Source organism: Vibrio sp. V15_P4S5T153 (assembly GCF_963874485.1).
GTDB classification, from domain to species: Bacteria; Pseudomonadota; Gammaproteobacteria; order Enterobacterales; family Vibrionaceae; genus Vibrio; species Vibrio anguillarum.
This window is the reverse complement of the sequence record NZ_CAWNHR010000001.1, coordinates 1-57,671: the sequence shown is the minus strand read 5'-3', so window position 1 is coordinate 57,671 and position 57,671 is coordinate 1. Positions and strand designations below refer to the sequence as shown.

The window sequence follows — 57,671 nt, the reverse complement described above, 5'->3', positions numbered from 1 at the left end:
TCTGGTCACGATCTTTGTTTTACGAACGCTAGTGATGTTAATTTTGAGACGATGGATAGCTACATAGAAAACGCTATTTATTCGTTAAGAAAAAGAGAGAGTCTAAATGTGAACGATCTTTGTTATTTATCTGCGACTATTGAAGAATATGAAGAAGATTCTCAAGATATAATTTATTATGAAGTTGATGATATTGAGGAATACTAAAATAATAGACAATAAAGAAAATAAGAATAAAATACATTCTTATTTTTTCACCACAAATTAAAAGGCTAAATTCTCAAATATGTTTTATTTTTCCTTTTAATTTTATATTCATCTTGTTCAATGCCTTTATTGTAAAATTCGAGTAATTCATCCGTTCTATTTTCTTTCCCTTTAAAAACCTTACTAAACAGATCAGATAAGTATTCTTTCATTTCTAACAACCAAGGTTTTTTTACTTTCTCATTGGTGATTTTTTCTTCAATATTCGCCTGTAATTCTGTATCAAAGAACTTTTCACCAACTGAATACTGATGATCCTCTTTTCGATTTTCAGCCAATACCCCTACATACTCGATAAATCCCTCTTGAAACTCGATATAAAGCTCTTTTTGAGCGTCTAGGGACGCTGAACGCTCGTTAACTTCGCTTTGCGCTGTAAGTATCGTTTCCTTTGCTTTTACAACTTTTTCCTTTGCTCCGACAACAGCTTTTTTTTCTTTTTCGATTTTATCTTTTTCCGCTTGTAGCTTTATGCCTTGTTCTTTACGGTGAACCCACAAAGGAACATTTTTTGGTTCATCTTCTTTTTTAATAATCTTGTTTTTATGAGGTGTATTTTCATCTAAAACCAAAATATCGACTTTTGACTCTCCCAAATAAAAATCCTTCAATTTATTATCATCCGGTCTACTATCATAAGGGATATATTTTTCACAATCTAAACCCAATCTATTTTTTACGGCTTCACTATAAGCATTTTTCATTGCTAATACTCCGCCTTTTTGTGAAATATATTTAATTACTTCACCATTAAAAATATTACTCATTATTACATTTAAATGTGATCCAGAAGTAGCCCCAACAATTAAAGGTTTTTCTCTATCATCGTGAATAACTGCGGTTGATAATTTTTTAACATAATCCACATTTAAACGTTGTTTATATCGTCCTTGATTTAATTCATATTCTTTAAGTTGTCGTTTATTTAAATCATTAGGGTTTATATTTTCTTGTTGAAGTTGCTTTTTTTCAAGATCTTTGTTTATTGCAGAAACGAATTTATCAATCATTTCATTATAAATATCTTGCCATTCGTTTTTCGTTGGATGATACAAATCAGAAGGTAAAGATAAAACAAAAGAAGTTGCAATATTAGAAACACCTTTACCGTGTTTTTTCTTCATATTATCATATTCAATATAAATATTGTCCCTTGTAAATCGTGCATTATCCAAATCAATTATTTTAGTATTTGAATGATTTTGATGCTTATCACTCAATAAGTATTTAATTGCATTTTCTAACGTGTTTTTGTTTGCTTTCTTTGTCTCTTTATTTTCAGTTTTATTTCGTCTTTTAGTTCTTTCCGAAACGTTCCCCATTCTTTTTTTCTGCTCTATTTCTACAATCCAATTTTTCATATTTAAAACTCCAACCTGATTATATTGATACACATTTTTTAATAAATGCAAGAGTTCAAATTGGAGTAATTATGTTCAGTATTAAGCAAGATAGGGTTTGTCCGGGGGACAAAACATATCGCTGCGCTCATTCCCTACTTGCCAAAGGGATAAATCCCCTTGGAACCCGTCAGGCTTTCAGCCTTCCACGTTCGATAAATCTCACTCTCGTATTTTACAAATACTCACAAATTTCGGCCGATCAAACCTACGGCCGAAATCATTTAAACAAAAAAAATATATGTTTAAAAACAGTGTATTATGATCAAAAATTCGACAGGGTATAGATTGGAACACATTTATGTTGTACCATTTGTTCAACATAAGTAAGAGAGTTTGCTATGAATGTGCTTGAAGCAACTAACATACTGAAAGCAAAAGGATTAGTTAAAGATATAAATGGTACTAGGCGTTTTATTCGTAAAGGTGAACTAGTAGCAAATAAAGAATGTAATCACGATGGCTATAACATATCACAAGAGGCACTCAATGCTTTTCTGTGGGTAAAGCAATCGTCTGATGCGGATATGGTGCAACATATTTTGAATAATGTTATTAAACTACCTAAAGCTGAAAATCCTTTCAAAGTTGCGTCTTTCTTCGCTGGAATTGGAGGGTTTGATCTAGGCTGTGAACGTGCTGGAATGGAAGTGGTATTTCAATGCGAAGTTAACAATTTCTGTCAGAAAGTATTGAAAAAACACTGGCCTACAATACCTCTACATTCAGATATAACAACTCTTCAAGCAAATGATATTCCTGATGCAAATATTTGGTGTGGAGGATTTCCTTGCCAAGATGTTTCATTGGCTAACCAAGGTAAAAGAAAAGGGTTAAAAGGAGAACGAAGTGGACTCTTCTATACTTACGCAGAACTTGTCAGAGCAAGAAAGCCTGACTGGATTGTCATTGAAAATGTTCCCGGGCTTCTCAATAGTCACGAAGGAGCTGATTTCGGAGTCCTTCTTAAAACGCTGGATGAACTCGGGTATGGTATATCGTGGAGAGTTTTTGACACTAAATACTTTGGAACACCACAACGAAGACGTAGAGTGTATATTGTCGCAAGTTATGGAGACCTCCGCTCCACTAGAGTCCTTTTTAACGATAGAACAAATCCAGTCGTTGATAAATCGGGCAGAGGCCAGAGGACAAGCTTTGCACCCGAGCCTAGAAATGGCCTATCGAAAACAGATATCTTTGCTATCCAACACGCCAGTATTGGCAGAAAACACACAGCAGGCCCACAAGCAAAAGGATATAGAAACGATGGGGAAAGCTACACCCTCGACTCAAGAGGAAGCGCCGATGCTATTTGTGCGCCGAATGCTCCCTTCCGAATACGAGAAACTTCAAGGCTTTCCCGAGAACTGGACTCAAATAGATTAAGGGCTATTGGTAATGCCGTATCTGTTCCTATAATCGAATGGATAGCGAGTCAAATTATAAAAATTGAAAACGAATACGTATAATCTCTTTGATTAGATTACAACATCTAGACCGCCCAATGATAAAAACTTGCCTTTAAAAATTGAAGGCTCCGGACCACCTTGATCTGTTAAGGTCCTGACAAAAGTAGAATAATTTGTAAATAGTGTCCTATCTTCATCTATCGTTAATGGGATAGGACCAAATATCTTAGGCTTTGAAGTATCTTCTTTAATTCCTAATAAGCACAACGTCCAGTTATGCTCTTTTAAATCTCTAAGATTTGCTCTAGATACTCGAGGATACAAGTAATCATAAATTAAACTTCCTATTGCAAAAACAATCTTTCCGCCAGTTTGATTTACTATATTACCTTTGACTAAAAACTGCTCTTGCTGCCGTCTCCAAGCGTTCGTTTCTATTGAATTTGGTTTAGCAATTTCTAACCTTAAAATCTCATTGGTTGGCTCATCCATTTTAGCCCATTTCAATACGTGGTCAGATATATGTTTAGTTTGACTAGTTTCCCCTCCCCCTTGCATTTCTAGAAGTATCTCATCAATTTTTGCGCCTTGAGCCAAATTACGCATAATATAATCCGCTTTATAACTCCCACCAGTCTCTTCAATAGGAATTGGAGCTTCTCTATTTACAACTATATCGTTTTTATCAAATTGTCCTCTATAAACGGTCTGAGCTATTTTCCAAAGAATTTCATTCTGATAAGGGGTTAGTTTTGCATCTACAGTCTTCTCTTTTCCATCAATATGAACTTTTTTAGTCTTTGGTGTAGCACACAGGCGATGCTCACACACAATCCACATCGTTCCGTTTTTTTTACGAACAGAGCACACTGGCTGTAAGTTTTTTGTCAATTTAGAACAATATCCATCCATAAAAGGGCATATATGCTTTACACCTAATGACACAGGCTTAATATTTCTACCTTCGATATCTGTTCTCTGCCCCAGATATTCCGCTACATGTACCGCCATTTGATTACGCTCCTAAGTATTCTATGAAGCAAGATACATAATCGCCTTCTCCTGGCCAAGTCTTATACCGAAAACAAATATAAAGCATTGTTTTATTTGTGTTAAATTCATAGCTATTATTTTTTAAAACCTGTTAAGGTTGATTTTTATATGCAAAAGCGAATATAAAAACTTTCCTGAAAACTTTACATAACATTGTAATACGCTTGGCGGGAAACTCAAAGCGGGAATTAATGATAGCGCTGCGCACGCGATCACGAGACTCTTTGACCGTCGTTTCTGGCAAGCCGACCAACGTAAAACCGGGCATACCATTGCTAATATGTACTTCAACTGTCACTGTCGGTGCTTGCACGCCAACACTGGCTCGGCTGTGAATAATTGCGAGTCCCATTTCATTCCTTTGTGGTTATTTAAAAAGTGTTCGTTCTGTTTCTGCGCCCTTATTTGCACACGAGAGATTGTTATATAGCTTGTTGTGATGCTGAAAGAATGTGAAAAAAGAATGAGTTTTTGCTTGTCATTTAACGGAATTGTGTGTTACCACTAGAGACGCACACAATTTCGTAAGATATTACGCCAACTATTTTAAGAATTAAGTGATGAATTTGAACGCTCACATTAACCTACTGCTAAGCCTGATTATCGTGGTCATTATTGATTCCGCGCGGGGGCTAGTGGGCGCAAAATAACCACCAGATTCAAAAGACCCCCGCACTGAAAAGTCCGGGGGTTTTTTTACAACTATTAAACTAAAAAGTTCATACTGGTTGGCGATTATCCAACCCGATATGACAGGAAGAATGGGAGCGCACATGAAGTGCAAACACAACATGGTTTACTGTGCCATACACAGTTTGGGAGGGTTACGATGACAGGAGCACAACTGGTTGTAGCCGCATTAAAGCAGCAGGGAATCAAAACCGTTTTTGGTTATCCCGGCGGCGCTATCATGCCAATCTATGATGCATTATACGATGGCGGTGTAGAACACATCCTCTGTCGCCACGAACAAGGTGCAGCCATGGCGGCGATTGGCATGGCGCGCTCGACACAAGATGTCGCGGTGTGCATGGCCACCTCAGGACCCGGAGCGACCAATTTGGTCACCGGTCTTGCCGATGCATTTCTTGACTCAATCCCCCTCGTCGCCATCACCGGCCAAGTGGCAAGCTCGCACATTGGTACCGATGCTTTTCAAGAGATGGACGTGATTGGTATGTCACTCTCTTGCACCAAACACAGCTACCTCGTTACCGATATCCACGATCTCGCCCCCACCCTTGCCGAAGCCTTTGAGGTAGCGAAAGCGGGTCGCCCCGGCCCGGTGATTGTGGATATCGCTAAAGATGTACAACTGGCAAAAACCCCCGTGACTGAGCTACCTGCGTTCACTGCGCCAGCCATGCCAGTTGCCAGCCAAGAGCAGCTTCACGCAGCGCAACAACTGCTTTCACAAAGCTCTCGTCCTGTATTGTATGTTGGCGGTGGTGTTCAACTGGCCAAAGCGACCGATTCCGTACGCGAGTTTTTACGCCTCAATCCAATGCCATCAGTAAGCACCTTAAAAGGCTTAGGCACGATTGAGCGCCATGACCCGCACTACCTTGGCATGCTTGGTATGCACGGGACTAAAGCGGCAAACTTGGTCGTTCAAGAGTGTGATTTGCTGATTGTGGTTGGAGCGCGCTTTGATGACCGAGTAACGGGAAAGCTGGATACCTTTGCACCACACGCCAAAGTGATTCATATCGATATCGATGCGGCCGAGTTTAATAAACTCCGTATCGCCAATGCGTCACTACGTGGTGACATCAATCTCATTCTTCCACAACTGGAACTGACGCGTGATATCGCACCCTGGGTTCACCACAGTGAAAGTTTGCGCAGTGGCTTTAAGTGGCGCTATGACCACCCGGGCGATCTCATTTTTGCGCCATTGTTACTCAAACAACTGTCCGACATGATGCCCGATTCAGCCATCGTCTCAACCGACGTTGGCCAACATCAAATGTGGGCCGCGCAACACATTCAACCGCGTGCTCCACAGAACTTCATCACCTCAGCTGGCCTTGGCACTATGGGCTTTGGGTTGCCAGCCTCAATGGGCGCTGCCGTTGCTCGCCCAGATGATCAATCCATTCTCATTTCTGGGGATGGCTCGTTCATGATGAATGTTCAAGAACTTGGTACGCTCAAGCGCCGCCAAATCCCGGTCAAGATGGTACTACTGAACAACCACCGTTTAGGTATGGTGCGCCAATGGCAATCGCTGTTCTTTGATGGCCGCCATAGTGAAACGATTTTGGATGACAACCCAGATTTCGTGATGCTAGCTAAGGCGTTCGATATTCCTGGCAAAACCATCACCAAAAAAGAAGAAGTTGAACCAGCACTTAAAGAAATGCTGGCCAGCAAAACAGCTTATCTGCTTCACGTTTTGATTGATGAAGAAGAAAACGTATGGCCGCTTGTACCACCGGGCGCCTCAAATAGTGATATGTTGGAGAACACCTAATGGATAGATACCTATTAGACATCAAAGCCGATGATAAACCGGTGCTATTAGAGCGTGTTCTGCGCGTGATTCGCCATCGTGGGTTTGTGATAAAACAAGTGGCCGCAACGCAAAACCACGCCAGTAAAGTCGCCAGTGTTGAAATCATTGTTGATAGTGATCGCCCCATCAGCACACTGATCAATCAAATTGAAAAATTATGGGATATTCGCAGTGTCGATGTCACCCCAATAAAAAATAACGAACTACCGAATAACAATTTACAACAAAAGATTTGTGCATAAGGAAGGCAATAAATGGCAACAAAAACTGCAGATTACATTTGGTTCAACGGTGAAATGGTTCCGTGGGCAAATGCAAACGTTCATGTACTGACACACGCAATGCACTACGGCACCTCGGTGTTTGAAGGTGTGCGTTGTTATAACACTCCTAAAGGTCCAATCGTCTTCCGTCATAAAGAGCACGCTCAACGCCTGAAAGATTCAGCAAAAATTTACCGTTTCCCTATCCCCTATACGATAGAAGAGATCATGGAAGCGACACGTGAAACATTGCGCGTCAATAAACTGGATTCAGCCTACATTCGCCCACTTGGCTTTGTTGGCAACGTCGGCCTTGGCGTTTGCCCCCCAGTGAACACTGAAATGGAGTTAATCATTGCCGCCTTCCCTTGGGGTGCTTACTTAGGTGATGAAGCGCTAGAAAATGGTGTGGATGCGATGGTTTCTAGCTGGCATCGCGCTGCGCCAAACACCATTCCAACCGCAGCCAAAGCGGGTGGTAACTATTTATCGTCTCTGCTTGTCGGTGGTGAAGCTCGTCGTCATGGCTATGCCGAAGGTATCGCCTTAAGCGTGGATGGTTATTTATCTGAAGGTGCAGGCGAAAACATTTTCGTCATCAAAAACGGTGTGCTGCTCACGCCACCAACCACCAGCTCCATCTTGCCGGGTATCACGCGTGATTCGATCATGACGCTGGCTAAAGAGATGGGTTACGAAGTGCGTGAAGTGAACATTGCGCGTGAAGCTCTCTATCTTGCTGACGAAATTTTTATGACTGGCACCGCCGCCGAAATCGTCCCTGTACGGAGCGTAGACCAAATTACGGTTGGAGAGGGCAAACGTGGGCCAATCACGAAAGTGATGCAAGAAGCTTACTTTGGCCTATTTAACGGCACCACTGAAGACAAGTGGGGCTGGTTGGATTACGTGTACCCACAACCGAAGTAATAGAGGACGATAGACAATGCCAAAGTATAGATCCGCAACAACGACACACGGACGTAATATGGCTGGAGCGCGCGCATTATGGCGCGCCACTGGCGTCAAAGATGAAGATTTCGGTAAGCCGATTATTGCGGTGGTTAACTCGTTCACTCAATTCGTACCGGGCCACGTGCACCTCAAAGATATGGGGCAATTGGTTGCGGGTGAAATCGAAAAAGCCGGCGGCATCGCCAAAGAATTTAATACCATCGCGGTAGATGATGGTATCGCCATGGGGCATGGCGGCATGCTGTACTCACTGCCCTCACGCGAGTTGATCGCAGACTCTGTCGAGTACATGGTTAATGCACACTGCGCTGATGCGATGGTCTGCATTTCCAACTGCGACAAAATCACCCCTGGGATGATGATGGCGGCACTGCGCATTAATATTCCCGTTATCTTTGTTTCTGGCGGGCCAATGGAAGCGGGTAAAACCAAGCTTTCTGATCAAATCATCAAACTCGATTTAGTCGATGCGATGATCCAAGGCGCTGACCCTAAAGTCTCCGACGCACAAAGTGAACAAATTGAACGCTCGGCCTGCCCAACCTGTGGTTCTTGTTCTGGCATGTTTACCGCCAACTCAATGAACTGTCTCACCGAAGCATTGGGGCTTTCTCAACCGGGTAATGGTTCAATGTTGGCCACGCATGCCGATCGTGAGGCGCTCTTCATCAACGCAGGTAAACGCATTGTTGAATTAACCAAGCGTTATTACGAGCAAGATGATGCATCCGCCTTACCGCGTAATATTGCCAACAAAGCCGCGTTCGAAAATGCGATGGCGCTCGATATTGCTATGGGCGGCTCAACCAACACCGTATTGCACCTATTAGCAGGCGCTCAAGAAGGTGAAATCAATTTTGACATGGGTGATATCGACCGCATGTCACGCCGCGTACCTCATCTGTGTAAAGTCGCGCCATCGACTCAAAAATATCACATGGAAGATGTACACCGCGCGGGTGGCGTGATGGCGATTCTTGGTGAATTGGATCGCGCCGGTCTCATCAACAATCAAACTCGCACCGTGTTGGGTTTATCGATGAAAGAGCAGTTGGCTCAATACGACATCATGCAAACGGACGACGAAGACGTCTTAACCTTTTTCCGTGCCGGTCCTGCGGGCATTCGTACCACTAAAGCCTTCTCACAACAATGCCGATGGGATCGCCTCGATGACGATCGCAAAGAAGGCTGTATTCGTACCAAAGAGCATGCTTTTAGCCAAGATGGTGGCCTAGCCGTCCTATCAGGCAACATTGCCGTTGATGGCTGTATTGTAAAAACAGCAGGAGTTGATGAAGGTAGTCTGAAATTTGCAGGCCCAGCCGTGGTCTTTGAAAGCCAAGAAAGTGCCGTTGAAGGTATTTTAGGCGGTAAAGTGAAGGCTGGTGATGTTGTCGTCATCCGCTATGAAGGCCCAAAAGGTGGCCCAGGTATGCAAGAAATGCTTTACCCAACCACCTACCTAAAGTCAATGGGGCTAGGCAAAGAGTGCGCGCTACTGACTGACGGTCGTTTCTCTGGCGGGACTTCCGGTTTATCAATTGGTCACGTTTCTCCAGAAGCTGCCAACGGCGGAACGATAGGTTTGGTGAACTCTGGGGATATTATCGCCATCGATATTCCAAACCGCTCGATTACGCTCAACGTTTCAGAAGCTGAACTGGCTGAGCGCCGCGTAAAACAAGACCAGCTCGGTTGGAAACCTGTCAATCGCCAGCGTGAAGTCTCTTTGGCATTGAAAGCCTACGCAAGTATGGCCACCAGCGCTGATAAAGGGGCTGTTCGAGACAAATCTAAGCTCGAGGGCTAGCGGATGAGCGACTCAGGTAACGCAACTCAAACTGGCGCAGATTATCTGCGCCAAATCCTGCGCGCTCCCGTTTATGACGTCGCAACGGTAACGCCACTACAGGATATGCCCCGTTTGTCAGCGCGCATTAAAAATCGCGTTCAGCTCAAGCGTGAAGATCGCCAGCCTGTGCACTCTTTTAAATTACGCGGCGCTTATAATATGGTGTCGAGTTTATCTGAGGTGCAAAAACAAGCTGGGGTGATTGCCGCGTCAGCAGGCAACCACGCGCAGGGAATGGCTCTGTCGGGAACAAAATTAGGCATTAAAACCACCATTGTGATGCCCAAAACTACCCCTGATATCAAAGTCGAAGCGGTACGCGGTTTTGGCGGTTTGGTGATTTTGCATGGCAACAACTTTGATGAAGCCAAAGCCGAAGCGGAACGCTTGGCTCACGAGCAAGGTTATACGTTTGTCCCACCGTTCGATCACCCACTGGTCATTGCAGGGCAAGGCACGATTGGCATGGAAATGCTGCAACAAAATGGCCACCTTGATTACATTTTTGTACCAGTCGGCGGTGGCGGTTTAGCCGCTGGAGTCGCGGTGCTGATCAAACAGCTGATGCCAGAAATCAAAGTCATTGCGGTTGAACCTGAAGATTCTGCTTGTTTAAAAGCAGCACTCGAGGCAGGTAAACCCGTGGTGCTTGACCAAGTCAGCATGTTTGCCGACGGTGTCGCGGTAAAACGTATTGGTGATGAAACCTTCCGTTTGTGTCAGCAATACATTGATGGCCACATCACGGTATCAAGCGATGAAATCTGCTCGGCGGTTAAAGATATCTTCGAAGACACGCGTGCGATTGCCGAACCTTCTGGAGCGCTTGCTCTGGCTGGTCTGAAGAAATTCGCGGAAAAACATAAGCTGGTGGATAAACAGTTAGGCACCGTACTTTCAGGGGCTAACACCAATTTCCACGGCTTGCGTTACGTGTCGGAGCGATGTGAGCTAGGCGAAAAACGTGAAGGGCTTTTGGCGGTGACCATACCTGAACGTCAAGGCGCGTTTTTTGAGTTTTGTAATATCATTGGCGGTCGCGCGGTCACCGAGTTCAACTATCGCTATAACGATGACAAGCTGGCCAATATTTTCGTCGGTGTTCGCCTGTTAAGTGGGCAAGAAGAGCTCGACAACATCATTCACGATTTACGCCAAGGTGGCTACCCTGTGGTGGATCTATCGGATGATGAAATGGCCAAACTGCATGTCCGTTATATGATTGGAGGCAAACCCTCTAAGCCGCTAAAAGAACGATTATACAGCTTCGAATTTCCGGAATATCCGGGCGCTCTGCTGAAATTTCTCAGCACGCTTGGCACACACTGGAACATTAGCTTGTTTAATTACCGCAATCATGGCGCCGATTATGGCCGCGTATTGTGTGGTTTTGAACTCGAAGAGAGCGATTTAAACCGCTTCTCCGCTCACCTTAGAGAATTGGGTTACCAATGCAAAGATGAGACGGACAATCCTTCATACCAGTTCTTCTTATCCTAAAGCTCAATGCCAGTCCCACGACTGGCATTTTTTATGAGTGATGCATAATACGCATAGAACCAATGCTAATGTTTCATTTTAGTCATAGTTAATTCAGTACTACACTTAGCGACATCTTATGCTTGCTGTGCCAATCTGGAGATCCGAATGTTTAAAGCGTTAATCCTTAATCAACAAGAAAAAAACACAGTTGCCACCATTGAACAAATCGACGAATCACAATTACCGCAAGGTGAAGTTTTAGTCGCGGTCGATTACTCATCATTGAATTACAAAGATGGTTTAGCCATTACAGGTAAAGGCAAAATCATTCGCAATTTCCCTATGGTACCGGGCATTGATCTTGCAGGAACCGTACTTGAATCCCAAGATACTCGCTACCAAACCGGTGATAAAGTTGTACTAACCGGTTGGGGAGTGGGTGAAAACCATTGGGGTGGTATGGCGCAAAAAGCACGCTTGAAAGCCGATTGGTTAGTACCACTCGCGCACGGCCTTGATAGCAAAAAAGCGATGATGATTGGCACTGCTGGCTTTACCGCCATGCTTTGCGTGCAAGCCATTTTAGACGCGGGTATTCAACCGGAAAAGGGTGAAATATTGGTGACGGGTGCCAGTGGCGGCGTGGGTTCAGTTGCTGTAACACTATTAGCTAAGCTAGGTTATACAGTTGCTGCGGTAACTGGTCGTGTTGAACAAAATGGTCCACTGCTAGAAAAACTAGGAGCAAGCCGCGTTATTGATCGCAGCGAATTTGAAGAGCCAGCTCGTCCGCTGGAAAAACAGATTTGGGCTGGCGCGGTCGATACAGTAGGCAGCAAAATGTTAGCCAAAGTGTTAGCCCAAATGGACTACAACAGCACAGTTGCCGCGTGTGGTTTAGCGGGTGGTTTTGATTTACCCACCACCGTCATGCCGTTCATTTTGCGCAATGTACGCCTGCAAGGTGTCGACTCCGTCTCTTGCCCGCTAGAAAAACGCATGGCAGCATGGGAAAGCTTAGCGAAACTGCTACCTGCAAGCTACTTTGAGCAAGCGTGTGAGGAAATCACCCTCGAACAAACAGCGCAGTACGCTGAAACGATCACCAATGGTCAAGTGACTGGTCGCGTGGTGATTAAGCTTTAAACCATTCATTCATCAAGCTTTGGTCTTACTCAAAGCTTGATGATTTTTACCCCTCTAACTGCATCTCTTCAATACGCTTAGCAATCAACCGACTGCACTCTTGTTTGACGATCTGCCTTAACCATTCTTGGGCAGGAGAATGCTCACATCGCGAGTGCCAAATCATAGAGTAGTCAAACGGCGTAAACTGAAACGGTAACGGCTTCACTACCAATGCGTAACGCTCTGCCACTAAATAGGCCAGATCCGCAGGCACCGTAATAATCAATGGCATGGTATCAACAATCGCTAGCGCGGCTTCTAAATGATAGGCTCTGAGCACCATTTTCCGTTTAGGCTGCCCACTTAATGCTTGTTCAATTAAGGCATTAACACCATCACTGATCGCAATCATCGCATGAGGGTATGTCAGGTAATCCGCTAAAGAGATCTGCCGATTCGCCAGCGGATGATGTTGGGAGAGCAAACAAAGTACACCGACTCGCCCAAGCACCTCACTCATCAATGGTGCTACTGGCGACGTTGGGCGACAAATCGCTAAATCAGCTCCTTCATAAGTCAGTTGATCGGCCAACCTATCATGCTGCAAAGGTAAAAACTCAAACGACACGTTTGGTGCCTCTTGATATATCCTTGGTAAAGCAAACGGTAAGATGGTCTGCATTGCGTAATCTGTCGTGGCAATGGTGAAGGTTTGTTCACATTGCTGGGGGTCAAATTCAACAGGTGAAAGGATTTGACGTAGAGACTCCAATGGCTCGCCTAAGGCACGATTAAGCTCCAGCGCTTTTTCAGTCGGAATGAGATGCTGACCTTGACGCGTAAAAAGAGGATCATTGAGCAGATCACGTAACCGGCCTAATACACGGCTCATGGCTGACTGGCTAAGATTTAAACGCTGGGCCGCTTTACTGACACTGCTCTCTTCTATCAACACTCTCAGTGCAATCAATAAATTCAGATCGCGACGATAGATATCTTCCAACTCCATGCAACAACCCCACTTTTATCATGGCAAATAGGCTCAGTGTACGCGTTAGGCAAAAAAAATCCCGCCTTTCAGCGGGGAAGCCCAAGAAAATGGGGATAGTGTCGGAATGTGTTACGTGTCGTATTAGTGCAATGCGTTGATCAATATGTGATGGATTAGTGATTCTGCTCTTCTGAGATGCCTTTCCAAAGATGCATCTCAAGCCAGATCCCAACCAGTGACGCACTGACACCAAAAAGTGGCATCCATGACGTTTCTGCAGGCGTTCGCATCACTAAGGCACAAAATGAGATAAAGCAGAGAACCGAATAAATGGTTAACCTATCAAGCGCTGTTAACATAAGTGCCTCACCAAATTGTTATCAACTTGTTAAGTAAGTTAAAACAAAAAGATCACTTTGCCAAGTGGTTATTGAATATTTTTTCCTCGCCAGTATTATCTACGCCTTGCGATAACATCGATTAGGTTTGAATATGACATTTGATCCGGCACTTGCCACACAAATACTCGAAGCCGAAGGATTGCGCTGTCCCGAGCCTGTAATGATGGTCAGAAAAACCATTCGAACCATGCAAGATGGCGAAATTTTACTAGTGAAAGCCGATGACCCGTCAACCACTCGAGACATTCCCAGTTTTTGCCGCTTTATGGATCATCAGTTAATTGCGGAGAAAGTGGACACATTGCCCTATCTCTATTTGATTAAGAAAGGATTGAGTTAAGCCTCGATCTAAGTGATGCGTACGCAAAAGAAAAGGCGACCTCAAAAAGGCCGCCTTTTGCTATTGATTCATTGCGCTGCACACTACTCATTAAACTCGATGGTGCGGATCTCTGATTGCAGTTTTGTGATCTGCTTTTGCAGGGTTCGAATTTCATCGTGCATCGGGATAATGTGCGCGACTCGGATCCAAGATTCCACCATTAAGCCACACAATATGATTGCGCCGGCCACCATGGGTAGCCACATTTCCGTCAACGCCATACCCAACAACGTCAGCACAAAACCGAACGTAAACAAGTAACTTTGGCTCTTGGCGGTCATTCCCATATAACGTGTCAGCATATGCATTCCCTCTTAGACTTGCATCATCTAGCACTACAGTAACATGACCAGTATGGCATAAATTTGTCACTCATCACGCAACCGTAGACGTTGGGCGACAAGTTGAGTAATAAATTGTGTCACGCTCACTCGCCCAATCATCTAATCGATTGGAATTACCAAATCGCCGCGCCGATCGCTAATATCAAAAAGAGTACCGCCGTGATTTTACGAATAAGTCCTAGCGGCATTTTATCGGCGGATAATTTACCAATCAGCACCACAGGTACGTTAGCCAGCAACATACCAATCGTCGTTCCGAGCACCACCCACAGTAGAGCATCCGCATATTGCGCACCAAGAATAGACGTTGCTATTTGGGTTTTATCGCCAATTTCAGCGACAAAAAAAGCGATGAAGCTAGCGACAAAAGGACCTCGATTGGTAATCTTTTCATCACCGTCGAGTTTGTCTGGAATTAACACCCAACCCGCCATGGCAAGGAAGCTGGCGACCAACACCCATTTAAGGATTTCTGGTGACAGGTAATCGGCAACGACCACGCCCAGCCAAGCAGCGAGTGCATGGTTAACCATCGTTGCGACAAAAATGGCGGCAATAATAGGCAAAGGTTTACGATAACGACTGGCTAGCAGCAGAGAAAGCAGTTGGGTTTTATCGCCAATTTCAGCTAAGGCGACGGTAGTAATTGAAATAGCTAATACGCTCACGACAGGCTCAATGGGGCGGGATAATTATAATAACCATAGACAAACGCCACTCCCCACCCCGGTTTGTGATGTTTGTCTAAGGTCTTGCTAAGCTAAAATGACTTTAGCCTCGAACGCCACGGTGATTTGGCACCAATTATGTTGACGAACGAACCGTTAAGATAAGAAATCTCACTGGTAAGCTACTCCCCAAAGACGGCGCAATTCTAATCAGGCCGAGTGAAAATCTCAAGTTAGAAATAAGTCAAAATCGTTCATGTGCAGGAATTTGGCACAATCGATGCGATAAATTCGACCAAAACGGATTTTCGACCATTAATTAAGCAAGATTACCCCTACTCGCTGAGCGAATATCTGGGTATACTTGTTCGTTATTTTCATCCATTCAGACAGAAGAATCGCGCGAACCTGACTATGCAAAAATACGATATCAAAACCTTTCAGGGTATGATCCTCGCGCTGCAGGATTATTGGGCCCAACAAGGCTGTACCATTGTTCAACCATTAGACATGGAAGTTGGTGCAGGAACCTCTCACCCAATGACATGCCTGCGAGCTTTAGGCCCAGAGCCCATTGCAACGGCGTATGTTCAACCCTCTCGTCGTCCAACGGACGGTCGTTATGGTGAAAACCCAAACCGCCTGCAACACTATTACCAATTCCAAGTCATCATCAAACCTTCACCAGACAACATTCAAGAGTTGTATTTAGGGTCTTTAGAGGTGCTCGGTGTTGACCCACTAGTACACGATATTCGTTTCGTGGAAGATAACTGGGAAAACCCAACCTTAGGTGCTTGGGGTCTTGGCTGGGAAGTGTGGCTAAACGGCATGGAAGTAACTCAATTTACTTACTTCCAACAAGTCGGCGGCCTTGAGTGCAAACCTGTAACTGGTGAAATCACTTACGGTATTGAACGTCTTGCCATGTACATTCAAGGCGTGGATTCAGTGTATGACTTAGTCTGGACAGATGGCCCATTAGGTAAAGTCACCTATGGTGACATTTACCATCAAAATGAAGTCGAACAATCCACTTACAACTTCGAACACGCGGATGTCGATTTTCTTTTCACTTTCTTCGACCAGTGCGAAAAAGAGTGTAAGCATCTACTTGAGCTAGAAAAACCGCTGCCACTTCCTGCCTATGAGCGTATTTTGAAAGCGGGCCATGCCTTTAACCTATTGGACGCGCGTAAAGCGATTTCGGTGACAGAACGTCAACGTTACATCCTACGCATCCGTAACCTGACCAAAGCGGTTGCAGAAGCGTACTACGCATCTCGTGAAGCACTCGGCTTCCCTATGTGTAAAAAGGGTGAGGACAAATAAGATGGCAAAAGAATTTCTAATTGAATTAGGCACAGAAGAGCTACCACCAAAACAACTTCGCACTTTGGCTGAAGCGTTTGCGGCTAACTTTGCCGCAGAATTGAAAACCGCTGAACTGGCACACGAAGGCATCAAATGGTTTGCAACCCCTCGCCGTTTAGCACTGAAAGTGACCAACTTGGCCCAAGGTCAAGCGGATAAAGTGGTCGAAAAACGTGGCCCTGCTATTTCAGTTGCTTTTGATGCCGATGGCAATCCAACCAAAGCAGCACAAGGCTGGGCGCGTGGCAACGGCATTACTGTTGAGCAAGCGGATCGCCTAACAACAGACCAAGGTGAATGGCTACTGTTTAAACAGGATGTCAAAGGCCAAGAAGCTAAAGCCATTGTGGTTGAACTCGCCGCCAAAGCGTTAGCAAACTTGCCTATCGCCAAACCCATGCGCTGGGGTGATAAAGAAACACAATTTATCCGCCCAGTAAAAACTCTGACTATTTTGATGGGTGATGAACTGATCGAAGGTGAGATCTTAGGCGTAGCTTCTGCGCGCACCATTCGTGGTCACCGCTTTATGGGCGAAAAAGAGTTCACCATCGATTCAGCAGAGCAATACCCAGCGATTTTAGAACAGCGCGGTAAAGTGATCGCCGATTACGATGCTCGTAAAGCGATAATTATTGCTGATGCACAAAAAGCAGCGCTACAGGTTGGCGGTGTTGCCGATCTTGACGATGACTTGGTTGAAGAAGTGACCTCACTGGTTGAATGGCCAGTGGTGCTGACGGCTAAATTTGAAGAAAAATTCCTTAAAGTACCGTCAGAAGCTTTGGTTTACACCATGAAAGGTGACCAAAAATACTTCCCGGTTTATTCTCATCAGATGAGCGATGCGAATAAGCAATTGCTGCCTAACTTTATTTTCGTCTCTAACATCGAGTCGAAAGAGCCTCGCCATGTTATCGAAGGCAACGAGAAAGTCGTTCGTCCACGCTTAGCGGACGCGGAATTCTTCTTTAATACCGATCTCAAAAGCAAATTAGTCGATCGTCTACCACGACTAGAAACCGCGATTTTCCAGCAGCAGTTGGGTACGATTAAAGATAAAACTGACCGTATTACTGAACTGGCTGGTTACATTGCAGAACAGATTGGCGCGGATGTAGAAAAATCAAAACGTGCGGGCTTACTGGCTAAATGCGATTTGATGACCTCAATGGTGTTTGAATTTACCGACACGCAAGGCGTGATGGGTATGCATTATGCTCGCCATGACGGAGAAGCAGAAGAAGTCGCCGTTGCACTAAACGAACAGTACATGCCACGCTTTGCTGGCGATGCTCTGCCAACCAATGGCGTTTCCGCCGCTGTGGCAATCGCAGACAAGCTAGACACCATAGTCGGCATCTTCGGTATTGGCCAAGCGCCAAAAGGCTCGGATCCCTTTGCTCTGCGTCGCGCATCACTGGGTGTACTGCGCATCATCGTTGAATACGGCTATAACTTGGACTTAGTTGACCTCGTAGCAAAAGCGAAATCTCTGTTTGGTGATCGCCTTACCAACGACAACGTTGAGCACGATGTAATTGAGTTTATGCTTGGCCGTTTCCGTGCTTGGTATCAAGATGAAGGTTTTAGCGTCGACATCATCCAAGCGGTACTTGCTCGTCGTCCAACCAAACCCGCTGATTTTGACAAACGTGTTAAAGCGGTTTCCCACTTCCGTGAACTGGAAGCGGCTGAAGCCCTAGCGGCGGCAAACAAGCGTGTCGGTAACATTTTAGCGAAATTTGACGGTGAACTGGCTGCAGAAATCAACCTAACACTTCTTCAAGAAGCGGCCGAAAAAGCCTTAGCGGAAGAAGTGGAAGTGATGACCGAAGCACTAGAACCTGCTTTCGCTACCGGTGATTACCAACAAGCACTGAGCAAGCTGGCAGCACTACGTGAACCTGTTGATGCTTTCTTTGATAATGTCATGGTGATGGCAGACGATGAAGCATTAAAACAAAACCGTTTAACGCTGCTCAACAACTTGCGTAATCTGTTCCTACAAATTGCTGATATTTCACTGCTGCAAAAGTAGTCGCTGATATTTCGGCACACAAATTAATCTATCAAAGCCCAGCGGCCATCCGCTGGGCTTTTTGTTTTATCTGACCGCAGTGTGTTATTTGGCGAAAAATAGTGCTTTGACTCGCAAAAACATTGGGGTATGTTCAAGGATTACTCGATGGGCATGGCATCGTTTCATGCCCCTTTATGCAAGCAAATACAAGAATGAATTAGGCAGTCAGCAATGCAGTTTTCGAAATTTGGTGAAAAATTTAATCAGTATTCCGGTATTACCCAGTTAATGGACGATCTCAATGATGGCCTGCGCACCCCCGGAGCCATTATGCTCGGCGGTGGTAACCCAGCCGCCATTCCCGCCATGATTGACTACTTTCATCAAACCAGTGCTGACATGCTTAGCAGTGGTGAACTGATCGCTGCCCTCGCCAACTATGATGGCCCACAAGGTAAAGATCTGTTCGTTAAATCTCTCGCAAAACTGCTCAAAGAAACCTATGGCTGGGAAATCAGTGAAAAGAACATTAGCTTAACCAATGGCAGCCAGAGTGGATTTTTCTATCTATTTAATCTGTTTGCTGGCCAGCAAGCTGACGGTTCACATAAGAAAATTTTACTGCCATTAGCGCCTGAATATATTGGTTATGGTGATGCCGGGATAGATGAAGATATTTTTGTCTCCTATCGCCCAGAAATAGAACTACTCGACAATGGCTTATTCAAATACCACGTGGATTTCGAAACCTTGAGCGTGGATTCGTCGGTAGCCGCCATTTGTGCTTCCCGTCCAACCAATCCGACGGGAAATGTGCTCACAGAACAAGAGATCCACAAGCTCGATAAGCTGGCTAGAGAGAACAATATCCCACTGATTATCGACAATGCATACGGCGTTCCATTTCCCAACATCATTTTTGAAGAGATTGAACCCTTTTGGAATGACAACACCATTTTATGCATGAGCCTTTCGAAACTGGGTTTACCCGGTGTGCGCTGCGGTATCGTCATTGCCAACGAAACCATTACCCAAGCATTAACCAACATGAATGGTATCATTAGTTTAGCGCCAGGCAGCATCGGCCCAGCCATTGCTCATCACATGATTGAAAAAGGCGATCTATTAAGGCTCAGTCGCGATGTGATCAAGCCCTTCTACCAGCAGAAATCACAAAGAGCAGTCGAGTTACTCAAGCAAGCCATTAGCGACCCGCGCTTTCGTATCCATAAACCAGAAGGGGCGATCTTTTTATGGCTCTGGTTTGATGAGCTCCCCATCACCACGATGGAACTTTACCAACGTCTAAAAGCCAGAGGAGTATTGATTGTACCGGGTGAATATTTCTTTATTGGTCAACAAGACGATTGGCAACACGCGCATCAGTGTCTGCGCATGAACTACGTGCAAGATGATGAAGCCATGCAAAAGGGCATTCAAATTATTGCTCAAGAAGTGGCATTAGCGTATCAACAGTAATTCATCCTTTCTGCCATGAAAAAGAGCGCCAAAAGGCGCTCTTTCACTACTTTAATGTGGCCAGTAACTTAATTGTTCTCAATTAAGTTTTTACCATTAATCGCAATTTTACGTGGTTGCATCGCTTCAGGTGTTTCACGTTCAAGATCCACGTGTAGCAAGCCATTTTCCATTGTGGCTCCGAGTACTTTGACATAGTCGGCCAATTGGAATTTACGTTCAAAATCGCGCTCAGCAATACCTTGGTAGACGTAGTTTTTATTCTCTTCGGGTTTACGTTCGCCACGCACAATCAGCGTATTTTCTTGTTGAGTAATCTCAATCTGCTCTTCAGAAAAACCAGCTACCGCCATCGTGATGCGATATTTATTGTCGTCTTGCTGTTCAATATTGTACGGAGGGTAACCCGCAGAGCTATTCTTCGCTGAACTGGATTCCATCATGTTTAATAGACGGTCAAAACCAATTGCGTTGCGGTATAAAGGAGTGAAATCTACTGTTCTCATCATACTATCCTCATCATAAGCAATAGCCTTAGCGCATAGGCGCTAAGCCGTTAGCAGCCATTCTTTCAACATGGAGCTAACAACACATTTAATGATCACAACACAAGGCTCCTCTTAAGAGAGCAAACCTGTGTCGCCATTCCAGAGGTCCTTACGGCATCCTCTTCATTGATAGATATAGGGGCACTAAAATTCTTTTCAAGGATTTTTTGAAAAATTTTTTAGTCCTCGCTAAAGCGAACAGAAACTAGAAAGAGGACATCAAATCAAACTGATACTTCGTAGGGTTACAAAGCCTTCATTAGCAGGATATAGAGTCAATACAGAGACATAAAAAAGCCTAACGATATCATTAGGCTTTATTTTGCACTTTAACCGATGAAAACTTATTTTATTTTCCGCGTTTTTTCCTTTCTTTAACTACACTGCTTTCTTCCATTTTTTCTTGCTTTAATTTCCGCTTTTCTTTTAGGCTAAGTTGCGCTTTTTTCATATCTTTCTTACTCATAGTAATCTCCTTATTTTAACGAAGAAATTTAATTTACACACGTTAGTGACTTTTCAGGAAGAATATTAACCACTTTATATTCTCGCTCTTTTCCTAAAACATATAATTTAAAACACTCTTGTTCACGTAATCCAAAAATAGAAGCGCCTAAATAAGAGTAAAGTGATACGAGACCATCATTAGGGTTGTTCCGCTCACCAAGCACTATAATGATTTGATAAGGTTGACACTTTTCTGCATCAACAAAGCTGACCCTATCTCCAACGTTGACTCGGCGCTCTGCCGTAGAATATCTGGCCAATGATTCTGCTTCTATTCTCTCGAAAAGAGTCAGTAAAATCAGTGGAGACTGATAGGTAACAAATAAGCTTGTTATTATTTTACTTTTGAAAAAAACAAGCCAACGCTTGAATAAGTTGATATTTATTACTCCTTACAATAATTCCAAAAATAGATTAGATAATATCCGAAAGTTAGACCTTCGGATTTATTACTGTAAGATAAATAACAAACCCACATCTCCTAAAAAGTAATTAATGAATACTATATCGGCCAAAAAATATAATTCAAGCTCATAAAAACCTCTAAAAACATGGAATAAAATAAAATAGTAGATACTTTTTTTTATTGAGAGAAAATCCCAATAAAAAAACGTTTATGACCTTTTATCCTTGAAGACAACCTAAGATAAGTAGAAAGTGTTGATGCTAAAAATGGTTGCTCCCACGTTGGGTGACTTTGTATTGACCATAAAAAAACACCGCTCTTGCGAAACGGTGTTTTTGGGATTTGCTTTATAGCAACGACTTAGACATCGAGGTTGGCAACTTTTAAGGCGTTCTCTTCGATGAATGCGCGACGCGGCTCAACTTGATCACCCATCAAGGTGGTAAACAGTTCATCAGCACCAACAGCATCTTCAATCGTGACTTGCAGCATACGGCGAGATTCAGGATCCATCGTCGTTTCCCACAACTGATCTGGGTTCATTTCACCTAGACCTTTGTAGCGTTGTAGGCTTAGGCCACGACGAGACTCTTTAATTAACCAGTTCAACGCATCAACAAAGTTATCGACAGGTTGAATACGCTCACCACGTTGAATGTAAGCCCCTTCTTCAACTAAGCCATAAAGTGCTTCAGAAAGGTCCGCCAGCTTGCTGTACTCTTTCGAATTGAGCAAATCAGCACTTAATAGATGTTGGTGCGTTACACCATGAGTGCGCACTACAATCTTAGGCTGATAAATACCAAGCTCCGCATTGTGCTCAGTTTCAATGCTGTATTGGCTTGCGCCAACTTCTTTCGCATTTAACTGCTCCACCAACTGTTTGCCCCACGCTTCTACTACTGCAGAATCAGCGCATTGATCAACAATGATACGCGGCATATAGATGAATTCATGGATCAAGGCGTAAGGGTAGCGGCGGCTCATGCGCTCCACCAGCTTAATGGCGACATTGTATTGCTTAACCAAGGTTTCTAACGCTTCGCCTGCTAATGCTGGCGCTTGAGGGTTAACATGCAGTGAGGCACCATCCAATGCCAAAGCAACTTGGTATTGGTTCATCGCATCTTCATCTTTGATGTACTGCTCTTGCTTGCCTTTTTTCACTTTATACAAAGGCGGTTGAGCAATGTAGATGTAGCCACGCTCAATCAGCTCAGGCATTTGACGATAAAAGAAGGTCAGCAGTAGCGTACGAATGTGCGAACCGTCGACGTCCGCATCGGTCATGATGATGATGTTGTGATAACGCAGTTTGTCTGGGTTATATTCATCACGGCCAATGCCACAGCCTAATGCGGTGATAAGCGTTGCGACTTCTTGCGAAGAAAGCATTTTGTCGAAACGAGCTTTTTCAACGTTAAGAATTTTACCTTTCAGCGGCAAAATCGCTTGGTTTTTACGGTTACGTCCCTGCTTGGCAGAACCGCCAGCAGAGTCCCCTTCCACTATGTACAGTTCAGATAGTGCAGGATCTTTTTCTTGGCAATCGGCGAGTTTACCCGGCAAACCGGCAAGATCTAACGCACCTTTACGACGTGTCATTTCACGCGCTTTACGCGCCGCTTCACGAGCACGAGCCGCATCAATGATTTTTGAACAGACCATTTTGGCTTCACTTGGGTTTTCAGCCAAAAACTCCGCCAATTTCTCACCCATTGCTGACTCAACCGCAGATTTCACCTCGGATGAAACCAATTTATCTTTAGTTTGGCTAGAGAACTTAGGATCCGGCACTTTCACTGAAACCACCGCGGTTAAGCCTTCACGAGCATCATCACCCGAGGTCGCCGCTTGCGCTTTTTTCGAGAAGCCTTCTTTATCCATGAAGGTGTTTAGGGTACGAGTTAACGCCCCACGGAAACCCGCTAAGTGGGCACCACCATCACGTTGAGGAATGTTGTTGGTAAAGCAGTAAATGTTTTCTTGGAAACCATCGTTCCACTGCATCGCCACTTCCACGGTAATCCCATCGTCACGCTCAGAGCTGAAATGGAATACTTTTTCATGGATCGGCGTTTTATTGCGGTTTAAATGGCCAACAAACGCTTTAATACCACCTTCATATCTGAAGTGGTCTTTTTTGTCTTCTTCGCGTTCATCAAACAGTTTGATGGATACACCAGAGTTTAGGAAAGAGAGCTCACGCAGACGCTTAGCTAAAATATCGTAATGGAATTCAATGTTGGTAAAGGTTTCAGCACTTGGCCAAAAACGCAGGGTTGTCCCGGTTTTATCGGTTTCACCCACCACAGCCAACGGCGCTTGTGGCACACCGTGACAATAAGTTTGTGTGTGAATAGCGCCGTTACGGTAGATAGTCAGTAGCACTTTTTCAGACAGCGCGTTGACGACGGACACACCGACACCGTGCAGACCACCCGAAACCTTGTATGAGTTGTCATCAAATTTACCGCCTGCATGCAGAACCGTCATAATCACTTCCGCGGCAGAAACTTGTTCTTCTTCGTGAAGGTCGGTAGGAATACCACGGCCATCATCGCTAACTGAAACTGAATTGTCTTCGTGAATAGTCACTACGATGTCTTTACAGTGACCTGCCAACGCTTCATCAATTGAGTTATCCACCACCTCAAAAACCATGTGGTGCAGACCGGTGCCATCATCCGTGTCGCCGATGTACATTCCTGGACGTTTGCGAACCGCGTCCAGACCCTTCAGTACCTTAATACTCGATGAATCGTAATTATTCGACATGAGTTACTCTCTCACTATTTTATCCGTGCTCTATTGTGCCATGTTCCACATGAAACATCTTGCTGTTTGACTCAATCATGTCTGCAACTTGGCCTTGCGTAATAGAACTTACAAAAACTTGTGCCCCCGTCGATTTTAAGCAATCCGCTAAACGCTTACGACGATGGCTATCTAATTCGGAAGCAAAGTCATCAATTAAATAGATGCATTGCTTACCTGTCAGCTCGGTTAAGTGTTGTCCTTGTGCGACGCGCAGTGCACACACCATTAATTTAAGCTGACCGCGTGATAGAACATCTTCAACCGGTGTTCCATTGACCTTTATTTTTAAATCCGCTTTATTCGGGCCACTGAATGTGTAGCCTAGCGATTGATCGCGTTCGAAGTTTTTCTCGAGGATTTGTTGATAGGGCGTCTCTTTTTCCCAACCACGATAATACTTCATTTGCACATCAAATTCTGGCAAAAAACTGCGACACAACGCCTCGGCAACACACTTCATTTGCGTCACATAATGTGTGCGCCATGCATCGATTTGTTCAGCCAAGCGCGCCATCTCCTGATCCCAATAACTGAGTTCACGATAATGGGTTGCCGTTTTTAACAACGCATTGCGCTGCTTATTGAGGCGCTTAAAACGCCCCCACGCATCATAAAAGGCAGGTTCACTATGAAATACCCCCCAATCAATAAATGCACGTCGTTGTTTTGGTCCATCGGTGAGCAGATCAAACCCTTCCGGATGAATCAATTGCAAAGGTAAAACTTGTGCCAGTTGCGCTAGTTTTTGCCCAGATTGACCGCCTATTTTAACCTCTGTTGAACCGTCACGCTGCTTATTAATGCCAATCGGTAGCTCAAATTGATCCGAGGTCAAAAAACGCCCATGCACAAACAGCTCCTGACACTCATTTTGTATGACGCGTCCGGTTAAGGCGCTTTTGAACGAGCGACCATGACCCAGCAGGTAAATCGCTTCCAGTACACTGGTTTTGCCGCTGCCATTAGGGCCAATAAGAAAGTTAAAGCCTGATGATAATGGGATATCACAGGCTTTAATATTACGAAATTGTTGGACGATTAAACGAGTCAGCGGCATTGCGCAAACTTAAAGTCGGATCGGCATGACGACATACATCGCGCTGTCGTCATCGCGATTTTCAATCAGCGCGCTGGCGTTGGCGTCAGACATCGATACACGAACCTGTTCACAACGTAATGTATTCAGTACATCGAGCACATAGCTGACGTTAAAACCGATTTCGATGGCGTCGCCTTCAAAGGTGACATCCAACAACTCTTCCGCTTCTTCTTGCTCTGGGTTGTTGGCGGTAATGCGCATTGCGTTATCCGCAAGATTAACCCGTACCCCGCGAAACTTTTCATTTGAGAGAATCGCGGCACGAGAAAATGCCTGACGTAACTCATCACAGCCCGTTTCTAAGGTTTTGGTCGTTTGCTGCGGCATAACGCGGCGATAATCAGGGAAGCGGCCATCAACCAGCTTAGAAGTGAAGATGAAATTATTCACTTGGGCGCGCAAATTTGAGCTACCAATTTGCAGCACAACCGACTGTTCTGGCGCATCAAGTAACTTGACCAGTTCCTGTACCCCTTTACGCGGCACGATGATCTGTTTATTGGCAAAATCCGCGCTGAGTGCCGTTTGCGAAACCGCCATACGGTGTCCATCGGTTGCCACAGAGCGCAAGGTTGAACCATCGATTTCAAATAGCATACCGTTCAGGTAATAACGCACATCTTGGTTAGCCATCGAAAACTGGGTTTTCTCAATTAAACTGCGCAGTTCTGCCTGAGTGAGCGACACTTCCACTTCACTTTGCCAATCTTCAATATTAGGGAAGTCACTAGCAGGTAAGGTTGCCAGAGAGAAACGGCTACGGCCAGAACGCATCTGAATGCGATCGCCTTCCAATACCACGGTGATCACGGCGCTATCGGGCAAGCCACGACAAATATCTAAAAATTTACGCGCAGGGACAGTGATGCTTCCTGCTTCGCACTCACCTTCAAGTGTCACGCGGCTAATCAGTTCGACTTCAAGATCGGTCGCCGTCATCGACAGCTCGTTCTCTTCCACTTTGAGCAACAAATTACCAAGAATTGGCAAAGTCGCACGTCCGCCTAATGTTCCAGATACTTGCTGAAGTGGCTTAATGAAGTGGCTACGTTCAATAGTAAATTTCATAGTTAGCTCTTACGATGTTATCGGGCGACCCCAAATGCGAGGGTTAAAATAGCTGATATAAGAAGGTTGTGCATCAAGAAGACAGGGTACGAATTAAATTCGAATAGTCTTCTTTGATGTCGTGGCTCTCTTCACGTAACTGCTGGATTTTACGGCAAGCGTGCAGCACTGTCGTATGATCTCGGCCACCAAACGCATCACCAATTTCAGGCAAGCTGTGGTTAGTCAGCTCTTTAGCCAGTGCCATCGCCAACTGGCGTGGACGAGCAACCGAGCGAGAGCGACGTTTAGAAAGCAAATCCGCCACTTTAATTTTGTAGTATTCCGCCACGGTCTTTTGAATGTTATCAATGGTGACCAATTTTTCTTGCAAAGCCAATAAGTCACGCAGCGCTTCACGCACAAAATCGATGGTGATCGGACGGCCGGTAAAGTTAGCGTTGGCGATAACACGGTTTAGTGCACCTTCCAATTCACGCACGTTGGAACGTAAGCGTTTGGCAATAAAAAAGGCAACTTCATCGGCAAGATGAATTTGGTGATCTTCTGCCTTCTTCATTAAAATCGCGACACGCGTTTCAAGCTCTGGTGGCTCAATCGCAACCGTCAAACCCCAACCAAAACGAGATTTCAGGCGATCTTCCACCCCATTGATCTCTTTAGGATAGCGGTCGGAAGTCAAAATGATTTGTTGGTTACCTTCAAGCAATGCGTTAAAGGTATGAAAGAACTCTTCTTGCGAACGCTCTTTATTGGCAAAGAATTGAATATCATCGATCAAGAGTGCATCGACACTGCGGTAATAACGTTTGAACTCTTCAATCGCATTATTTTGCAGCGCTTTCACCATATCTTGCACGAAACGCTCTGAGTGCATGTAAATCACTTTCGCATTCGGGTTGTTATCAACAATCGCATTACCAACGGCGTGCAATAAGTGTGTTTTACCTAGCCCTGTACCACCGTATAAGAAGAGTGGGTTATAGGCCGCGCCGGGGTTATCGGAAACTTGACGCGCTGCAGCCAAACCAAGTTGGTTCGATTTACCTTCAACGAAGTTATTGAACTTATGTTTAGGGTTAACGTTTGATCTGTGATTAATGTCTGCCACAACCGTGTCGTTTTCCCACGTACGATGTACTGGTTTACGCGCTTGTAACTGTGCAGGAGCTGAAGATTCAGCCGCGACATCCGCTTGAGTACGAACGGGAGCAGCTTTAGGCGCGCTGACCCGGCGACTACCCACTTCAAAACGCAGGTTCGGGGTATCGTGGCCACAATGCTCTTGCAGTAGTCGGTTAATGCTGTTGATGTATTTATCGCGCACCCAATCAAGCACAAATCGGTTTGGGGCGAATAAAGTGAGAGTATTGTCATTGAGCTCCGCTTGTAACGGACGTACCCACATGCTGAATTCCGCTGCTGGTAACTCTTCTTGAAGCTGTTGCAAACATTGCAACCAAAGCGAAGATGACACGGTTGCCCTCACCCTAAGTAAATGATCGAAAAGACTGGCGATTTTACCTGTTGATAACCAAGATCGCCAGCGATTGATCCGTGATCCAGTGAATAAGATCGAAGTTATTCACACAATTTGCGCTTGATTTTTGTCGATCTTCACAATTAGCACCACTTTACCCACACGATGATCCACATATACAAGGATCCTCTATACTTATCCCCAATTGTGTCACTATGTTCGGTTATGGTTAATAACTACTGGTTATTTATTCTATTGAGTGCTTTACCAGTAACATCCCTCTCTATAAATATAAGGAGTTTCAAGATGAAAAACTGGGTTAAAGTCGCCATTACTGCAATTGCACTATCCGCTGCAAGCGTACACGCGGCAACGGAAATAAAAGTCGGCATGTCAGGGCGCTATTTTCCATTCACTTTTGTCAAACAAGACAAGCTGCAAGGCTTTGAAGTGGATGTTTGGGATGAGATAGGTAAACGCAATGATTACGATGTAAAATATGTTACGGCTAATTTCTCCGGTCTCTTTGGCCTGCTTGAAACTGGCCGAATTGATACCATTTCAAACCAAATCACCGTCACAGAAGCACGTAAAGCGAAATACTTATTTGCTGACCCGTATGTCATCGACGGTGCACAAATTACCGTTCGCAAAGGTAATGACAGCATTAAAGGGATTGACGATCTTGCCGGCAAAACGGTCGCGGTCAATTTAGGCTCAAACTTCGAGCAGCTACTGCGCAGCTTTGACAAAGACAATAAAATCATCATCAAAACTTACGATACTGGCATTGAACATGACGTTGCTCTTGGCCGTGCTGATGCGTTTGTGATGGATCGCCTTTCGGCTCTGGAATTGATTAAAACAACGGGCTTACCGTTGCAATTGGCTGGTCACCCTTTTGAAACCATTGAAAACGCTTGGCCGTTTGTTAACAACGAGCAAGGCCAAAAACTGCAAGCTGAAGTGAATCAAGCGTTAGCCTCGATGCGCGCTGATGGCACACTGAGTGCGATTTCTGAAAAATGGTTTGCTGCCGATATCACCAATAAGTAAATTCCCCTATTATCAAAAGATAGGATTGAGGTGGAACCACACATTCCACCTTTTTTGTTTTAAAAAGGTAAGCCGATGGGATTTGATTTTCACTATATGCTTGAGCTGATGCCAATACTGCTCAGGTATTTAGGCACCACCATGGAGATGGCGACTTGGGGCTTAGTGTTTGCTTTGATCCTGTCGGTCATTTTAGCCAATATTCGTGTGTTCAAAGTGCCCATTTTGGATCCGCTAAGCCAGCTGTACATCAGCTTTTTCCGCGGTACTCCCCTGCTGGTACAACTATTTCTACTCTACTATGGTCTGCCGCAAGTGTTACCGTGGATGGTCGGTTTAAATGCATTTAGCGCCGCGGTGATCGGGCTAACTCTTCACTTCGCCGCTTATATGGCAGAAAGTATTCGCGCCGCCATTTTGGGTATTGATCGCAGCCAAATGGAAGCGAGTTTGTCTGTGGGTATGACCACAAGCCAAGCAATGCGCCGCATTATTTTGCCGCAAGCTACTCGTATCGCGTTGCCATCATTAATGAATTACTTCATTGATATGATCAAATCGACCTCATTAGCTTTTACATTAGGAGTCGCTGAGATCATGGCTAGAGCGCAGATGGAAGCTTCGTCAAGCTTTCGCTTCTTTGAAGCTTTCCTCGCCGTTGCATTAATTTACTGGGCCGTAGTGGTGGTACTGACTCGGGTACAAATTTGGGCTGAAGAGAGACTCAATAAGGCGTATGTACGATGATTAAACTCGATAATATTCATAAGCGCTTTGGCGATACTGAAGTGCTCAAAGGCATCAGCTTAGCAATAGAAAAAGGTGAAATCATCGTCATTATTGGCTCAAGCGGTACCGGTAAATCGACCTTACTGCGCTGCGTCAACTTCCTAGAACGCGCAGACCAAGGCTCCATTACTATTGATGATGTCACCGTCGACACCCAGCAACAGACCAAAGCAGATGTATTAGCACTGCGCAGAAAAACAGGCTTTGTTTTCCAAAACTACGTGCTGTTTGCTCATATGACAGCGAGGCAAAATGTCGCCGAAGGGCTCATTACGGTGCACGGTTGGAAAAAAGATCTCGCCCTGACCCGCGCACAGCAGATTTTGGATGACATCGGTCTTGGGGATAAAGGAGAGAGTTATCCCGCAGCGCTTTCTGGTGGCCAGCAGCAGCGCGTTGGGATCGGCCGTGCGATGGCGCTACAACCAGAATTGCTGTTATTTGATGAACCTACGTCAGCACTCGATCCTGAATGGGTTGGCGAAGTGCTTGCTTTAATGAAGAAATTAGCTACTCATCACCAAACAATGCTGGTGGTTACCCATGAGATGCAGTTTGCAAAAGAGGTAGCCGATCGCGTGATCTTCATGGCCGATGGGCAAATTGTAGAGCAAGGCTCTCCACAGGATATCTTTGGTAATCCACAGGATCCTAAGCTCAAGAAATTTTTAAATCAGGTGGGGATCGACGAAGGATCCTTGTGATTTAAAGGAGACTGCGTATAATCCCCCGACCGGAATTTTAGTGAACCCAATCGTTGACACTTATTGTGACAGTGATTACAATTCCGCCTCTTTGTTGAGAGGCGTCGGATTCCTTTCTTTCTATTAAAGAAGCGAAAATATGCCCACGCCGGGTTTATTTGAACCTAAAAACTACTGATCAGTAAGGTAATTACACATGTCTAAACGCACTTTTCAACCTACCGTTCTAAAGCGCAAGCGTACTCACGGTTTCCGTGCACGCATGGCAACTAAGAATGGCCGTAAGGTTATTAATGCACGTCGTGCTAAAGGCCGCGCGCGCCTGTCAAAATAATTCGCGATTATTTTGAATACGTACGCGTTCAATCGGGAGTTACGTTTGTTAACTCCCGAACATTATAAAAAAGTCTTCCAGCAAGCGCACAGCGCAGGCTCCCCCCATTTCACTATCATTGCTCGCGAAAACGCTCTTACCCACCCAAGGTTAGGGTTGGCCGTCCCCAAAAAACAGATCAAAACAGCTGTTGGCCGTAATCGCTTCAAACGCCTCGCTCGCGAAAGCTTCCGTAATAAACAGCATCAACTTCCTAACAAAGATTTTGTTGTGATTGCGAAAAAGAGCGCGCAAGATTTAAGCAATGAAGAAATGTTCAAACTATTTGAAAAATTATGGCATCGCCTGTCTCGCCCTTCGCGTGGTTAGCAATCGGATTCGTCCGCCTTTACCAAGGAATCATCAGTCCTCTGCTTGGACCACGCTGTCGTTTTACTCCAACCTGTTCAAACTATGCGATAGAAGCGTTGAAAGCTCACGGTTTTGTAAAAGGGTGTTGGTTATCAGGCAAACGTCTATTAAAATGCCACCCTTTGAACGAAGGGGGTTTTGACCCCGTTCCGCCACCAGTCCAAAAACAAGACAGAGATAATTAACGATGGATTCTCAACGTAATATCCTGTTAATCGCCTTGGCACTCGTTTCTTTTTTACTTTTCCAGCAATGGCAAGTAGCAAAGAACCCAGCACCTCAAGCGGTTGAGCAGGCACAAAATAGCAGCACTTTAACTGCACCATCTATGGCTGATGAGTTAGACCCAGCACCAGCAGTAACCAATGCGTCTGCAAAAACCATCACCGTCAAGACTGATGTACTGACTCTGTCAATTGACACGGTAGGTGGTGATGTAGTGAAGGCCGAGCTGAATAAGTACGATGCTGAACTCAATTCAGAAGACCCATTTGTGCTACTTAAAGACATTCCTGGTCACCAGTTTATCGCGCAAAGTGGTTTAGTCGGACCGCAAGGGATCGATTTAAGCAGCAACAATCGTCCAAACTATACTGTTAGCGCCGACACCTTTGCTCTAGCGGATGGTCAAGACGAACTGCGCATTCCCATGACTTATCAAGCCAATGGCCTTGAATACACCAAAACCTTCATCCTTAAACGTGGCAGCTACGCCTTGGATGTTGAATTTGATGTAGTCAACCAATCTGGTAATAACGCGACACTGGGTATGTACGCACACCTACGCCAAAATTTATTGGACGCTGGAGGCAGCTTGGCTATGCCAACTTACCGTGGCGGTGCTTACTCAACACAAGATACACGTTATAAGAAATACAGTTTCGATGATATGCAAGATCGTAACTTGTCACTGCCTTTAGTTAACGGTGAAGGTTGGGCGGCGATGATCCAACACTACTTTGCCAGCGCGTGGATCCCACGTGATGCAGCAGGGTCAAACTTATACACTCGCGTGATTGGCAACTTAGGTGATATTGGTGTTCGCATGCCAAATAAAACCATCGCCAACGGTGAAAAAGCGACATTCTTAGCCACACTTTGGGTCGGTCCAAAACTGCAAGATGAAATGGCTGCTGTTGCGCCAAATCTTGATTTAGTAGTCGACTACGGCTGGTTATGGTTTATTGCAAAACCACTACACATGTTGCTTTCATTCATTCAAAGCTTCGTTAGCAACTGGGGTGTAGCAATCATCTGCTTAACCTTCATTGTTCGTGGTGCTATGTACCCACTGACCAAAGCACAATACACCTCAATGGCAAAAATGCGCATGCTGCAACCAAAGCTGCAAGCAATGCGTGAGCGCATCGGCGATGACCGCCAACGCATGAGCCAAGAAATGATGGAGCTGTATAAGAAAGAGAAAGTAAACCCACTCGGTGGTTGTTTACCTATCTTCCTGCAAATGCCTATCTTCATTGCGCTTTACTGGTCATTAATGGAATCGGTTGAACTGCGTCATTCACCTTTCTTTGGTTGGATTCATGACCTTTCAGCACAAGACCCATACTACATCTTGCCACTGCTGATGGGTGTGAGTATGTTTATGATCCAGAAAATGAGCCCGACTACAGTCACTGATCCGATGCAACAGAAGATCATGACCTTTATGCCGGTTATGTTTACGTTCTTCTTCTTGTTCTTCCCATCAGGTTTAGTGATTTACTGGTTGGTATCGAACATCGTTACCTTGATCCAGCAAACCTTGATTTACAAAGCGCTGGAGAAAAAAGGCTTACACTCTAAGTAGCCACTTCAGCAAGAAGTCACACTGACAAGTGAAACAAAGGCGACCTTTTGGTCGCCTTTTTGTTTTTGGCTGATTACAATTGCGCTCATACACCCCTATGTTAGGTACCCTTATGTCTACAGACACCATTGTTGCTCAAGCAACCGCTCCAGGCCGAGGTGGCGTGGGGATTATTCGCGTCTCAGGCCCGAAAGCCGCTCAAGTCGCGCTTGAAGTAACCGGGAAAACACTGAAACCTCGTTATGCGGAATACTTGCCTTTTAAGCATCAAGATGGCACCGAACTTGACCAAGGCATCGCGATCTATTTTCCTAACCCTCACTCCTTTACCGGCGAAGATGTGCTCGAACTACAAGGACACGGCGGTCCGGTCGTCATGGATATGCTGATCAAACGCATTTTGGCTATCAGTGGCTTGCGCGCAGCGCGCCCGGGTGAATTTTCTGAGCGTGCGTTTTTAAACGACAAAATGGATTTAACCCAAGCGGAAGCGATTGCCGATTTGATTGATGCCAGCTCTGAAGAAGCGGCCAAATCCGCTCTGCATTCATTGCAAGGTCAATTTTCCAAACGCATTCACACCTTGGTCGATTCCCTAATCCACCTGCGAATTTACGTTGAAGCAGCGATTGATTTTCCTGAAGAGGAGATCGATTTTCTTGCCGATGGTAAAGTTGCCGCAGATCTGCAAAATATCATCGACAACTTAGACGCCGTGCGCAAAGAGGCGAATCAAGGGGCCATTTTACGCGAAGGGATGAAAGTGGTGATAGCAGGGCGTCCTAACGCGGGTAAATCGAGTCTATTGAATGCGCTTTCAGGCAAAGATTCCGCCATCGTTACAGACATAGCAGGAACCACGCGAGACGTACTGAGAGAGCACATCCACATCGATGGCATGCCACTGCATATCATCGATACCGCTGGCCTACGTGATGCCAATGACGAAGTCGAAAGAATAGGCATTGAGCGTGCTTGGGATGAAATAGCAAAAGCAGATCGTGTACTCTTTATGGTTGACGGCACCACCACCGATGCCACCGATCCGAAAGAAATCTGGCCAGATTTTGTCGATCGATTGCCTGAAAACATCGGCATGACGGTGATCCGCAACAAAGTCGATCAAACCAAAGAATCACTCGGTATCTGTCATGTTAATTCTCCAACCTTAATCCGCCTGTCGGCAAAAACTGGAGAGGGAGTTGATGCTCTGCGTACTCATCTCAAAGAGTGCATGGGCTTTGCTGGGGGCAATGAAGGCGGCTTTATGGCCAGACGACGCCATTTGGACGCGCTAGAGCGCGCCGCACAGCACCTCATGATTGGTCAGCAGCAGCTCGAAGGCTACATGGCTGGTGAAATCTTAGCGGAAGAACTGCGTTTATCGCAGCAACATCTAAACGAGATAACGGGCGAATTTAGCTCCGATGACTTGTTAGGGCGCATCTTTTCGTCGTTCTGTATCGGCAAATGATCGCAGTGAGAAGCTTGATCACTCTTAATTATAGGAATATCTCATGATCCATATCATCACTGGCAGCACCTTAGGAGGCGCTGAATATGTCGCCGATCATCTCAATGATCTACTGCAAGAGCAAGGTTATACTACGACTATCCACAACCAACCCAACTTAAGTGAACTCCCCGCACAAGGGACTTGGCTCATTGTTACCTCCACGCATGGAGCGGGTGACTACCCAGACAATATCCAACCTTTTATCGCTTCTTTGCAATCAACACCACCGAATACGAGCGAGTTAAAATATGCCGTGGTGGCACTTGGCGATTCAAGCTATGACACGTTTTGCGCAGCAGGTAAGCATGCATATCAACTGCTTGAGGATATAGGTGCAACGCCAATTAGCGACTGTTTCACCATAGATATATTAGAATATTCCGTTCCTGAAGATGCCGCTGAAGTATGGCTCAAACAGCACATCGAACAATTCTAGCGAATAGCATAAAGTCACCAAGCGGCCTGTGAGCCGCTTTTTTTGTACTCTTAAGCTCTGTGTATAACTGTCTCAATACTCGCCATAGAAAAGTTAAGTCCATTTTAAATATTTTAATGTGTATAACTATGCTGTTATTCGGTTATTAACCTATAGTTATCCAATTAATAACTTATTCATTTTACGCCCCTGTGCATAACTAGCCTTTTTGATCCCAGCTAATACACGATTAGATCATGTCAGGATCACAGCTTGTGATCTTCTTAAAAACCATGATCTTGTTGATCATTTATCGGTTATCCACAGATATGCTCGATCCTAATAATAGATCTAATAAAAGATCTCTATATAGATCTTATATATTATTAACTTACCAAGCTCAGATTAAAAAAGCAGAAAAGCGATTTTCTAGCCAGTGGAAAGCAGGTAGAATACGCCTCTTTTGTAAGTCCATGCTTCATTGAATACCTGAGGTCGGTTCATGCTTTATCACGAAAAATTTGACGTCATTGTGGTCGGTGGTGGCCATGCTGGAACGGAAGCCGCTCTCGCTGCAGCTCGTACTGGTCAAAGTACGCTATTGCTTACCCATAACATTGAGACTCTAGGACAGATGTCGTGCAATCCTGCGATCGGCGGAATTGGTAAAGGACATCTGGTTAAAGAAGTCGATGCCATGGGCGGTCTAATGGCACAAGCGATTGATCATGCAGGTATTCAATTTAGAACACTCAATGCCTCAAAAGGGCCAGCGGTTCGAGCGACTCGAGCCCAAGCAGATCGTGCGCTTTACAAATCGTATGTGCGTGATCTGCTTGAAAACACGCCAAACTTAACTTTGTTCCAACAAGCGGTCGATGATCTTATCGTTGAAAATGATCGTGTAATGGGCGTTGTGACTCAAATGGGCCTCAAATTCCACGCCAAAGCGGTGGTGTTGACGGTAGGCACCTTCCTTGGTGGAAAGATCCACATTGGTCTTGAAAACTTCTCAGGAGGCCGCGCAGGAGATCCTCCATCGATCGCATTAGCGCAACGTTTACGTGAACTGCCGTTTCGAGTTGATCGTTTAAAAACGGGTACGCCACCAAGGATCGATGCCCGTAGCGTGGACTTCTCAGTGTTAGAAACACAACACGGTGATAATCCAACGCCTGTTTTTTCCTTCATGGGACAACGTGAACAGCATCCACGTCAAATACCATGCTACATCACGCATACCAACGATAAAACGCATGATGTGATCCGTGTCAATCTTGATCGTAGTCCGATGTACGCAGGTGTCATCGAAGGTATCGGCCCACGCTACTGCCCATCGATCGAAGACAAAGTCATGCGTTTTGCTGACAAAAATAGCCATCAAATTTTTATCGAGCCTGAAGGTTTGACCACGACAGAACTCTACCCTAACGGTATTTCCACCAGCTTACCGTTTGATGTACAAGTGCAGATCGTTCGCTCAATGAAAGGGTTTGAAAACGCACATATTGTTCGTCCTGGTTACGCCATCGAGTACGATTTTTTCAATCCACAAGATTTAAAACAAACCTACGAAACCAAATTCATCAGTGGTTTGTTCTTTGCTGGTCAAATCAACGGCACCACCGGATACGAAGAAGCGGCAGCGCAAGGGTTAATGGCTGGTTTGAATGCAAGCTTATTTAGCCAAGAAAAAGAAGGCTGGAGTCCACGCCGTGATCAAGCTTACATGGGCGTGTTGATCGATGATCTTTCCACTATGGGTACCAAAGAACCTTATCGTATGTTTACCTCTCGCGCTGAATATCGCTTACTGCTACGCGAAGATAATGCCGATTTGCGTTTAACCGAAAAAGCCAGAGAGTTAGGTTTAGTCGATGATGCGCGCTGGGCGCGTTTTAATCAAAAAATGGAAAACATGGAAATCGAGCGTCAACGTTTGAAACAAACGTGGATGAACCCGAACTCCGTTGGTGTTGATGCACTGAATGCGTTGCTCAAAACACCCATGTCTCGTGAAGCAAGTGGTGAAGATCTACTACGTCGACCTGAAATCACCTATCAACAGCTCACGTCTCTTGAGTCATTTGCACCAGCATTGAACGATAGTGAAGCGGCTGAGCAAGTTGAAATTCAAATCAAATACGATGGTTATATTCAGCGTCAGCAAGATGAGATCGACAAATCATTGCGCCATGAGCACACTAAATTGCCGCTGGATCTTGACTATAAACAGGTCAAAGGCTTGTCCAACGAAGTGATCCTTAAGCTTAACAATGCCAAGCCTGAAACAGTTGGTATTGCCTCTCGTATTTCTGGTATTACACCAGCTGCTATTTCTATCTTATTGGTTTATTTGAAAAAGCAAGGTGTACTGAAGAAAGGGGAAGACGCCGCATGAGCGAGTTAAGGACGCGTCTCGACGATTTAATTGGTCAAACCGATCTCGAGGTCAATGAGCAGCAACGTAGCCAATTAGTCGGTTACGTGGAACTGCTGAATAAATGGAACAAAGCCTACAATCTCACCTCTGTGCGCGATCCTATGGATATGTTGGTGAAACATATTTTAGATAGTATAGTGGTAAGTCCTCACTTACAGGGTGAGCGTTTTATCGACGTTGGTACTGGGCCTGGTTTACCTGGTATACCTCTCGCTATCATGAATCCTGATAAAACCTTTTACTTACTCGATAGTTTAGGTAAGCGCATTCGTTTTATTAAACAAGTTCTGCATGAGCTTGGTATTAAAAATGTGACCACGATTCAAAGTCGAGTCGAAGAGTTTCAGCCTGAAGTAAAATTTGATGGCGTACTGAGCCGTGCGTTTGCTTCAATGCTCGATATGGTGGAATGGTGTCACCATTTACCAAAAGAAACATCGGGCCGATTTTTAGCCCTGAAAGGACAACGGCCAGATGAGGAAATAGCCACACTACCTGAGTGGTGTTCTGTGACTGATGTCAAAGCTTTGAAAGTTCCTGAGTTGGAAGGTGACCGTCATCTTGTAATCTTATCTCGCAAGGGATAACAGCGAGGCATACCGTGGGCAAAATCGTAGCAATCGCCAACCAGAAAGGTGGCGTAGGAAAAACAACAACGTGCATTAACTTAGCGGCCTCTATGGCGGCGACTAAGCGTAAAGTTTTAGTGATCGATCTCGACCCACAAGGCAATGCAACGATGGCCAGTGGTGTTGATAAGTATCAAGTAGATGCAACCGCGTACGAATTGTTGGTCGAAGACACCCCTTTTGATGAAGTCGTGTGTCGCAAAACAACGGGACACTACGATTTGATTGCGGCGAACGGAGACGTGACAGCCGCTGAAATCAAATTAATGGAAGTATTTGCTCGCGAAGTGCGTTTGAAAAATGCCCTCGCGCCAGTTCGTGATAACTATGATTTCATCTTTATTGATTGTCCTCCTTCTTTAAATCTTCTTACAATCAACGCCATGGCCGCAGCGGATTCTGTGTTAGTGCCAATGCAATGTGAGTATTTTGCATTAGAAGGTTTAACGGCGTTAATGGATACCATCAGCAAGTTAGCCGCGGTAGTCAACGAAAACCTGAAAATCGAAGGGTTACTTCGAACGATGTACGATCCGCGTAATCGCCTAGCCAATGAAGTATCCGATCAACTGAAAAAGCACTTTGGAAACAAAGTCTATCGCACCGTTATTCCTCGTAATGTCCGTCTTGCTGAAGCGCCAAGTTATGGCAAGCCAGCAATGTACTACGACAAGTATTCAGCTGGGGCAAAAGCATATCTCGCCTTAGCTGGCGAAATGCTTCGTCGAGAAGAAATACCCGCATAATCTCAACTAAAGGAATTCGTCTACATGACTAAACGTGGTTTAGGAAAAGGATTGGATGCATTGCTCGCAACCAGTTCTCTTGCTCGTGAAAAGGAGCAAGCCGCCTCACATAGCCAAGCACTCTCTTCTGATGGCGAATTAATGGATATCGCGGTATCAAATTTGAAACCTGGCATGTATCAACCACGTAAAGATATGTCGGCAGAAGCGTTGGAAGAGCTATCTGCGTCTATCCAATCGCAAGGTATTATCCAGCCGATCGTGGTAAGACGTTTAGAACTTGGCGGCTATGAAATTATTGCAGGTGAACGCCGTTGGCGCGCTGCAAAACAAGCAGGTTTAAAGCAAGTGCCCTGTTTGATCAAAAATGTCCAAGATCGCGCTGCGATTGCGATGGCACTGATAGAAAATATTCAACGCGAAGATTTGAATGCGATTGAAGAAGCACAAGCTTTAGAGCGGTTGCAAGACGAATTTAAGCTCACTCACCAACAGGTGGCTGATGTGATTGGTAAATCACGCACTACCGTGAGTAACTTATTACGCTTAAATCAATTGGCGGATGGCGTGAAGCGTTTAGTGGAAACTAAGCAGCTTGAAATGGGCCATGCACGAGCATTATTGATGCTCGAAGGCGATCAACAAATTGAAATTGCACAACGTGTGGCCGCAAAACAGCTGACCGTGAGACAAACTGAGCAATTAGTGAAAAAGTGTCTAACACAGCCTTCTGAGGACGGATCGGCATCGGAAGACTTAGATGCACAACAAATGTCACAAAGATTGAGTGAAATGTTAGGGGCTAAAGTGTCGATCATTCGTTCAAAAGGTGGCAAAGCCAAAATGACGATTAGTCTTGATGAGCCTCACAAATTAGAGCAACTAATTGCCAAGCTAGAAAGCTAAATGAGATAATTGATTTAAGTCAATTATGCAAAAAACGTTTTTTTATTTGAAAGTTGTCGGTTTGTAAACAAAATTGTAACTTTTTGCTGTCTTTCAATTGCAATCAGTTCGACTCACCGTATAATTTTCGCCAATTTCCCAGCCCTATGTTGTAGATGAGCTGAGGATATTACTAGAGGTACGAATACATGGTAGCTGCGTTGGCTAGACCAGGACGAGAGCTTGCTAAGCGATTGTTAATGATCCAGTCTGGCGCGGTTATTTTTGTGGCGGCAGGGATGGCGGTAGCTGTAAATGCTGAATGGGGCTTTTCTGCGCTGATTGGGGGTGGCATCTTTGTCATTGCCAATGCGGTTTTTGCGCTGTGTGCTTTTATGTTTAGTGGAGCTCGTGCTGCGAAGCAAGTCGCGGCCTCTTTCTACACTGGCGAAGTACTCAAGATCCTCATCACAGTTGCACTGTTCTGTGTTGCCTACATGTATATGCAGGTGGAACTCGTTCCCCTCAAACTAACCTATTTGCTGGCTCTAGGTATTAATATCTGTGCGCCAGTGCTATTCATTAACAACAAAAAATAGGATGAGTTATGGCTGCGCCAGGTGAAGCGCTAACATCGTCCGGATACATTGAACACCACTTGACGAACCTCTCTCTTGCGAAGATTTCTGAGCATTACGATTTGGGGCTGTCAATTAGTGAGACGAGTTTCTGGAACGTACATATCGATAGCCTGTTTTTTTCCTTGTTTACTGGCTTAATATTCCTATGGATATTTCGCTCTGTAGCAAAGAAAGCAACAGCGGGTGTACCCGGTAAGCTGCAGTGTTTTGTTGAAATATTGGTAGAATTTGTCGATCAAAACGTCAAAGACACCTTTCATGGACGCAATCCACTTATAGCACCGCTGGCACTGACTATCTTTTGTTGGGTATTGTTAATGAACATCATGGACTTAGTGCCCATCGATTTCTTACCGTATCCAGCACAACATTGGCTTGGTATCCCTTATCTAAAAGTGGTTCCGTCAGCTGATGTGAATATCACCATGGCTATGGCTCTAGGCGTATTTGCTCTGATGATTTACTACAGCATCAAAGTGAAAGGCCTAGGTGGTTTTGCGAAAGAATTAGCTCTACATCCATTCAATCACTGGACCATGATTCCGTTTAACCTACTTATTGAAGTGGTATCGTTACTTGCGAAACCTCTCTCACTCGGTATGCGTCTATTCGGTAACATGTTCGCAGGTGAGGTGGTATTTATTCTTATCGCAGCGATGCTACCATGGTGGCTACAATGGATGGGTTCACTACCGTGGGCGATTTTCCATATTCTGGTAATTCTGATTCAATCTTTCGTGTTCATGATGCTGACTATTGTTTATCTATCAATGGCACACGAAGATAGTGATCATTAATTTTTTAAAGCTTTTTATTTGGGCACATAAGCCAACAACTATAAATTGGAGATAGTAATGGAAACTTTACTGAGCTTTTCTGCAATCGCCGTAGGTATTATCGTCGGTCTTGCTTCTCTTGGTACAGCGATTGGTTTCGCACTTCTAGGCGGTAAATTCCTTGAAGGTGCTGCTCGTCAACCAGAAATGGCTCCTATGCTACAAGTTAAGATGTTCATCATCGCGGGTCTACTTGATGCGGTTCCTATGATCGGTATCGTAATTGCGCTTCTATTCACTTTCGCGAACCCATTTGTTGGTCAACTAGGTTAATCAACCGATCACACAAATTGATGATTTGTCGTTGATTAATACTTTTCGTTGGTGAACAAATAGAGGGGTAGCTGTTGTGAATATGAACGCAACTCTGCTAGGTCAAGCAATCGCGTTTGCACTGTTTGTGTGGTTCTGCATGAAATATGTATGGCCGCCAATCATGAATGCGATCGAAGAGCGTCAGAAGAAAATTGCTGACGGTCTTTCAGCCGCTGAGCGTGCTGCTAAAAACTTGGATCTAGCACAAGCCAACGCTTCTGAACAAATGAAAGAAGCGAAGCGCACTGCAACTGAGGTCATCGAACAGGCAAATAAACGTAAAGCTCAAATTTTAGACGAAGCACGTGAGGAAGCTCAGGCAGAACGCCAGAAAATCCTTGCTCAAGCGGAAGCTGAACTTGAATCTGAACGTAACCGTGCCCGCGATGAGCTGCGTAAACAAGTTGCAACTCTGGCTGTAGCTGGTGCTGAGAAAATCCTTGAGCGTTCTATCGATAAAGATGCGCACAAAGATATTCTCGACAACATTACTGCAAGACTTTAAGGATGGGGGCGCTTTATGTCTGATTTGACTACAATTGCACGCCCCTATGCTAAAGCAGCATTCGATTTTGCGGTAGAGAAAAAGCAACTTGACCAATGGGGTCAGATGTTAGCTTTTGCTGCCGAGGTCGCAAAGAACGAGCAAATGAAAGAGCTACTAACGGGCTCTGTTTCGGCTGAGAAATTAGCGGAAATTTTCATCGCAATTTGTGGCGAACAGTTTGATGTTTATGGCCAGAACCTGTTAAAGGTGATGGCTGAGAATGGCCGATTAAAGGCTCTTCCTGATGTTAGTGAACAGTTCTTTGCTCTGAAACAAGAGCATGAGAAGCAGATGGATGTTGAAGTGATTTCAGCAACTGAGCTTTCTGATGAACAGCTTGTCAATATCAGCACCAAACTTGAGCAGCGTCTTGAACGCAAAGTTCAGCTGAATTGCAGTATAGATGAGACCCTACTTGGTGGGGTTATAATTCGAGCCGGAGACCTTGTCATCGATAACTCAGCCCGCGGTCGTTTAAACCGCCTGAGCGATGCATTACAGTCTTGATGGGGATTGGAGCATGCAACTTAATTCCACGGAAATTAGCGATCTAATTAAACAACGTATCGAATCTTTCGACGTTGTTAGTGAAGCTCGCAATGAAGGTACTATCGTATCGGTAAGCGATGGTATCATTCGCATTCACGGCCTAGCGGACGTGATGCAAGGTGAAATGATTGAATTACCGAGTGGCCGTTATGCACTTGCACTTAACCTTGAGCGTGACTCGGTTGGTGCGGTTGTCATGGGCCCATATGCTGACCTTAAGGAAGGCATGAAAGTAACAGGTTCTGGTCGTATTCTTGAAGTGCCAGTTGGTCCTGAATTGTTAGGTCGCGTAGTGAATACACTCGGTCAGCCTATCGATGGTAAAGGTCCTATCGAAGCGAAATTGTCTTCACCTGTTGAAATGATTGCACCTGGTGTAATCGACCGTAAATCAGTCGATCAACCAGTACAAACCGGCTATAAGTCAGTTGACTCTATGATCCCAATCGGTCGTGGCCAACGTGAACTTATCATCGGTGACCGTCAAACTGGTAAAACAGCCATGGCGATCGACGCAATCATTAACCAAAAAGATTCCGGTATTTACTCTATCTATGTTGCGATTGGCCAAAAAGCCTCAACTATCGCTAACGTAGTACGCAAATTAGAAGAGCACGGCGCGCTTGCAAACACAGTTGTGGTTGTTGCATCGGCTTCTGAATCCGCGGCATTGCAATATCTTGCGCCATATGCAGGTTGTGCAATGGGTGAATACTTCCGCGATCGCGGTGAAGATGCACTGATTGTTTATGATGATTTATCTAAACAAGCGGTTGCTTACCGTCAGATCTCACTACTACTCAAACGCCCACCAGGCCGTGAAGCATTCCCAGGTGACGTTTTCTATCTCCACTCTCGTCTACTTGAGCGTGCTGCTCGTGTCAGCGAAGAGTATGTAGAACGTTTCACTAAGGGTGAAGTGAAAGGTAAAACCGGTTCTTTAACCGCGCTACCTATCATTGAAACACAAGCGGGTGACGTTTCAGCATTCGTACCGACTAACGTAATCTCGATTACCGATGGTCAGATCTTCCTACAAACTGAACTATTCAACGCGGGTGTTCGCCCAGCCGTTGACCCTGGTATTTCAGTATCTCGTGTAGGTGGTGCCGCTCAGACGAAAATCATCAAGAAACTGTCAGGTGGTATCCGTACCGCGCTTGCACAGTACCGTGAACTTGCTGCATTTGCTCAGTTCTCGTCAGATCTTGATGAAGCGACGAAGAGACAGCTAAACCATGGTCAGAAAGTAACAGAGCTGATGAAGCAGAAACAATATGCTCCGATGTCTGTGTTTGACCAAGCGTTGGTTATCTTTGCGGCAGAGCGTGGTTATTTAAATGATGTTGCGTTGAATAAACTGGCTGATTTTGAATCTGCTCTACTGTCGTATGCTCGTGGTCAATATGTTGATCTTGTAAAAGATATCGACAAATCGGGTGCTTATAACGATGAAATCGAAGCTCAGTTTAAAAAACTGGTTGACGATTTCAAGGCAACCCAGACCTGGTAATTGGTGGGTGACCTTAGGGTCACCACTGACCAATAACGGATTACCTTAAAAGAGAGTAAAACGATGGCCGGCGCAAAAGAGATACGTAATAAAATCGGTAGTGTTAAAAGCACGCAGAAAATTACGAAAGCGATGGAAATGGTAGCAGCTTCAAAAATGCGTCGTTCGCAAGACGGCATGGAAGCTTCTCGTCCATACGCTGAAACAATGCGTAAAGTGATCGGTCATGTGGCGAGTGCAAATCTAGAATATCGTCATCCTTATCTAGAAGAGCGCGAAGCCAAACGTGTTGGTTACATCATTATTTCAACAGACCGTGGTTTGTGTGGTGGTTTGAACGTCAATTTGTTCAAAAAAGCCCTGCATGACATGAAAGATTGGTCGGAGAAAGGTGCTGAGGTTGAGCTTGCAATTGTGGGCTCAAAGGCAACGGCTTTCTTTAGAAACAGTGGCGCTAAAGTCGCTGCTCAAGTCTCTGGTTTGGGCGATAGCCCAACCTTGGAAGATTTGATCGGTTCCGTTGGTGTTATGCTGAAGAAATATGATGCAGGTGAGTTGGATCGCCTATACGTAGTGTTCAACAAATTTGTGAATACTATGGTTCAAGAACCAACGATCGATCAATTACTACCTTTGCCTAGATCGAATAGCGAAGAGATGAAACGCGAACATTCTTGGGACTACATCTATGAGCCTGAACCAAAGCCTCTACTCGATGCACTATTGCTGCGTTATGTAGAGTCTCAGGTTTATCAGGGTGTGGTTGAGAATCTTGCTTGTGAGCAAGCTGCTCGAATGATTGCGATGAAAGCAGCTACCGATAACGCAAGCAACTTGATTGATGATTTACAGCTTGTGTATAACAAAGCCCGTCAGGCGGCGATTACACAAGAACTATCGGAAATCGTTTCTGGTGCAGCAGCGGTTTAAGCTTAGGTAAAACAAACAGTTTAGAGGATTAACGATGGCTACAGGTAAGATCGTACAGATCATCGGTGCGGTAGTCGACGTAGAGTTCCCACAGGGCGAAGTACCAAGTGTTTACGATGCTCTGAATGTTGTGGATTCAAAAGAACGTCTCGTTCTTGAAGTTCAACAGCAGCTTGGCGGTGGCGTGATTCGCGCAATCGTAATGGGTAGCTCTGATGGTTTACGTCGTGGTTTGGTAGTTGAAAATACTGGCGCTCCAATTTCAGTACCAGTCGGTATTAAGACTTTAGGTCGTATCATGAACGTGCTTGGTGATGCGATTGATGAGCGTGGTGAAATCGGTGCGGAAGAGCTTTACTCTATCCACCGTCCAGCTCCAAGCTATGAAGAGCAATCAAACGAAACTGCTCTTCTTGAAACCGGTGTAAAAGTAATCGATTTGGTTTGTCCATTCTCTAAGGGTGGTAAAATCGGTCTATTTGGTGGTGCAGGTGTAGGTAAGACCGTTAACATGATGGAACTTATCAACAACATCGCACTGCAACACTCAGGTCTTTCAGTATTTGCGGGTGTTGGTGAACGTACTCGTGAAGGTAACGATTTCTACTATGAGATGCAGGAAGCAGGTGTTGTAAACATCGAAGAGCCTGAAAAATCAAAAGTAGCGATGGTTTACGGACAGATGAACGAGCCACCAGGCAACCGTCTACGTGTTGCACTGACGGGTTTGACAATGGCAGAACGTTTCCGTGACGAAGGTCGTGACGTACTTCTGTTCATCGATAACATCTACCGTTACACGCTTGCCGGTACGGAAGTATCAGCACTGCTAGGTCGTATGCCTTCAGCGGTAGGTTACCAACCTACTCTTGCAGAAGAGATGGGTGTGCTTCAGGAGCGTATTACGTCAACTAAGCAAGGTTCTATCACGTCTGTACAGGCGGTATATGTACCAGCAGATGACTTGACGGACCCGTCTCCAGCCACAACGTTCGCGCACTTGGATGCAACGGTTGTACTTAACCGTAACATCGCAGCAATGGGCCTATACCCAGCGATCGACCCACTCGATTCAACGTCTCGTCAGCTAGACCCACTCGTCGTAGGTCAAGAGCACTACGACATCGCTCGTGGCGTTCAGCAGACGCTTCAGCGCTACAAAGAGCTGAAAGACATCATTGCGATCTTGGGTATGGACGAGTTGTCTGAATCGGATAAGCAAGTTGTATCACGTGCACGTAAGATTGAACGTTTTCTAACTCAGCCTTATCACGTAGCTGAAGTATTTACAGGTGACCCTGGTGTTTACGTACCTCTAAAAGAGACGCTACGTGGCTTCAAAGGTCTTCTATCTGGTGAATACGATGACATTCCAGAGCAAGCGTTTATGTACTGCGGTACTATCGACGATGCGATTGAGAATGCTAAGAAGCTATAAGGCTAACTAGGAGGCGATATGGCAGCAATAACCTTTCACCTAGACGTCGTCAGTGCAGAGAAGAAAATCTTCTCTGGCCAAGTCGAAACGTTTCAGGTGACCGGTAGCGAAGGTGAACTGGGAATTTTCCATGGTCACACACCGCTGCTGACCGCTATTAAGCCTGGTATGGTGCGTATCGTTAAGCTACACGGCCACGAAGAAATTATTTATGTTTCGGGTGGTATTGTCGAAGTGCAACCGGGTACTGCTACAGTACTGGCTGATACGGCAATTCGTGGTGAAGAACTAGACGCAGCTAAGGCAGAAGAAGCCAAACGCAAAGCTGAAGAAAATATTTCAAATCAGCATGGCGATATGAACTTCGCACAAGCGGCCAGTGAACTGGCTAAAGCCATGGCTCAGTTACGAGTTATCGAGCTGACCAAAAAACGTCGTTAATGTGTTTTATAATTAAGACGTGATGTAAAAAGGCGACCTATAGGTCGCCTTTTTGCTTATTTTTTAACAGAAAATTATTTAGTTAAATTAACTATCTCTTTAATTACCGCTAAAATGCGGCTTAACTTTTTAAACGTCAATAGGTTGTCAATGAAATTTAGCGCAGTGATTCTCGCAGCAGGTAAAGGTACTCGAATGTATTCTAATATGCCTAAAGTGCTGCACACACTGGCGGGTAAGCCAATGGTGAAACACGTAATTGATACGTGCAATAGCTTAGGTGCGCAGAATATCCACTTGGTTTATGGTCATGGTGGTGAGCAAATGCAGCAAGCGCTTGCCGAAGAGTCGGTTAACTGGGTGCTGCAAGCGGATCAATTAGGAACTGGCCATGCCGTTGATCAAGCCTCGCCTCATTTCCAAGACGATGAGAAGATCCTCGTGTTGTACGGTGATGTTCCATTGATCTCGGAAGAAACCGTGGAAAGCTTGTTAGATGCACAACCTAATGATGGGATAGCCTTGCTGACAGTGGTACTGGATAACCCAACCGGTTATGGCCGTATCGTGCGTAAGCATGGCCCAGTGGTGGCGATTGTTGAACAAAAAGATGCCACCGATGAGCAAAAGTTAATTAAAGAGATCAATACGGGCGTGATGGTGGCAACGGGGCGCGATCTCAAACGCTGGTTGTCAGGCTTAAGTAATGAGAACGCGCAAGGCGAATATTATCTGACAGATGTTATCGCTGCAGCGCACAATGAAGGCCGCGCAGTTGAGGCTGTTCATCCTGCCAGCTCTATTGAAGTGGAAGGAGTAAATGATCGCGCTCAACTGGCTCGTTTAGAGCGTGCTTATCAAGCAACACAAGCGAAAAAGCTATTAGAACAAGGTGTGATGCTACGTGATCCTACGCGTTTTGATCTGCGTGGTGAATTACAGTGTGGGATGGATGTTGAGATTGATGCAAACGTCATCATCGAAGGAAATGTCTCTTTGGGTGATAACGTAATTATCGGCATGGGTTGCGTGCTTAAAGATTGCGAAATTGATGACAACACAGTGATCCGCCCATACAGCGTCATTGAAGGGGCAACCGTTGCAGAAAACTGTACCGTTGGGCCTTTTACCCGTTTACGTCCTGGTGCTGAACTGCGTAATGATGCGCACGTAGGTAACTTCGTGGAAGTAAAAAATACTCGTTTGGGTGAAGGTTCAAAAGCTAATCACTTAACTTATCTTGGTGATGCTGAAATTGGCCAGCGTGTTAATGTCGGAGCTGGCGTTATTACTTGTAATTACGATGGTGTCAATAAATTCAAAACCACAATTGGTGATGATGTGTTTGTCGGTTCAGACAGCCAGTTGATTGCTCCTGTAACGATCGCCAATGGTGCAACGATTGGTGCTGGCACTACGCTAAGCAGTAACGTTGCTGAAGGTGAGTTAGTCATCACTCGCGCGAAAGAGCGCAAAATCAATGGTTGGAAGCGTCCTGTTAAGCGTAGCTAACAAATGAACGATTAAAAAGCCGCTTATAATGAGCGGCTTTTTATCAGTTCTTATTAAAAGACTTACTCTTCATCGCTGACTACGCGTGCATTATCTGGTGCGGTGAAGTGTTGAGAAAGTTCGCGGTTCGAGACGATATAACCAATCCATAGCCCGCCCATACAAATCATAATTGCAATACCCGTCACCATTTGTGCTTGGCTGGCCAACGTTGCGACCAATGCGCTGGCTAAACTACTAACGCAGATTTGTAAGCTATTTTGTAAACCCGCTGCAGTTGCTGGGCTTTGTTTGGCACTCGATAGTGCGCGGTTCACCACGATAGGGTAAAGCGCTCCGTTGGCAACTGCTATTAAGCAAAACGGTGCCAAAATTGGCCAAATTGAGGTCAGTTGCCACTGTGATGCAATGAATACTAATAAAGTGGCAACGCTGAAGAGGCCAATCAACTGCTTGAGCACTTTTTCGTCACCAAATTTATTCACTCCCACCTTACCTAAGTAGCCACCAACCATGAAAGCGATCGTTTGAGGAATGAAACTCAAACCGATATCTTTAGCGGCATAACCAAGGCGTGCCATAATCTCTGGCATCCCAGTCAAGTAAGCAAAGAAGGCCGCAGAAGCACAAGCAAACATCATCACATTACCCAAGTAGGTTTTAGTGCTGAGCAGAGCTTTGATATCTTGCTTAATTGAGGTTTGTTTGGGTTGTGATTGTTCATTTTTTTGAGCAAAAGTACAGGCTACAAGCGCAACGCCCATTAATGTCAATGTCACAAAAATACTGTGCCAACCAAAGTTATCGGCCAGTAAGACGCCTAATTGAGGTGCAAGCGCGGGTGAAAGCGCGACCAAAGGCATGATGGTGGCGAATATTTGCTGGCTTGTTTTAGCTGGGTAGCGTTGAATTACCATTGCTTGCCAGATCACTGCGGGAGCACACACCCCTAAAGCTTGCACAAAGCGCAACGCTAATAATTGCCACACCTGCTCGCTAAAAGCTAAACCAAATGATGCCAACGTGAAGAGAACTAGGCCAGCCGCTAAAGTGTTACGGTGACCATATTTATCGGAAGCTAAGCCCCACACCAGTTGACCTAATGCCATACCGACCAGAAAAACGGTGAGAGACAAGGCTATTTGCTCTGGCCCTGTGGCAAAGTCCATTTCCATCGCTTTAAAGGCCGGGAGGTACATGTCTGTGGCAATGAAGCCAAGCATAGAGAGCGCGGCTAAGTACAGCAACTGTAATTTTGATGCTTTCATTTTTATTACCATTCAAAAAAATTAATCAATATTTGGCCAGCATTAATCTATGCCAACCTTAATTTATCTACTCATCTATTCTATTTTTCGTTTAATATTAAATGAAACGCTAAATTTGTTGGTTATTCATCAAAAAAATTGAAGGCTTATGTTTTCTAAATCCTCATTAGAAATGCTTGATACTGTCGCACGGTTGGGTAGTTTTACCGCCGCTGCGGAAGTTTTGCATAAAGTGCCGTCAGCGATCAGCTACGGCGTTCGCCAAGTCGAACAAGATTTGGATGTGCTGCTGTTTCGCCGTTTACCTAGAAAGGTGGAACTGACGCCCGCTGGTGAGCTGTTTATGGTGGAGGCTCGCCAATTGCTTAGGCAGATGGAAGAGATTCGTTCACAAACTAAACGCGCGGCGCATGGTTGGCAGAAAACGCTAAAATTGACGCTTGATAACGTGGTTAAACTCGACAAAATGAAACCGCTGGTGGAAGATTTTTATCGCACGTTTGAGTTTGCTGAGCTGCAAATCAACATGGAAGTGTTTAATGGCTCATGGGAAGCTATTGCGCAAGGTCGAGCTGACATTGTGATTGGTGCAACCTCTGCGATTCCTGTCGGTGGTGATTTTGAAGTGCGTGACATGGGTGTGTTGGATTGGGCATTTGTAATGTCTCCTCATCACCCTTGTGCTCAAGAGCCCTATTTAAGCGAAGATTTTGTCAGTCAGTTCCCGGCGATTTGTTTGGATGACACGTCAAGTGTATTACCCAAGCGGCATACGGATCACTACCCGCAGCAACGGCGCTTACTTTTACCGAATTGGTATAGTGCGATTGAATGCTTAAAAAATGAAGTCGGTGTGGGCTACATGCCAAGACACATTGCACAACCTTTGATTGTTGATGGTGGGTTGGTTGAACGGGTTCTCACCGTTGATAAACTGCTTAGTCAATGCTGTTTAGTATGGCGCAAAGATGATAATCATAAATTGATCGAGTGGATGGTAAATTATCTGGGCAGTAGCGATCAACTTTATCGTGATTGGCTTCAAGCTAAATAACCTAATAAGAAGAGCCAGCATTGCTGGCTCTTAAAAGACTCTTCAGTGAGAGGGAAAACTGAATGGTTATGGGCGCTCAAAAATGGTCGCAATGCCTTGGCCTAAACCAATGCACATAGTTGCTAAACCATATTTGGCGTCTTTCGCTTCCATCAAGTTAATTAGTGTGGTCGAGATGCGCGTGCCAGAACACCCGAGAGGGTGGCCCAATGCGATTGCTCCTCCATTCAGGTTGACCTTCTCATCGACCACATCAAGTAAACCGAGATCTTTCGCGCAAGGTAGAGATTGAGCCGCAAACGCTTCGTTTAACTCAATCACATCCATATCTTGCATGGTTAGGCCTGCACGTTTTAGCGCCTTGTGAGTCGCAGGTACAGGCCCATAACCCATAATTGAAGGATCGCAACCAGCGACGGCCATTGATTTCACACGCGCACGAATCTTTAAGCCAAGCGCATTGGCTTTCTCTTCGCTCATGATCAACATCGCCGATGCGCCATCGGACAGAGCCGATGAGGTGCCTGCCGTTACAGTACCATTGGCTGGGTCAAAAACAGGACGCAACTGTGCTAGCCCCTCAACAGTGGTTTCCGGGCGGATCACTTCATCAAAATCGAGCGTGAACAGAGTACCATCTTCGGCATGAGCTTCAGTGGGGAGGATTTCATTTTTGAAGCGGCCTTCAACGGTTGCTGCGTAAGCGCGTTGATGCGAACGAGCGGCAAAGGCATCTTGTTGCTCACGGCTAATGCCGTGCATTTTACCTAACATCTCAGCCGTTAACCCCATCATCCCCGCAGCTTTGGCAACGGTTTTTGACATGCCGGGATGGAAATCAACGCCATGGTTCATCGGTACGTGCCCCATATGCTCAACGCCGCCCACAAGGCAGATTTCAGCATCACCAACCATAATGGCGCGGGTGGCATCATGCAGTGCTTGCATTGATGAACCACATAAACGGTTAACGGTGACGGCACCAATTTCAATCGGCAAGCCAGCTAACAGTGCTGCATTACGCGCGACGTTAAAGCCTTGTTCTAAGGTTTGTTGCACACAACCCCAGTAGATATCTTCGATCTCTTTTGGGTTGACTTGTGGATTACGGGCTAAAATGCCTTTCATCAGATGTGCAGATAAATCTTCCGCACGAGTATGACGAAATGCCCCACCTTTTGAACGACCCATCGGGGTGCGTAGGCAATCAACAATTACGACATTTCTCTTATGTGAAGTCATTTGGACATCTCTCCTTAGATAGAACTTGCTTGTTGAGCACCGTAGAAGGTCTCGCCTTTTTCTGCCATATCAAGCAGCAGTTGAGGTACATGATACATCGCGCCCAATGCTTGGTATTGGCTTGCCATTGCAACGTAGTTTTGTAAGCCAAGACTATCGAGATAGCGGAATACGCCGCCTCTAAAAGGAGGGAACCCCAAGCCGTACACCAACGCCATATCAGCTTCTTGGGGGGAGGCGATGATCTTCTCTTCTAAACAGAGTGCCACTTCATTGATCATCGGAATCATCATGCGTTCAATGATGGTTTGATCATCAAAAGTACGTTTATCACCACATTCTACGTTAAGAACAGTGAGAACCTCTTCAGAGAAAGTTTTCTTCGGTTTGCCTTTCTTATCTAAAGTGTATTGATAGAAACCGCTGCCATTTTTCTGGCCATATTTATTGGCGTCAAACAGTGCATCAATAGCATCGCGGCCCTGTTTGCCCATACGTTCAGGGAAACCTTGTGCCATTACTGCTTGTGCATGGTGAGCGGTATCAATACCGACCACATCTAGAAGATAAGCTGGGCCCATTGGCCAACCAAACTTACGTTCCATCACTTTATCGATTTGAGTGAAATCAGCGCCATCGCGCAGTAATAAACTAAAGCCACCAAAGTAAGGGAAAAGTACGCGGTTTACGAAGAACCCAGGGCAGTCATTGACCACGATGGGGGATTTACCCATTTTGGCCGCGTAAGCGACAACTCGATTGATGGTTTCATCGGAAGTGTGTTCACCACGAATAATTTCCACCAATGGCATACGATGTACTGGGTTAAAAAAGTGCATACCACAGAAGTTTTCTGGACGTTTGAGTGATTTGGCCAGTAGGTTGATTGGAATGGTTGAGGTGTTCGAGGTGATAACCGCATCCTCACCAACATTGGCTTCGACTTCACTTAGTACCGCGGCTTTGATTTTCGGGTTTTCAACCACAGCTTCAACAATCACATCCGCTTGCTCAATCCCCGCATAATGCAGGCTAGGCGTAATCGATGCCAGCACACTGGCCATTTTAAAACCATCAATTTTTCCGCGCTCTAGCTGCTTGTTAAGTAACTTAGATGCCTCGGTCATACCTAAATTAAGGGACGATTGAGCAATATCTTTCATCAAAACAGGCACGCCTTTTACTGCCGATTGATAAGCAATGCCGCCGCCCATGATCCCCGCACCAAGTACCGCCGCTCGTCCGGTTTCTTTATTGGCTGATTTAGCCGCTTTTTTTGCCAGTGCTTTAATATATTGGTCGTTGAGGAATAAACCGACCAAGGATTTAGCCGCTTCAGAATGAGCGAGCTTAACGAAGTGTTTACGCTCAATGGCCAATGCTTCATCACGGCTACAGCGCGCGGCTTCTTCTATTGCAATAACAGTGGTTATTGGCGCTGGATAATGAGGTCCGGCATGCTGTGCAACCAAGCCTTTGGCCATGGTGAAGCTCATCATGGCTTCTAATTTGCTGAGTGTCAGCGCGGACATTTTTTGCTGGCGACGCATTTTCCAATCAACGGTTTCATTGATGGCCGATGTGATGGTTTTGAGTGCTGACTCAAGCAGTTTGTCGCTATCAACAATCGCATCGAGCAGCCCAATTTTAAGGGCTTCTTCAGCACGACATGCTTTGCCTTGAGTGATCACTTCCATAGCATTGTCGGCACCAATTACACGAGGCAGACGCACACAGCCACCGAACCCCGGCATAATACCAAGCTTTGTTTCCGGTAATCCTATGCTGGTGGTCGCGTCACCAATACGGAAATCGGTAGCGAGTACACACTCACATCCACCGCCTAGCGCGTGCCCTGTTAAAGCGGCTAGTGTCGGAACGGGTAGATCTTCTAGTTTGTTGAAAATGCTATTGGCAAATTGCAGCCATTGGTCGAGTTCTTGCGCAGGTTTAGCAAAGAGACCTAAAAACTCAGTGATATCAGCCCCGACAATAAAAGATTCTTTATCGGAAGTAAGAATAAGGCCTTTCAGTCCTTGGTGGGCTTTTAGGGCATCAAGTGCATGGTTGAGCGATTCAAGAGTGGCAAGGTCAAGTTTGTTCACTGACTCCTTGGAGCAGAAACGCAACTCCGCAATACCATCTTGTAATTCCTTTACCTGTAGGGTGTTGGCTTGGTAAATCATTGTCTATCTCCGTGACATACAACCTTAAGATCGTGTGTGAGAGTTTTTGTTGTATTAATGGTTCTGGTTTGACCAGTCGGTTTAGTTTGACCTGAGGATTGTTTAATTTCAATACATTTTTTAAACAACTGTTTAACATTGAGTGCGAATGGAGATCAGCGCTGCTTTTTTAAGTGCACGTGTTACACTCTTGCCATCCGCTCGATCTATGATTTCACATGAACGAACAACCTTATTTAATTCCAGCGTTGCCCACCCAATTTGAAGAGGAAATCAAAAAAAGCCTCTTTATTACCTATTTGGCCCATACTCCGAGTGTAGATGCTGCCAAAGCCTTCGTTGCGCAAATAAAGACAAAACATAGCGACGCCAGACATAACTGCTGGGGCTTTGTTGCCGGACGACCGGAAGATTCGATGTTGTGGGGTTTTAGTGATGATGGTGAGCCATCAGGGACGGCGGGCAAACCGATATTGGCGCAGCTAGCCGGATCGAGTGTCGGGGAGTTAACGGCCGTCGTCACTCGTTATTATGGTGGGATTCGTCTTGGCACTGGGGGGTTAGTTAAAGCTTATGGTGGCGGAGTACAACAAGCACTCAAGCAGCTTCAAACTATTGAGAAAAAAATCACCACAAAATTATCCCTAACGTTAGACTACAGTTTTGTGCCGATTGCTCAATCCATCATCGCGCAGTATGAAGCATTCGAAGTCGAAGCCGATTATAAAGAACAGGTTAAATTTCTTGTTGAGATAGAATTGCGCCATCTTGATGCCTTTACTCAAACTATCATTAATAAAAGCGGTGCAAAAGCTGTAGTGACCGCCATAAAAAATAATTAGGAAGTCAGAAGCTTCGCTTCAGAAAAAGCAATGCAAATTCGATCTATTATTCGTATCGTCGGGCTTTTGCTCGCGCTATTTAGTGTCTCTATGCTTGCCCCTGCGCTGGTGGCTTTGCTGTACCGCGATGGTGCAGGTGTACCTTTTGTCACGACCTTTTTTGTATTGTTGATGTGTGGCGGTTTTTTTTGGTTTCCAAACCGCCGCTATCGACATGAATTGAAAGCCAGAGACGGTTTTTTGATCGTTGTACTGTTTTGGACGGTTATCGGTAGTGCGGGTTCATTACCATTTTGGTTAGCGGATAACCCTAATGTATCGGTGACGGATGCGTTTTTTGAATCGTTTTCAGCATTAACCACCACCGGAGCAACCGTCATTGTTGGGTTAGATGAATTACCTAAAGCGATTTTGTTCTATCGGCAGTTTTTACAATGGTTTGGTGGGATGGGGATCATCGTTCTAGCGGTGGCCATTTTGCCAGTATTGGGAATTGGGGGAATGCAGTTATATCGGGCGGAGATCCCGGGCCCGGTCAAAGATACTAAAGTTACTCCAAGAATCGCCGAAACCGCCAAAGCACTTTGGTACATCTATTTAAGCTTAACGATTGCCTGCGCGACTGCTTTTTGGGCAGCAGGGATGACCCTATTTGATGCGATTTGTCATAGCTTCTCTACGATCGCTATTGGTGGGTTTTCGACTCATGATGCAAGCATGGGGTATTTTGACAGTTATGCGATCAATTTAATTACGGTTGTTTTTTTGCTCATTTCAGCCTGTAATTTTACTCTCCATTACGCGGCGTTTGCGACAGGTGGTGTTCATCCAAAATATTACCTTAAAGATCCAGAGTTTAGAGCTTTCGCTCTTATACAAGTCATTTTGTTTGCGGTTTGCTTTTCGATTTTACTCAAACACCATTCTTACGACTCTTTTTATGACGCTTTTGATCAGGCGCTATTTCAAACGGTATCCATTTCGACGACGGCAGGCTTTACCACAACAGGTTTTGCAGATTGGCCGTTATTCTTACCTGTATTATTGCTGTTTTCTTCATTTATAGGTGGGTGTGCTGGCTCTACGGGCGGTGGCATGAAAGTGATCCGTATCTTATTGCTTACCTTACAAGGTGCTCGTGAGATGAAACGCCTTATCCACCCAAGAGCCGTGTATACGATTAAGGTGGGCGGAAGTGCTCTTTCACAGCGAGTTGTTGACGCGGTTTGGGGATTTTTCTCAGCGTACGCACTGGTCTTCGTGGCGTGTATGTTGGCATTGATCGCAACAGGGATGGATGAACTGAGTGCATTTTCTGCCGTCGCTGCAACATTGAATAACTTAGGGCCTGGATTAGGTCAAGTCTCCGTACATTTTGCGGATGTTAATGACAGTGCAAAATGGGTATTGGTTGTTTCGATGCTCTTTGGTCGCTTAGAAATTTTTACACTATTAATACTGCTTACCCCTACGTTTTGGCGCAGTTAAGGATATCCCGTGCAAAAAGCTCTTTTTCTCTATTCTTCCCGTGAAGGTCAAACCAAGAAAATTCTTAACTATATAAAAGAGGAACTTTCTGAGTTTGATTGCGAACTTGCCGATTTACATCAAATTGAGGATATTGATTTAGCTCTTTACGATCGAGTCTTAATTGGTGCTTCTATTCGCTACGGACATTTAAATAAAAAGCTTTATCAATTTATAGAAAAACATGCCGAGCAATTAGCACTCGCTAAAGCGGCGTTCTTTTGTGTCAACTTAACTGCAAGAAAAGAAGCGCAGGGTAAAGATACTCCAGAAGGAAGTGTCTATATTAAAACCTTTCTCAGTAAATCAGCATGGCAACCCAAGCTAATCGGAGTTTTCGCTGGTGCTCTTTACTATCCACGTTATCACTTTTTCGATAAGGTGATGATTCGTTTCATCATGTCATTGACTGGCGGTGAAACTGATACCTCAAAAGAAGTTGAATACACAAACTGGCAAAAAGTATCTCTTTTTAGTGATAACTTTAAAAAATTGTAAATAAAAAGTCGATTTTTAGCGTCTTTTGGCTTTTTTCTGTTCGAACAAATAGAAAATCAAAAAAAACAGCAAAAAGGGGTTGCCAACGTGACGGCGATCTCTATAATGCCGCCTCACTGACACGGCACAGCCAGTAAGGGTTCAAGCCCAACCAGCAGCCAATCAGTAGGTCAAATCAGTAAGACGAAATAATTTAATAAAGTGTTTGACACTTTTCATTATCTCGCTAGAATGGCCGCCTCTTCAAAGGAAGCCTCGGCAAGCCATAGAAGAACGCTCTTTAACAATGTAAACCTATCAATCTGTGTGGGCACTCGTTGATGATAATCAAAAAAGATTTATCAATGAACTGAGTGACCAATCAGAATCAAGTTTACTTGATTTTGGCACAGTCAATTCATTGTTGTTCTGTTGGAACAACAATAGCTTTAAAATTACTTTTTTACTTTCGAGTAAGAGCAGTTTTGAAGTCAGTATTCATTGAGCCGGTCTTAGGACCAACAAAACTTTAATTGAAGAGTTTGATCATGGCTCAGATTGAACGCTGGCGGCAGGCCTAACACATGCAAGTCGAGCGGCAGCACAGAGGAACTTGTTCCTTGGGTGGCGAGCGGCGGACGGGTGAGTAATGCCTAGGAAATTGCCCTGATG

The 57,671-nt window shown here is 45.0% G+C and carries 54 protein-coding genes, 1 rRNA gene and 1 pseudogene (1 of these 56 running past the window's edge); 40 read left to right on the top strand and 16 right to left on the bottom strand.

Translation table 11 applies throughout. The features are described from left to right. A protein-coding gene (locus AACT42_RS00280; RefSeq protein WP_094182988.1) for a hypothetical protein crosses the window boundary here: on the top strand, positions 1-207 show its final stretch. The gene continues 258 nt to the left of window position 1, outside the view; 207 of the gene's 465 nt are visible here — the last part of the coding sequence; its start codon lies beyond the left edge, outside the window; the stop codon is at positions 205-207. 65 nt (positions 208-272) lie between these two features. Here AACT42_RS00280 and AACT42_RS00275 read toward each other — a convergent pair whose 3' ends face one another. Next, entirely contained in the window at positions 273-1,628 is a 1,356-nt protein-coding gene (locus AACT42_RS00275) for a hypothetical protein (protein ID WP_094182987.1), read from the bottom strand. Positions 1,629-2,008: 380 nt separating this feature from the next. On the opposite strand from AACT42_RS00275, the gene AACT42_RS00270 reads away from it, so the two are divergent. Next, positions 2,009-3,139, top strand: coding sequence for a DNA cytosine methyltransferase (locus tag AACT42_RS00270; protein ID WP_176432244.1), 1,131 nt, complete (start codon positions 2,009-2,011; stop codon positions 3,137-3,139). Positions 3,140-3,148: 9 nt separating this feature from the next. Here AACT42_RS00270 and AACT42_RS00265 read toward each other — a convergent pair whose 3' ends face one another. Together AACT42_RS00265 and AACT42_RS00260 are read right to left on the bottom strand one after the other, a co-directional pair. After that, on the bottom strand, positions 3,149-4,090 hold the full coding sequence (locus tag AACT42_RS00265; RefSeq protein WP_094133213.1) for a NotI family restriction endonuclease: 942 nt from the start codon (positions 4,088-4,090) through the stop codon (positions 3,149-3,151). A gap of 193 nt (positions 4,091-4,283) precedes the next feature. Next, positions 4,284-4,484 (bottom strand): annotated as a pseudogene (locus AACT42_RS00260) (magnesium chelatase domain-containing protein); the annotation flags it as partial. A 477-nt stretch (positions 4,485-4,961) separates the two neighbouring features. On the opposite strand from AACT42_RS00260, the gene ilvG reads away from it, so the two are divergent. The 6 genes from ilvG (at position 4,962) to acuI (ending at position 12,371) form a co-directional block, all read left to right on the top strand. Then, complete coding sequence (ilvG, locus tag AACT42_RS00255) at positions 4,962-6,608, top strand: acetolactate synthase 2 catalytic subunit (RefSeq protein WP_017044151.1); 1,647 nt, start codon at positions 4,962-4,964, stop codon at positions 6,606-6,608. Continuing rightward, on the top strand, positions 6,608-6,892 hold the full coding sequence (gene ilvM / locus AACT42_RS00250; RefSeq protein WP_010319930.1) for an acetolactate synthase 2 small subunit: 285 nt from the start codon (positions 6,608-6,610) through the stop codon (positions 6,890-6,892). The genes ilvG and ilvM overlap by 1 nt, the downstream gene beginning before the upstream one ends. Before the next feature lie 12 nt (positions 6,893-6,904). Then, on the top strand, positions 6,905-7,843 hold the full coding sequence (gene ilvE, locus AACT42_RS00245) for a branched-chain-amino-acid transaminase (RefSeq protein ID WP_010319931.1): 939 nt from the start codon (positions 6,905-6,907) through the stop codon (positions 7,841-7,843). Positions 7,844-7,859: 16 nt separating this feature from the next. Continuing rightward, positions 7,860-9,701 carry a dihydroxy-acid dehydratase gene (gene ilvD / locus AACT42_RS00240; RefSeq protein WP_094133212.1) on the top strand — a complete coding sequence of 614 codons (1,842 nt, stop codon included), beginning with the start codon at positions 7,860-7,862 and terminating at the stop codon, positions 9,699-9,701. Positions 9,702-9,704: 3 nt separating this feature from the next. Continuing rightward, positions 9,705-11,243 carry a threonine ammonia-lyase, biosynthetic gene (gene ilvA / locus AACT42_RS00235; RefSeq protein WP_017046359.1) on the top strand — a complete coding sequence of 513 codons (1,539 nt, stop codon included), beginning with the start codon at positions 9,705-9,707 and terminating at the stop codon, positions 11,241-11,243. 147 nt (positions 11,244-11,390) lie between these two features. Then, complete coding sequence (gene acuI / locus AACT42_RS00230) at positions 11,391-12,371, top strand: acrylyl-CoA reductase (NADPH) (RefSeq protein ID WP_017047824.1); 981 nt, start codon at positions 11,391-11,393, stop codon at positions 12,369-12,371. A 46-nt stretch (positions 12,372-12,417) separates the two neighbouring features. On the opposite strand, the gene AACT42_RS00225 is transcribed toward acuI, so the two are convergent. Then, positions 12,418-13,362, bottom strand: coding sequence for a LysR family transcriptional regulator (locus tag AACT42_RS00225; RefSeq protein ID WP_013855564.1), 945 nt, complete (start codon positions 13,360-13,362; stop codon positions 12,418-12,420). 155 nt (positions 13,363-13,517) lie between these two features. Then, a complete protein-coding gene (locus AACT42_RS00220) occupies positions 13,518-13,703 on the bottom strand; it encodes a hypothetical protein (protein WP_010319936.1) in 186 nt (61 codons plus the stop codon). Positions 13,704-13,836: 133 nt separating this feature from the next. On the opposite strand from AACT42_RS00220, the gene tusA reads away from it, so the two are divergent. Next, positions 13,837-14,085 (top strand): sulfurtransferase TusA, encoded by a 249-nt coding sequence (gene tusA, locus AACT42_RS00215; RefSeq protein WP_020977692.1) that lies wholly within the window; start codon positions 13,837-13,839, stop codon positions 14,083-14,085. 83 nt (positions 14,086-14,168) lie between these two features. Here the strand turns inward: tusA and AACT42_RS00210 are convergent, their stop codons facing one another. Both AACT42_RS00210 and AACT42_RS00205 read right to left on the bottom strand, forming a co-directional pair. Beyond that, complete coding sequence (locus AACT42_RS00210; RefSeq protein WP_010319938.1) at positions 14,169-14,429, bottom strand: hypothetical protein; 261 nt, start codon at positions 14,427-14,429, stop codon at positions 14,169-14,171. 155 nt (positions 14,430-14,584) lie between these two features. Then, entirely contained in the window at positions 14,585-15,139 is a 555-nt protein-coding gene (locus AACT42_RS00205) for a TMEM165/GDT1 family protein (protein ID WP_017046363.1), read from the bottom strand. A gap of 414 nt (positions 15,140-15,553) precedes the next feature. Here AACT42_RS00205 and glyQ point away from each other — a divergent pair, with 414 nt between their 5' ends. The 3 genes from glyQ to AACT42_RS00190 all read left to right on the top strand — a co-directional run bounded on the left by glyQ (position 15,554) and on the right by AACT42_RS00190 (position 20,015). Continuing rightward, entirely contained in the window at positions 15,554-16,471 is a 918-nt protein-coding gene (glyQ, locus tag AACT42_RS00200) for a glycine--tRNA ligase subunit alpha (RefSeq protein WP_013855568.1), read from the top strand. Between the two features lies 1 nt (position 16,472). After that, entirely contained in the window at positions 16,473-18,554 is a 2,082-nt protein-coding gene (gene glyS, locus AACT42_RS00195; protein WP_094133211.1) for a glycine--tRNA ligase subunit beta, read from the top strand. 213 nt (positions 18,555-18,767) lie between these two features. Further along, complete coding sequence (locus tag AACT42_RS00190) at positions 18,768-20,015, top strand: valine--pyruvate transaminase (protein WP_010319942.1); 1,248 nt, start codon at positions 18,768-18,770, stop codon at positions 20,013-20,015. A 68-nt stretch (positions 20,016-20,083) separates the two neighbouring features. Here the strand turns inward: AACT42_RS00190 and AACT42_RS00185 are convergent, their stop codons facing one another. From AACT42_RS00185 to dnaA, 6 genes are all read right to left on the bottom strand, one after another. Further along, positions 20,084-20,521 carry an Hsp20 family protein gene (locus tag AACT42_RS00185; protein WP_010319943.1) on the bottom strand — a complete coding sequence of 146 codons (438 nt, stop codon included), beginning with the start codon at positions 20,519-20,521 and terminating at the stop codon, positions 20,084-20,086. A gap of 536 nt (positions 20,522-21,057) precedes the next feature. After that, positions 21,058-21,330 (bottom strand): GreA/GreB family elongation factor, encoded by a 273-nt coding sequence (locus AACT42_RS00180; protein ID WP_094133209.1) that lies wholly within the window; start codon positions 21,328-21,330, stop codon positions 21,058-21,060. 506 nt (positions 21,331-21,836) lie between these two features. Then, positions 21,837-24,254 carry a DNA topoisomerase (ATP-hydrolyzing) subunit B gene (gyrB, locus tag AACT42_RS00175; RefSeq protein ID WP_013855574.1) on the bottom strand — a complete coding sequence of 806 codons (2,418 nt, stop codon included), beginning with the start codon at positions 24,252-24,254 and terminating at the stop codon, positions 21,837-21,839. Positions 24,255-24,273: 19 nt separating this feature from the next. After that, positions 24,274-25,353 (bottom strand): DNA replication/repair protein RecF, encoded by a 1,080-nt coding sequence (recF, locus tag AACT42_RS00170; RefSeq protein ID WP_013855575.1) that lies wholly within the window; start codon positions 25,351-25,353, stop codon positions 24,274-24,276. A 9-nt stretch (positions 25,354-25,362) separates the two neighbouring features. Next, positions 25,363-26,463 (bottom strand): DNA polymerase III subunit beta, encoded by a 1,101-nt coding sequence (dnaN, locus tag AACT42_RS00165; protein ID WP_094133208.1) that lies wholly within the window; start codon positions 26,461-26,463, stop codon positions 25,363-25,365. Between the two features lie 73 nt (positions 26,464-26,536). Further along, entirely contained in the window at positions 26,537-27,940 is a 1,404-nt protein-coding gene (gene dnaA / locus AACT42_RS00160) for a chromosomal replication initiator protein DnaA (protein WP_010319947.1), read from the bottom strand. 309 nt (positions 27,941-28,249) lie between these two features. Between dnaA and AACT42_RS00155 the strand changes: the two genes are divergently transcribed. From AACT42_RS00155 to glmU, 23 genes are all read left to right on the top strand, one after another. Continuing rightward, entirely contained in the window at positions 28,250-28,999 is a 750-nt protein-coding gene (locus AACT42_RS00155; protein WP_026027668.1) for an amino acid ABC transporter substrate-binding protein, read from the top strand. A 75-nt stretch (positions 29,000-29,074) separates the two neighbouring features. After that, positions 29,075-29,746 (top strand): amino acid ABC transporter permease, encoded by a 672-nt coding sequence (locus tag AACT42_RS00150; RefSeq protein ID WP_010319949.1) that lies wholly within the window; start codon positions 29,075-29,077, stop codon positions 29,744-29,746. Next, positions 29,743-30,492, top strand: coding sequence for an amino acid ABC transporter ATP-binding protein (locus tag AACT42_RS00145; protein ID WP_094133207.1), 750 nt, complete (start codon positions 29,743-29,745; stop codon positions 30,490-30,492). Before AACT42_RS00150 ends, AACT42_RS00145 begins: the two co-directional genes overlap by 4 nt. 196 nt (positions 30,493-30,688) lie before the next feature. Next, positions 30,689-30,826 carry a 50S ribosomal protein L34 gene (rpmH, locus tag AACT42_RS00140; RefSeq protein ID WP_010319951.1) on the top strand — a complete coding sequence of 46 codons (138 nt, stop codon included), beginning with the start codon at positions 30,689-30,691 and terminating at the stop codon, positions 30,824-30,826. A 12-nt stretch (positions 30,827-30,838) separates the two neighbouring features. Continuing rightward, positions 30,839-31,195, top strand: a complete 357-nt coding sequence (gene rnpA / locus AACT42_RS00135; protein ID WP_026027667.1) for a ribonuclease P protein component — start codon at positions 30,839-30,841, stop codon at positions 31,193-31,195. Beyond that, positions 31,162-31,422, top strand: a complete 261-nt coding sequence (yidD, locus tag AACT42_RS00130; protein ID WP_010319953.1) for a membrane protein insertion efficiency factor YidD — start codon at positions 31,162-31,164, stop codon at positions 31,420-31,422. The genes rnpA and yidD overlap by 34 nt, the downstream gene beginning before the upstream one ends. A 2-nt stretch (positions 31,423-31,424) precedes the next feature. Next, positions 31,425-33,047 (top strand): membrane protein insertase YidC, encoded by a 1,623-nt coding sequence (yidC, locus tag AACT42_RS00125; protein ID WP_017046370.1) that lies wholly within the window; start codon positions 31,425-31,427, stop codon positions 33,045-33,047. 112 nt (positions 33,048-33,159) lie between these two features. After that, entirely contained in the window at positions 33,160-34,521 is a 1,362-nt protein-coding gene (mnmE, locus tag AACT42_RS00120; RefSeq protein ID WP_029189865.1) for a tRNA uridine-5-carboxymethylaminomethyl(34) synthesis GTPase MnmE, read from the top strand. Between the two features lie 43 nt (positions 34,522-34,564). Beyond that, on the top strand, positions 34,565-34,999 hold the full coding sequence (mioC, locus tag AACT42_RS00115; RefSeq protein WP_013855584.1) for an FMN-binding protein MioC: 435 nt from the start codon (positions 34,565-34,567) through the stop codon (positions 34,997-34,999). A 481-nt stretch (positions 35,000-35,480) separates the two neighbouring features. Then, complete coding sequence (mnmG, locus tag AACT42_RS00110) at positions 35,481-37,379, top strand: tRNA uridine-5-carboxymethylaminomethyl(34) synthesis enzyme MnmG (RefSeq protein ID WP_094133206.1); 1,899 nt, start codon at positions 35,481-35,483, stop codon at positions 37,377-37,379. Continuing rightward, positions 37,376-38,008, top strand: a complete 633-nt coding sequence (gene rsmG / locus AACT42_RS00105; RefSeq protein WP_010319958.1) for a 16S rRNA (guanine(527)-N(7))-methyltransferase RsmG — start codon at positions 37,376-37,378, stop codon at positions 38,006-38,008. Before mnmG ends, rsmG begins: the two co-directional genes overlap by 4 nt. A gap of 14 nt (positions 38,009-38,022) precedes the next feature. Beyond that, a complete protein-coding gene (locus AACT42_RS00100) occupies positions 38,023-38,796 on the top strand; it encodes a ParA family protein (protein ID WP_013855586.1) in 774 nt (257 codons plus the stop codon). A gap of 24 nt (positions 38,797-38,820) precedes the next feature. Next, positions 38,821-39,702 carry a ParB/RepB/Spo0J family partition protein gene (locus tag AACT42_RS00095; RefSeq protein WP_017044113.1) on the top strand — a complete coding sequence of 294 codons (882 nt, stop codon included), beginning with the start codon at positions 38,821-38,823 and terminating at the stop codon, positions 39,700-39,702. Between the two features lie 188 nt (positions 39,703-39,890). Continuing rightward, entirely contained in the window at positions 39,891-40,280 is a 390-nt protein-coding gene (locus tag AACT42_RS00090) for a F0F1 ATP synthase subunit I (protein ID WP_013855588.1), read from the top strand. Between the two features lie 8 nt (positions 40,281-40,288). Beyond that, positions 40,289-41,119, top strand: a complete 831-nt coding sequence (atpB, locus tag AACT42_RS00085) for a F0F1 ATP synthase subunit A (protein WP_013855589.1) — start codon at positions 40,289-40,291, stop codon at positions 41,117-41,119. Positions 41,120-41,176: 57 nt separating this feature from the next. Next, positions 41,177-41,431 (top strand): F0F1 ATP synthase subunit C, encoded by a 255-nt coding sequence (gene atpE / locus AACT42_RS00080; RefSeq protein WP_002540812.1) that lies wholly within the window; start codon positions 41,177-41,179, stop codon positions 41,429-41,431. Between the two features lie 76 nt (positions 41,432-41,507). Next, entirely contained in the window at positions 41,508-41,978 is a 471-nt protein-coding gene (atpF, locus tag AACT42_RS00075) for a F0F1 ATP synthase subunit B (RefSeq protein ID WP_013855591.1), read from the top strand. A 15-nt stretch (positions 41,979-41,993) separates the two neighbouring features. After that, positions 41,994-42,527 (top strand): F0F1 ATP synthase subunit delta, encoded by a 534-nt coding sequence (gene atpH / locus AACT42_RS00070; protein WP_013855592.1) that lies wholly within the window; start codon positions 41,994-41,996, stop codon positions 42,525-42,527. Between the two features lie 13 nt (positions 42,528-42,540). Beyond that, positions 42,541-44,082 (top strand): F0F1 ATP synthase subunit alpha, encoded by a 1,542-nt coding sequence (gene atpA / locus AACT42_RS00065; RefSeq protein WP_026027662.1) that lies wholly within the window; start codon positions 42,541-42,543, stop codon positions 44,080-44,082. 63 nt (positions 44,083-44,145) lie between these two features. Next, complete coding sequence (gene atpG / locus AACT42_RS00060) at positions 44,146-45,012, top strand: F0F1 ATP synthase subunit gamma (RefSeq protein ID WP_013855594.1); 867 nt, start codon at positions 44,146-44,148, stop codon at positions 45,010-45,012. Positions 45,013-45,046: 34 nt separating this feature from the next. Beyond that, on the top strand, positions 45,047-46,450 hold the full coding sequence (gene atpD / locus AACT42_RS00055; RefSeq protein ID WP_010319968.1) for a F0F1 ATP synthase subunit beta: 1,404 nt from the start codon (positions 45,047-45,049) through the stop codon (positions 46,448-46,450). Between the two features lie 18 nt (positions 46,451-46,468). Further along, complete coding sequence (locus AACT42_RS00050) at positions 46,469-46,891, top strand: F0F1 ATP synthase subunit epsilon (RefSeq protein ID WP_013855597.1); 423 nt, start codon at positions 46,469-46,471, stop codon at positions 46,889-46,891. Between the two features lie 150 nt (positions 46,892-47,041). Continuing rightward, positions 47,042-48,403, top strand: a complete 1,362-nt coding sequence (glmU, locus tag AACT42_RS00045) for a bifunctional UDP-N-acetylglucosamine diphosphorylase/glucosamine-1-phosphate N-acetyltransferase GlmU (protein WP_026029111.1) — start codon at positions 47,042-47,044, stop codon at positions 48,401-48,403. A gap of 62 nt (positions 48,404-48,465) precedes the next feature. Here glmU and punC read toward each other — a convergent pair whose 3' ends face one another. After that, a complete protein-coding gene (gene punC, locus AACT42_RS00040) occupies positions 48,466-49,671 on the bottom strand; it encodes a purine nucleoside transporter PunC (protein WP_026027660.1) in 1,206 nt (401 codons plus the stop codon). Positions 49,672-49,819: 148 nt separating this feature from the next. Here punC and punR point away from each other — a divergent pair, with 148 nt between their 5' ends. Further along, a complete protein-coding gene (gene punR / locus AACT42_RS00035; RefSeq protein WP_017046374.1) occupies positions 49,820-50,725 on the top strand; it encodes a DNA-binding transcriptional activator PunR in 906 nt (301 codons plus the stop codon). 66 nt (positions 50,726-50,791) lie between these two features. Here punR and fadA read toward each other — a convergent pair whose 3' ends face one another. Continuing rightward, the gene (gene fadA, locus AACT42_RS00030) at positions 50,792-51,967 is read right to left on the bottom strand and encodes an acetyl-CoA C-acyltransferase FadA (protein WP_094133258.1); all 1,176 of its coding nucleotides are present in this window, start codon (positions 51,965-51,967) and stop codon (positions 50,792-50,794) included. 14 nt (positions 51,968-51,981) lie between these two features. Then, positions 51,982-54,153: a fatty acid oxidation complex subunit alpha FadB gene (gene fadB / locus AACT42_RS00025; protein ID WP_094133259.1), complete on the bottom strand. Its 2,172-nt coding sequence runs from the start codon at positions 54,151-54,153 to the stop codon at positions 51,982-51,984. 218 nt (positions 54,154-54,371) lie between these two features. On the opposite strand from fadB, the gene AACT42_RS00020 reads away from it, so the two are divergent. From AACT42_RS00020 to AACT42_RS00005, 4 genes are all read left to right on the top strand, one after another. After that, positions 54,372-54,995 carry a YigZ family protein gene (locus tag AACT42_RS00020; RefSeq protein ID WP_094133260.1) on the top strand — a complete coding sequence of 208 codons (624 nt, stop codon included), beginning with the start codon at positions 54,372-54,374 and terminating at the stop codon, positions 54,993-54,995. A 30-nt stretch (positions 54,996-55,025) separates the two neighbouring features. Beyond that, on the top strand, positions 55,026-56,483 hold the full coding sequence (locus AACT42_RS00015; RefSeq protein ID WP_017046377.1) for a TrkH family potassium uptake protein: 1,458 nt from the start codon (positions 55,026-55,028) through the stop codon (positions 56,481-56,483). Between the two features lie 9 nt (positions 56,484-56,492). After that, a complete protein-coding gene (hemG, locus tag AACT42_RS00010) occupies positions 56,493-57,020 on the top strand; it encodes a menaquinone-dependent protoporphyrinogen IX dehydrogenase (protein WP_013855605.1) in 528 nt (175 codons plus the stop codon). 509 nt (positions 57,021-57,529) lie between these two features. Then, positions 57,530-57,671: ribosomal RNA gene (locus tag AACT42_RS00005) — 16S ribosomal RNA — on the top strand; the annotation flags it as partial.

Coding starts and splice junctions, on each gene's coding strand:
- AACT42_RS00275 (WP_094182987.1), bottom strand. CDS start 1,628: ATGAAAAATTGGATTGTAGAAATAGAGCAGAAAAAAAGAATGGGGAAC.
- AACT42_RS00270 (WP_176432244.1), top strand. CDS start 2,009: ATGAATGTGCTTGAAGCAACTAACATACTGAAAGCAAAAGGATTAGTT.
- AACT42_RS00265 (WP_094133213.1), bottom strand. CDS start 4,090: ATGGCGGTACATGTAGCGGAATATCTGGGGCAGAGAACAGATATCGAA.
- ilvG (WP_017044151.1), top strand. CDS start 4,962: ATGACAGGAGCACAACTGGTTGTAGCCGCATTAAAGCAGCAGGGAATC.
- ilvM (WP_010319930.1), top strand. CDS start 6,608: ATGGATAGATACCTATTAGACATCAAAGCCGATGATAAACCGGTGCTA.
- ilvE (WP_010319931.1), top strand. CDS start 6,905: ATGGCAACAAAAACTGCAGATTACATTTGGTTCAACGGTGAAATGGTT.
- ilvD (WP_094133212.1), top strand. CDS start 7,860: ATGCCAAAGTATAGATCCGCAACAACGACACACGGACGTAATATGGCT.
- ilvA (WP_017046359.1), top strand. CDS start 9,705: ATGAGCGACTCAGGTAACGCAACTCAAACTGGCGCAGATTATCTGCGC.
- acuI (WP_017047824.1), top strand. CDS start 11,391: ATGTTTAAAGCGTTAATCCTTAATCAACAAGAAAAAAACACAGTTGCC.
- AACT42_RS00225 (WP_013855564.1), bottom strand. CDS start 13,362: ATGGAGTTGGAAGATATCTATCGTCGCGATCTGAATTTATTGATTGCA.
- AACT42_RS00220 (WP_010319936.1), bottom strand. CDS start 13,703: ATGTTAACAGCGCTTGATAGGTTAACCATTTATTCGGTTCTCTGCTTT.
- tusA (WP_020977692.1), top strand. CDS start 13,837: ATGACATTTGATCCGGCACTTGCCACACAAATACTCGAAGCCGAAGGA.
- AACT42_RS00210 (WP_010319938.1), bottom strand. CDS start 14,429: ATGCTGACACGTTATATGGGAATGACCGCCAAGAGCCAAAGTTACTTG.
- glyQ (WP_013855568.1), top strand. CDS start 15,554: ATGCAAAAATACGATATCAAAACCTTTCAGGGTATGATCCTCGCGCTG.
- glyS (WP_094133211.1), top strand. CDS start 16,473: ATGGCAAAAGAATTTCTAATTGAATTAGGCACAGAAGAGCTACCACCA.
- AACT42_RS00190 (WP_010319942.1), top strand. CDS start 18,768: ATGCAGTTTTCGAAATTTGGTGAAAAATTTAATCAGTATTCCGGTATT.
- AACT42_RS00185 (WP_010319943.1), bottom strand. CDS start 20,521: ATGAGAACAGTAGATTTCACTCCTTTATACCGCAACGCAATTGGTTTT.
- gyrB (WP_013855574.1), bottom strand. CDS start 24,254: ATGTCGAATAATTACGATTCATCGAGTATTAAGGTACTGAAGGGTCTG.
- recF (WP_013855575.1), bottom strand. CDS start 25,353: ATGCCGCTGACTCGTTTAATCGTCCAACAATTTCGTAATATTAAAGCC.
- dnaN (WP_094133208.1), bottom strand. CDS start 26,463: ATGAAATTTACTATTGAACGTAGCCACTTCATTAAGCCACTTCAGCAA.
- AACT42_RS00155 (WP_026027668.1), top strand. CDS start 28,250: ATGAAAAACTGGGTTAAAGTCGCCATTACTGCAATTGCACTATCCGCT.
- AACT42_RS00150 (WP_010319949.1), top strand. CDS start 29,075: ATGGGATTTGATTTTCACTATATGCTTGAGCTGATGCCAATACTGCTC.
- AACT42_RS00145 (WP_094133207.1), top strand. CDS start 29,743: ATGATTAAACTCGATAATATTCATAAGCGCTTTGGCGATACTGAAGTG.
- rpmH (WP_010319951.1), top strand. CDS start 30,689: ATGTCTAAACGCACTTTTCAACCTACCGTTCTAAAGCGCAAGCGTACT.
- yidD (WP_010319953.1), top strand. CDS start 31,162: ATGGCATCGCCTGTCTCGCCCTTCGCGTGGTTAGCAATCGGATTCGTC.
- yidC (WP_017046370.1), top strand. CDS start 31,425: ATGGATTCTCAACGTAATATCCTGTTAATCGCCTTGGCACTCGTTTCT.
- mnmE (WP_029189865.1), top strand. CDS start 33,160: ATGTCTACAGACACCATTGTTGCTCAAGCAACCGCTCCAGGCCGAGGT.
- mioC (WP_013855584.1), top strand. CDS start 34,565: ATGATCCATATCATCACTGGCAGCACCTTAGGAGGCGCTGAATATGTC.
- mnmG (WP_094133206.1), top strand. CDS start 35,481: ATGCTTTATCACGAAAAATTTGACGTCATTGTGGTCGGTGGTGGCCAT.
- rsmG (WP_010319958.1), top strand. CDS start 37,376: ATGAGCGAGTTAAGGACGCGTCTCGACGATTTAATTGGTCAAACCGAT.
- AACT42_RS00095 (WP_017044113.1), top strand. CDS start 38,821: ATGACTAAACGTGGTTTAGGAAAAGGATTGGATGCATTGCTCGCAACC.
- AACT42_RS00090 (WP_013855588.1), top strand. CDS start 39,891: ATGGTAGCTGCGTTGGCTAGACCAGGACGAGAGCTTGCTAAGCGATTG.
- atpB (WP_013855589.1), top strand. CDS start 40,289: ATGGCTGCGCCAGGTGAAGCGCTAACATCGTCCGGATACATTGAACAC.
- atpE (WP_002540812.1), top strand. CDS start 41,177: ATGGAAACTTTACTGAGCTTTTCTGCAATCGCCGTAGGTATTATCGTC.
- atpH (WP_013855592.1), top strand. CDS start 41,994: ATGTCTGATTTGACTACAATTGCACGCCCCTATGCTAAAGCAGCATTC.
- atpA (WP_026027662.1), top strand. CDS start 42,541: ATGCAACTTAATTCCACGGAAATTAGCGATCTAATTAAACAACGTATC.
- atpG (WP_013855594.1), top strand. CDS start 44,146: ATGGCCGGCGCAAAAGAGATACGTAATAAAATCGGTAGTGTTAAAAGC.
- atpD (WP_010319968.1), top strand. CDS start 45,047: ATGGCTACAGGTAAGATCGTACAGATCATCGGTGCGGTAGTCGACGTA.
- AACT42_RS00050 (WP_013855597.1), top strand. CDS start 46,469: ATGGCAGCAATAACCTTTCACCTAGACGTCGTCAGTGCAGAGAAGAAA.
- glmU (WP_026029111.1), top strand. CDS start 47,042: ATGAAATTTAGCGCAGTGATTCTCGCAGCAGGTAAAGGTACTCGAATG.
- punC (WP_026027660.1), bottom strand. CDS start 49,671: ATGAAAGCATCAAAATTACAGTTGCTGTACTTAGCCGCGCTCTCTATG.
- punR (WP_017046374.1), top strand. CDS start 49,820: ATGTTTTCTAAATCCTCATTAGAAATGCTTGATACTGTCGCACGGTTG.
- fadA (WP_094133258.1), bottom strand. CDS start 51,967: ATGACTTCACATAAGAGAAATGTCGTAATTGTTGATTGCCTACGCACC.
- fadB (WP_094133259.1), bottom strand. CDS start 54,153: ATGATTTACCAAGCCAACACCCTACAGGTAAAGGAATTACAAGATGGT.
- AACT42_RS00020 (WP_094133260.1), top strand. CDS start 54,372: ATGAACGAACAACCTTATTTAATTCCAGCGTTGCCCACCCAATTTGAA.
- AACT42_RS00015 (WP_017046377.1), top strand. CDS start 55,026: ATGCAAATTCGATCTATTATTCGTATCGTCGGGCTTTTGCTCGCGCTA.